Here is a 41,517-nt window from a genome sequence, read left to right as displayed (position 1 = left end):
TCGACTTGCATGTGTTATGCACGCCGCCAGCGTTAATCCTGAGCCAGGATCAAACTCTCATTAAAAATTTGTAATGAAAGTCATTTTATTCTGACTCTGTCATTTACATCTGACTTAATATCAAATGCGTGATTTAAAATTCTTTTTCAAGAATCATTTTTGTAAAGAAATTAACTAGGTTAATAGTTGTTTCATTTACGATTTTTTGATCAATTAAGATCATCAAAAATCATTGATATTTATTTGTTTGAAATGCTTTTGCATTTCTGGTTCAGTGTCTGGCACTTTTCGTGTGCTGACTCTAATATAGTACCACACGTTTTTTATCCTGTCAAGCTTTTTTATCATTTTTTTATGATTTTTTTCACTTTGAACAAGTTTCTCTCTTGCCGACATTTAATACTATAACATCCAAAAAGTTCTTTGTCAAATATTTTTTTAAAAAATTTCATTATAAATTAAAAAAGCCCATTTTCTGGGCTTTTTATAATTTGTAGTGTGTTTTTATGATTTGAAGGTTTTCTTTTATCTCTTCTGTTAGGTCATCATAAGTTAGGAGTTCTTCTATATCTTCTTTGGCCTTTTCCTTATTTCCCAAAACAAGATTTATTTGTATCTTGTTGTAGGTCATCCTTGGGTCTTGTGGATATTTTTTAAGTCCTTGTCCTATGATTCCTAAGGCTTCTATTTCTTTTTTATTTAAATACAAGCTTATGGCATAGTCGTTGTATAGCTCCCTGAAGTCTGCATTTAGGTCTAGGGAATTTTCAAAGGCCATTATTGAATTTTCATATTGGCCAAGGTTTTGATAGGCTACTCCTAAATAATAATAGGCATCTGCCCTTTTTGTTTTTGATAGGAGTTTTGTTAGGGTTCTTACTGCCTGGTCATAATTGCTTTTTCCTATATAATAGAGGGCTTGTTCTATTTCTGCATTATCATCAATGGTCATTAGCTTATTTCTGATGTCATTTTTGGCCATTTCGTTATCTGTTAGCCTTAAGGCATTATTATAATATGACCTAGCCTTGATGTATTCACCGAGATTAGCGTAGATATTTCCAAGTTCATAATATGAAAGCTTGAAGTTTTCGTCATATTTTAGGATTTCTTGGAGAATTCTTAAAGCTTCTTTTACAAAGGCATTTTTGTACTCTCCGTCATCTTCATAGGCGATTGGCCAAAGGAGTCTGGCATATAAATAGGCATTGTATTTATTTTCAGGCTCTAAAATATATCCTGCCCTTGCCATTAAAAGTGCCTTTGTTCTGTCAGTTTCTTCGTAGTTTACTGACTTATTGGCTGTATAATCGCCAAGGTTTTTTAGATATTTCTTTAGAATCTTTTCGTAGTCTTTCCTATATATAAAATTAGGATCAATGGCTATATTTAAAAGCATGGCTTCTAGGATTATTTCTAGATTTATCTCGCTTGCAAAATCTCCAGACTGGATTCCTTCTTTCATATCTTCCATATATATAGGAAGGGAAATGCCCTTAAGGTCCACGTTTGGACTTTCATCTCTCAATTCTATATAGGCAAGCCTATCTGTATATTTTATAAAATATCCATCTAAGATATTCATTAGCACCACCCCATGAACTTTCTTTGTCTGTAGGAGTGTTCATTTAAATGTTTGAACAAAATACCCCTAAAGAGCATAAAGCCAGTGTGGATTGCGCCAATTATAAGGCAAGCAATGATTTTATCGATTCCCATTGGTTGGCCAATAGAAAATCTCATGCTTAGGTAAAATTCAACGCCAATAAATATTAGACTATAAAGGCCGTAGTGGAGGATGTTGTTTTTCACAAAGTTTACTGATTCAACTATTGCATTTACCCCACTTCTGCCGTTTAGGTAAATTTGCTCATAAATTGATGATAAAAGGATTTGGATAACTATTGTTACTATAATCCTCGCTCTTACTGGGAAGTTTACCATAAGGAGGTTGACAAACATTTCTAAGAGATAGACCCAAAACATAGTCTCTATCATTGGTCCAAAGAAATTTCCCACAGCATTTTCTAAAGAAGACTTGCCGGTATTTCCAAATTTTACGACTGATACAAGGCTTTGGACTACAAAGCAGGATATGATTACTCCTATGAAGTAATTTACAATTCCGCCTATAGTCCCGCCTATGACGCCAAAATTAAATTGGTTGTTTTCAAAGATTGTATTTATTAGGACGAAAATGAAGACCATATAAGACTTGTTAATCTTTTTTATAGTTTCCTTAAAAGCTATTTTAGATACAAGTAAAAAGTCTTTAATTTTGTTCATTTACATCTTCTCCACAGTTCTAATTCCAAGTAGACCTAGGGCTGTTTTGATAACTATTGCTGTTACATAGGCTAGGGCTAGTCTTTCTTCCTTTAGTTTTTCGTCTTCTACCATAATCTTTGATGAGTTGTAGAATTTGTTAAAGCTCTTGGCTATGTCTGTTAGGTGTCTTGTGATAAGTGATGGTTCGTATTTTTCCTTTGCTTTTATAACCACATCTTCAAATCCAGCTAGTTTTTTAACTAGGGTGAATTCTTCATCACTTGTGATTTTTTCAATATCTAGCGGTTTGATTTCGTCAATGCCAGCCTTTCTTAGGACGGATTTTGCCCTTGCATAGGTGTATTGAACGTAAGGTCCTGTCTCACCGTCAAAGTTTAGGACTTCGTCCCAGTCAAATACGTAATCTTTGATCCTGTTATTATAAAGTTCTTGGAATTTAACAGCGCCGATACCAACTATTCTTGATACTTCGTCGATGTCATCAACTGTGTCTTCACGGTTTTCCATAATTTCACGAGTCTTATCGATTGCCTTATTTAGAACATCTTCTAAGAAAACAACCTGACCCTTCCTTGTTGATAGGGTTTGGTCTTTTAGACTTACCATACCAAAGGAAATGTGCTTACATCCTTTGTAGAGGTCGTAGCCCATTAATTCAAGGATTCTCCAAAGTTGTTGGAAGTGGAGATTTTGTTGGGTTGCTACAACGTAGAGGTTTTCGTCAAAGTTGTATTCTTTTTTTCTATTTATAGCTGTTGCTATATCTCTTGTAATATAGGCAGATGAACCATTTGACTTGATTATAATTGATGGTGGTAGGTCAAACTCTGAAAGATCTATAATTTGTGCCCCATCGCTTTCTACAAGGAGGTTTTTCTCCTTTAATTCTTCTAAAATCGCTGGCATGTATTCTGAATAATAAGCCTCGCCCTTGTAATTATCAAAGTCTATGTCAAGGAGTTTATAAACCCTGTCAAATTCATTGAAGGAAATTTCCTTAAACCAAGACCAGAGTCTAGTAGCTTCTTCTTCACCTTCTTCGAGGTTTTTAAATTCTTGGCGGGCTACTTCCATCATTTCTTCGTTTTCACTTGCTTCTGTGTTATATCTAACGTAGAGGTTTAAAAGTTCTTGAATTGGGTTGGCATTTAATTTTTCGTCATCTCCCCAAAGCTTATAGGCTGCAATCATGGTTCCAAATTGGGTGCCGTAATCACCTATATAGTTGGTTGCTATTGTATTATAACCCAAAAATTCGTGGATATTCCTAAGGGCATCACCGATTACAGTTGACCTGATGTGACCAATATGGAATGGTTTTGCAATATTTACTGAAGAAAATTCTACAATTGCAGTCTTTCCCTTACCCATTTCAGATTTGCCGAAGTTTTCTTTTTTCTCTATGATTGTGTTTATAACTTGGTTTTCAAAATTTTTCCTATCTAAGAAAAAGTTTATATAAGGGCCAACGTTTTTAACTTCAGCAAAATCTTCAAGATTTAATGTGCTAGCAAGTTCTGTTGCTATTTGGGCTGGATTTTTCCTTAAAGTTTTTGCAAGTTGGAAACAAGGAAATGAATAATCTCCCATGTTTTCTTGAGGTGGAATTTCTATTAATTGGTAAATCTCATCTTTAGATAGGCCTAATTCTTTGTCTTCTAATTTTTCAGCAATAATCTCTTTGTAATCTTTCATTTTTCCTCCTTAGGCAAATTTGACAATTGTAACGCCGTAACCGCCTTCTTCGTCATCTCCAAACCTATAAGATTTTATTCTCTTATCTGTTTTTAAATTTTCACTTACACCCTTGATGAGGGCTCCTGTACCCTTGCCATGGATGATTTTCGCCTGGTCAAGCCCAGCAAGCATGGCATCATCAAGGTATTTATCAAGGTTTCTCATGGCTTCGTCATATCTTTGCCCTCTTAAATCTAAGCTTGCAGAAATATTCATAGCCTTTTTAACACTATACACCTTCTTGATGTTTTTCTCAGTTTGGTTTTCGCCTTCAATCTTCTTGACGTTCTTAATATTTGAGTCCATCTTGAGAATACCCATCTGAACTTTGATATTACCCTTAGCATCTGGTGCCTCAATAACTTCTGCCTTTTCATTTAAGCCTGCTATTATAACCATATCTCCGATTTTTAACTCTTCCGGAGCATCCTTTGATCTTTTTTGGCCGAACTTGTCTTCTTCCCTTTCTATATAGGAATCCTTGTATTTGTTCCTAATTTTGTTTAGGGACCTATCAATGTCGCTAGTGTTTGCATTTTTAGACCTTTTGGCCTCTTTGAGCATGGCCTGGCTTTCCTTGTTGGCCTTATCAAGAATTTGGTTGGCCTTTTCTTCGGCCTCTCTTATAATTTCCTCTTTGATTTCGTCTATTTCTTTAGACTTATTTCTAAGTTTATCCTTGATAGATTGGATTTCACGCCTATAGGCTTCAATTTCCTTGTTTTTCGCTTCCATCTGGTACTTATCGTCTTCAATTTGTTCTAAGATTTTATTGAAGTTTTTTGTATCTTCGCCAATCAGGCTTTTTGCTTTATTTAATATATCATCTGAAAGGCCAAGTCTTTTTGAAATTTCAAATGCATTTGACTTTCCAGGTGTGCCTATCTCTAGCTTGTAGGTTGGAGAAAGGGTGTTGACGTTAAATTCAACTGAGGCGTTCATTACCTTTTCATTTTCCATGGCGTAATATTTGAGTTCGCTATAATGGGTTGTGGCAAAGGTCATAACTTCTTTTTCTGTTAGATGGGAAAGAATTGAAATCGCAAGGGCAGCTCCCTCGATTGGGTCAGTTCCAGATCCAATTTCATCAAGTAAAACCAAGGAATTGTCTGTCACATTATTTAGGATATCCACAATATTTGTAAGGGATGCAGAAAAGGTTGAAAGACTCATTTCAATTGACTGCTTATCACCTATATCTAAAAATACATCATCAAAAACATTTACTGTAGATCCCTCTTCTGCCGGAATAAAAAGGGCTGTTTGGGCCATCAAAGTAATTAAACCAACAGTTTTTAGGGAAACTGTCTTACCCCCTGTGTTTGGTCCTGTGATAATTAAGGTAGTATAATCTCCACCAATGGCAACATCTATCGGCACAACCTTGCCTGGTAGAAGTGGATGGATTGCGCCCTTAATATTTATAATTTTTTGATCATTGAGCTTTGGCAAAGAATAGTCGTTTTCAAGGCCAAATTTTGCCTTGGCTTGGAGAAAATCTATCCTTGAGATTATTTTTTGGTTTTCCAAAATCTCTACATCAAATTTTTCAGCAAACCTTGATAGCCTATCAAGAATTCTTCTAATTTCCGCTTCTTCTTTTAATTCTAAATCCTTGTATTGGTTGTTAAGCTCAACTATGGCTGATGGTTCGATAAATAGGGTATTGCCTGAAGCCGACTTGTCGTGGACAATACCGTTAATTACTGAACGCTTGTTGGTTTTTATCGGAACAACATACCTGCCGTCTCTTACAGAAACAACCTTGTCTTGGAGGGCATCCTCGTATTTAGAAGAAGTTACATAGGAATTAAGTTTGTTTTTTATTTCCTCTTCCTTGCGTCTGAGGCTCCTTCTGATTGACAAAAGCTCTCTTGAAGCACTATCTGCAATTTCTTCCTCATTTAAAATCGATCTGTCAATTTCATCCTTGAGAAACTCATTAGTTGAAACCCTATCAAAAAGGTCTGAAATATAAGGGTCTTCGATATTTTTGCTATATTCTTTTAAATATTCTGAAACTCTCAAAAGGCTTAAAATTTTCAAAAGGTCAACTGGGTCGAGAATCCCATTTCTCTTGATATAGCCAACTATTTCTGTAAAATCATAAAGGCCAAAAATGTCAATATTCCCATTTCTGGCAATTACCTTTGCCATGGCACCAGTTTTTTCAAGCTCATCTTCTAGATATTCCATATCTGTGGATGGTCTTAAATCTAAGATTTGTTTTTTGACCAGGCCTGAGCGTGCCATTGCCGAAAGCTTTTCTAAAATTTTTTCGTATTCTAAAACTTCTAGGCTTTTTGCCTGCATTAAATAACTCCTCTTTCGTAATTTAGCTTGTCTTTATAAGATTTATTTTTATAAGCAATGATCTCCTCATCAGAAAAAACTGAAACAAGCATTGAAACCCCATTATCAAATAAATTTTCATCAAATCCTGCAGGATTAAATGGATATATTTTTGTAAGCGAATCCCTTCTTACAAGTTTCATCCTATCTCCATTAATAGATACAAATTCGCTATCCCTAAATTTACAAGTCTCACAGCCCCTTAAACCACATTTTTTTATGGTTGAAAATGGGCAATGGACCATATTCATTAGTTCAATTCTACCAAAAGATAAGGCTTCCACTTGGTATCTTTGGGCGTTTTTATTTATATTTGCAAGGGTATTTTCAACTGAAGACTCGATTTTTTCTGCAAAATCCGAATAAAAATCAAAGGCATAGGAATTTATAACGTTTAAATACCTGCCAATCCTTATTTTTATGCCCGCTTCTTTGAAATCCTTAATAAAATCCAAATCCCTATAATTATTAAAAATCACACCCTCGATGGAATTAGCCTTTATATATGAAATCAAGTCATCAATTTCATAGTCCATATGACTGTCAAGATTTAAATACAAAGAAAAATCCTTATATTTTGGGTCGTATGATTTTATGTAGACCTTATCAAATTCTTTTAGAAGACTTGGATTTATATCATTTGTCATAAGTTCAATATTTTTTTCAAGATTTTTCGTGCTTGGGTCTTCAAGTTTTGGTTTTACTATTTTTATCGCTTGCCTTTTGTATTTTCCTGCAATTTTTCCCTTTAAAAGTTCAATCGCATCTCGCCTTAATTGATTTATGTCTTTTTTTCTTAGGAAAATTCCTTGATCTAATTTGATTTCAATATCAATGGGCTTAAAAATTTCATCCTTGAACCTGTCAAGATTATCTCTGATGCTTGCTTCATCCAGAGAAATATTTTGAGCAGACTCAATTTGATTTTCACCGAAAGCAACAACTTCCATATCTTTATAAGATATTTTAAGTCGAGGTTCTTGGCCAAGTTTTCCTTCAAAATAAAGGCTAACCGGCAAATTTTGATACGACTTAAGTCCCTCTTCCAGATCATCTTTGATATTTTCTGCATTTAGCATTAAAATATCAGAATTTAACTTGGCATCCTTGTACTTATCAAGGAAAATTACCTGACCTTTCTTGTAATCTTCTGTCAAAGTCAGAGGTAATTTCTTATCCCTATCTGTTGTAACTTGGAGATTATCTCCCTTGTGAAGGTCTGAATTAGCAATAAAAGCTTTTTTGTTTTTTATTAAGTCAACAATTCCTACAGACCTGTGCTTAATATCCCCTTCTTTAAGGATATAGTCACGTCTTTGGTCGAAAATGAAACCTTTTGTATAACCCCTGTTTGAAATATCTCTTAGTTTTTCGCTATCATAATACTTGCCATTTACCTTTTTCTTATAGGCTAGGACTGAGTTATAGACATATTCAGGACTCTTCATCCTGCCTTCGATTTTAAGGCAATCAATACCGAGCTCCAACAAGGAGTCGAGATTGTCAATGACATTTAGGTCTTTCATATTTAGGTAATAATCATCGCCGTAAACTTTTCCATTATTTATAAGTTGATATTTTTGCCTGCAAGGTCCAGCGCACCTGCCCCTGTTGGCAGACCTCTGTCCAAAATAAGAACTCATCAAACATTCACCCGAATAGGAAACACAAAGTGACCCATGGACAAAAACTTCCTTTTCACAAGGAAGTTTTGCTATTTTTCTGATTTCTTCTATTGGTGTCTCACGGGCAATTACAATTCTTCTAAAACCCAAATCCATTAGGGCCTTGGCTCCGTGATAGTCTTTTACTGCCATCTGGGTTGAAGCGTGAAAATCAAGACCTGGCATCTGATCTCTTATGATTGAATAAAAACCAATATCCTGAATCAAAATCCCGTCAACTCCGTATTGATAGAGTTTTTCTATATAGGAAATAGCCTTATCAATTTCAGAATCCTTGATAAGGGTATTCATGGTTATGAAAACTTTCCTATCGAAATAATGGATATAGTCTATGACTTCCTCAATATTATCTATTGTGAAATTTTCCGCATAGGCTCTAGCGCCGAAATCGTCAAGGGCTAGATAAAAAGCATCCGCCCCTGCTGCAATTCCTGCATAAAGCATATCCATGTTACCAACTGGTGCTAGGATTTCAGTATTAATCATCAATTTTTCCCTTCAAAATTTCATTTTCCTTGGTAAGGTCCATGGCTTGCTTTTGGAGGGCCTTGATTTTCTCCCTTAATTTGTCAGCATCATTTTCTGCCTTGGTTAGGCTTATTATCTCTGCATCCTTTTCTTGGAGAAGAATTTTTAAATCTTTTAGCTCTTCTTTCTTCTCTTCAAGGTCTGTCTTGTAGGTTCCGTATTCGTTTTTAAAGGTTTCTAGCTCATCTTTTAAGGCTGGGAAATTTTCTATAGCCTCTTTATTTTCCTCGTAATATTGCCTAAAGGATTCCTTATCCTTAAAATATTCATCAGCTATATTAAGACTAGCCAAAATAAGCTGCCTATCAAAAGTGAGCTTATCAGATTTTACATCTTTAATCTTGCCGTCAACATAAGCTGCTATTTTTTCTATACTCTCTTTTGATTCTTTGGTTACAAGAGGATATTTTACACCGTCAATTTTAACTTCAAGTCTAAGTTCGCTCACTTTTTTCTCCTATCCACGTAATACTATGTTTTTCGCCTTTAATTCTTCAAGGATACTTTCTTCCACACCCTTGATATCTTCTTCCTTTAGGGTCCTGTCGGCTTTTCTATACCAAACCCTATAAGAAATTGATTTTTGATCATCGGCAATTCCCTTGCCTGTGTAAATATCAAATAATTCTATCTTGTAAAGAAGGTCACCGGCTTTTTCTTTCATGATATTTTCAATCAATTCTGATTCCACATCCCTGTCAGCAACAAAGGAATAGTCACGTTCTATAGCTGGGAATTTTGGAATTTGCTTATATTTTTTATCAGTAATTCTAGATTGGGCAATCTGGCTTAAGTTGATTTCTAAGATGATTGCACCCTTGTTTATATTATACTCTTCACGCACTTCATAGGAAATCTCGCCAATCACGCCGATTTTTTCGCCGTCAAAGTAGATATCAGCGCACCTACCAGCGTGGAAGGCATAAAGATTTTCGTTTGCCTTGTATGAAAAACCAGTAAAACCTATATTTCTCATAGCTTCTGTAAAGAAATCTTTCATATCATAGAAAGAATAGTCTCCATAAAGACCCATGGTTAGGGTGAGATTTTCTTTTGGAAGCTGATCATTTGTCTTTTCAAAAGTCCTGTCAAGTTCGAAAAATCTCATATCTTTTTGGCCATACTTGATATTTTTTGCGATAACATCAAGCATATTGGCTATTTGAGTTGTCCTCATAACTGAGAAATCTTCGCCAAGTGGGTTTATTAAGCTGATATAGTCCCTAAGTTTTGAATCTTTGGCAATGCCTAACCTGTCATATTCTCTTGGTGAAATGAAAGAATAGGTTGCAAGTTCTGAGAATTTTTGGCCCACAAGTTTGTGTTTTAAATCATCCCTTAGAAGTCTCATTTCTGATCTCTCGCCTTTTTTAAGAGAAGATACAAGTGGTTTTGATTCAATCTTACCCATACCGTAAAGTCTTACAACTTCTTCTATAAGGTCAGCTTCGATAGAAATGTCATTTCTAAAGTAAGGAGCTTTTGCTAAAATAGTGTCTTCGTCTATATCCTTAACTTCAAATTCCAATAATTCTAAGTTTTTGATTGCCTCTTCTTTGGTAAATTTAACACCAGTTAGAGCATTTAACCTAGTTATTCTAAGTTTAACTTCCTTATTATCATTTTCTTTTTTGCCTACGTCAAAAGATCCACCTATAATTGTACCTATGCCAAGTTCTTCAATTAATTTCATAACTCTTTTTGAGGCTATCTCTGGAGTTTCAACCGCTACTCCCTTTTCAAAACGAGAACTTGCCTCACTTCTAAGATTGAGTTTCTTGGATGTATCTCTGATATTATCAGCGTCAAAACTTGCCGCCTCTAGGAGGATATTTTTAGTATCATTTGTAATTTCAGAATCAAAACCTCCCATTACTCCTGCAAGGCCAATGGCTTCCTTATCATCAGCAATAACAAGCATAGATGGATCAAGTTTTCTTTCTTCGCCATCAAGGGTTTTAATAACTTCACCCTCTTTAGCATCTCTTACTATAATTTTTTTGCCAGCTAGCCTATCAAGGTCATAGGCATGGAGAGGTTGGCCAGTTTCAAGCATAACAAAGTTTGTAATATCAACGATATTATTAATTGGTCTCACACCTGCAAGCATCAAGTAATTTTGTAGCCATTGAGGAGATTTTTCAATCTTGACATCTTTTACAACTCTTGCGGTAAATCTCAAACATGAATCACTTTTGACTTCTACTCCATTTGCGTAGTCATTTATATCTTCTCCATTTGTTGAATATTCTAATGAAGGATAAGTGATTTTCTCTCCAAAACTTGCCGCAGTTTCTCTTGCCATACCTATTATAGATAAGCAATCTGACCTGTTTGGAGTGATTTCATATTCTATGACTGGAGTGTTTGAAAAGAGAACTTCTGAAGCTGGTGTTCCTGGTCTAAATTCTCCAGCTAAAACAATTACTCCTTCTCTTAATTCTTTTGGAATTACAGAATCATCATAGCCAAGCTCGCTATAAGCTGTAAGCATGCCTTGGCTTACAATGCCAAAAAAGTCATGGTCTTCGATAAGAGTTCCATTATCCATCTTTGTGCCAGATGTGATTACTGGTAGGAAGTCTCCTTTTTTTGTATTTTTAGCATTTGTTATAATTGTAATTGGCTCATTTTTTCCAACATCAATTGTTAAAACTTTTAATCTGTCTGCATCTGGATGATCTTTTTGTTCTAGGACATGGCCTACAACAATGCCTTCAAGGTCAGATGTATGGATTGTAACTTCTTCTACGTGTGATCCAGTTTCAGAAAGTCTGTCTGTGATTGTTTTTAAATCTTTATCTATTTTTATATAATCTTTTTGCCATATTAAAGGTACTAACATTTTTCCTCCTAAAACTGTTCTATAAATCTCTTGTCGTTATCGTAAAGTAGTCTGATGTCATCAAGGCCGTATTTTACCATAGCAATCCTGTCAACTCCAAGACCAAAGGCGAAACCAGTGTATTTTTCGCTATCAATTCCGCAAGCTTCAAGGACATTAGGATGAACCATGCCGCCACCTAATAATTCCATTGACCAACCAGTATTTCCACAAGCTGGGCAACCCTCGCCCATACAAATAGGACAAGTCACGTCTACTTCTAGAGATGGCTCGGTGAATGGGAAGTGGTGAGGTCTATATCTTAGACTCATCTTATCGCCAAACATTTCCTTGATAAATGTCTCAAGAGTTGCCTTAAGATTTGCCATTGAGACGTTTTCATCAACTACAAGACATTCTAGCTGGTGGAACATTGGTGAGTGGGTTGCGTCAACTTCATCATTCCTAAAAACCCTACCGGCAGAAACCATCTTGATTGGAAGTTTGCCCTCATTCATTACCCTAATTTGCATAGAAGAAGTGTGAGGTCTTAATAAAACCTCGTCATTTATATAAAAAGTATCTGATGTGGACCTAGCTGGATGGTTTTTGGGACTGTTTAGGTCGTCAAAAACATATTTAACAGTATCAACTTCAGGGCCCGCCACAACATCAAAACCCATATTTTGGAAAATTGTTTCAAGTTCTTCCATCGTTTGGTTTATAACTGCGAGATGGCCTGATTCATACTTGTCAAAATGAGCTGTTACGTCTATTTTTTCAGCTTTGATCTTTTCTTTTAATAAGTCTCTTTTGATTATTTCATTTTTATCTGCAAGAAGGTTTTCAATTTCCTTGCTAGTTTGGTTTATTAACTTACCCGCACTTGGTTTTTCTTCATTAGGTAATTTTGCTATTGACTTTTTAAGGTCAGTAATAGTTCCTTTCTTACCTAAAAATTTTATCCTGAGTTCTTCTAGGGCCTCTAAGGTCTCTGCTTTTTCTATTTCAGTCTTGGCAGTTTCTAAGACTTGCTTTAAATTTTCTTCCATTTTTCCTCCAAATAAAAAAATCCGTCCTCTACAAAGGACAGATATAGCTCTGCGGTACCACCTTAATTGATTTATAAATAAATCCGCTCATTACTTTAACGAAAAGTTTACGTATCGATTACTCAATTCATCTCAAAGTTCATCGGTGAATAACCCTAATCGTGACTTAAAAGGCTCTCAACATCCCTTTCTTGCTGTATAAGAATAATTAAAGTCTTTCCGAATCATCACATAAGTCTATTCATAATTATGCTTGCAGCAATGGCTGCATTTAGAGATTCGATTTCTCCTTCCATAGGTATTTTGATAAAGTCATCAGTGATTTCTCTTAATTTTTGACTTAGGCCATTGGCCTCATTTCCTATAGCAAGGATGATTTTAGAATCTTTCTTAAAATCTCTTATATCTAGCCCGTCCATATCTGCTGATAGGACCTTGTAGCTAGGTTTTAGTTTGTTTATATCATCATGGGTCTCTTCTAAGATATTTAGCCTAAAGACAGATCCCATTGATGCCCTAAGTGTTTTTTCATTGTAGAGATCAACTGTGCCTGGCATTAAAATCACATCCCTAAAACCAAAAGCTTCGGCCGAGCGGATCATTGTGCCAAGATTACCTGGATCATTAATCCCGTCTAAGAGCAAAATCTTAGGCGAAGAAATTTCCCTTGGATCTTTCTTTTTTATGACAGCTCCTATTCCATCAGGGTTTGTCATTGATGATAATTTATTAAAAAGGGCTTGGCTAAAAACCAAAGTCTTATGACTTGTTTCGTAGCTTAGGCCTTCTCTTAAAAAAATAAAATCTATATCAGCAGATGAAGCTACAGCCTCATCTACTAATTTCCTAGATTCTATAATAAATGAATTTTCTTTGTCTCGATACTTTTTCATTTTAAGCTTATTTATAAACTTAAAATTTTGATTTGATACCGATTCTATTAGCATTAAGCGTTTTTAGCTCTCTCTACTAATTTAGCAAATTCTTCTGGGTTGTTTACTGCAAGTTCAGCTAGCATCTTTCTGTTGATGTCGATGTTTGCTTTCTTTAGGCCGCCCATAAGTTTTGAATAGCTTGTGCCATTGATTCTTGCTGCAGCGTTGATTCTTGCAATCCAAAGTTTTCTGAAGTCTCTTTTTCTGTGTTTTCTACCAATGTAAGCATATGATAGAGATTTCATTACAGCTTGGTTAGCTGTTCTGAATAGAAGGCTTTTGGAACCGTAATAACCCTTTGCTTGTTTTAATACTTTTTTATGTCTTTTCTTTGCATTTACTGCTCTTTTTATTCTTGCCATCTATATCCTCCTATGCACCAATTAACTTTTTAACGTTTTTATATACAGTTTGTGAAACTTCTGCAGGTTTTCTTAGTCTTCTTTTTCTATTTGGTGATTTCTTAGCTGTTAAGTGTCCTTTGTAAGCTTTTCTTCTCATGATTTTGCCAGAGCCTGTTACTTTAAATCTCTTAGCAGCTGCTCTTTTAGTTTTAATCTTATTTTTTGCCATCTTATTCTCCTTTTTCATCATTTGGTTCTAGAAACATAACAAGAGATCTGCCTTCCATCTTAGGCTTTTTGTCAATCTTGCCACAGTTATCTAGCATGCCGTTGAACTTATCCATTAATTCGTAGCCAGGTTCTTTTCTACCAAGTTCCCTACCACGGAATCTTATAGATACTTTGACTTTATCCCCGTTGTTTAAGAATTTTTTAGTTTGATTTGCCTTAGTTTGCAAGTCATTGTCTTCGATATTTAAAGAAAATCTTGTCTCTTTAAGTTGAGCATTCTTTTGTTTTTTCTTATTCTCTTTTTCTTTTTTCTCTTGATCATATTTAAACTTGCCATAGTCCATAATCCTTGTTACAGGTGGCTTTGCCTGTGGACTCATAAGTACAAGGTCAAGACCCTTTTCGTCAGCCATATCTTGGGCTTCTTTTAGGGAAGTGATACCAACTTGGTTACCTTGATCATCGATTAGTCTTACTTGACTAGCTCTAATTTCATCATTGATTCTTAAATCTTTTATAGTTATACCTCCAATGTATTGTATAAAAAAAGCGGGCACAAAGTACCCGCAAATAATCTATCAAAAATAAATCTTATTAACCTAAAAGCTTGTGCCGTCAGGTGAGTTTGGGTACTTCTTTGTTGTTTACATGTATCATAATACTAGCTAAAATAGTAATTGTCAAATAAATTCAGATATTTTTTTGATATTTTCAAACTATTTTTAGTCTAAGATGAAAAATCCTATACCAATTAGTCCTGGACCAGTGTTTGCCCCTAAGGTTGGGGAAATCTGTCCTTCCTTATAGATCTTAGCATTTTCTATAATATCTTTAAGTCTTTCTTTCATCTTTTCGTGACCATCTGGATAATCGCCTTCAGATATAAAGAAATAATAGTCTTTTACACCTTCAAGATTTTTTCTAATTATCTTTTCTAGTTGGCTAATGGTTTTCTTTTCACCCCTAACAATTTTTTCTATAGCGAAGCCGCCTTCTGGTGGATCTGTCTTAATGATTGGTTTTACTGAAAGAGCATCACCAATTTTACCAAAAGTTTTTGGCACCCTTCCACCTTCTACTATATATTTAAAAGTATCTATAGTGAAAAACACCTTGGAATCATAGATTTTTTCTTCTAATTTTTTTGTTATTTCATCAAAACTCTTGCCTTCATCAATTAGTTTTTTTGCATAGGTTGCATAATAACCTTGGGCAAGGGTTAGATTTCCGGTATTAAAGGCGTAGATTTCAAGACCAGGAACTTCTGCTAGCTTACAAGCATTATAGGTTCCTGAAAACTTATTTCCTATATTAATACAAATTACTTTATCATATCCATCTTCTTTAATTTTTTCCAAAAGCTCATTGATATCTCCTGGAGAAGGCATGGATGTCTTTGGCAATTTGTTATTAGTTTTTATCCAAGAATAAAAATCTTCAGGGCTAATTTCTAGCCTATCTTTTAGGAACTTACCATCTAAATTTACATATAATGGCAAGTAATAGAAACCTTCTTCTCTTATGTAATCAAGACTTAAATCACTTCCTGAATCTACTAATATAGCTATCTTTTCCATTATATCTCCTTGCGGTTATCTATTACTAATTGGGTGTATAATTTTGTAAAAAGGGAAATAGCCAAGTAGGAAAGAACCTTATCGTGGTGGTCGGTGTATTCAAAAGAAATATTGACCGCATTGACCTTTTCACTTGTAAGTATGGCTTTTCTTGCTTGGTTAAATATATTTTCAAAATTCTCGTAAACGTCTTTTAGACCAAAGGTTGACATTTCTATATCTATGCCCTTGGCCAAATCTTCTATTGATATTACCTGTTTAAATATTGATATAACAACCAATTGGGCTATGGAAGACCTGTAATATTTTTTCTTTTCCGGCTTATCAATATAGCCTAATTTGACATAGTTATTTACCATAGAAGAACTAATCAAATTTTTTTCAACTACATGAAGGGGACTTAAAATTTCATTTAAGTACCTCAAAAGTTCTTCCTTATAAATACCATCATTAGGCAGACTGTCCCAACTAGGCAGGTTAATATTTTCTAATTCATTAATTTTTTCAATCATATCTACCCCATATTATACCCCATCTAGTTCATATTACTAGATTAGAGGTCACAATCTATATCTATTTCTACCCTCTCATTGGCCTTTGTAATCGCCCTTATATCTGTAAAATTAGATCTATAAAATTCTTTAAATTCAAGGCTTACTTCTTCCATATCACCAATTTTTGTTGGAAATAAGATTTGACTATCAGCGTCATCTATTATCTTATCCAAGTAGGCAAGGGATTTTTTGTTTAAATCTGTAATTGGCAAAAATATTATGTCTGGATTTTCAAATCTAAGTTCATCCAAGAGGTCTAGATACCTATCATCATCGACTTTTTTAAGGTCCATTGATCCTCCGTAAAAAATTATCAAATCCTCTACTTCTATTAAAAAACCAAGCCTTATCCCATCTAGGGAAAAAGCCCTAACAAATACTTCATCTCCCTTATAATGTAGGCTTAATTTATCATCTTCGCCCAAAAGATAGACATTATCTCTTTTATAGAGTTTTTTAAGGTCCTTCATCCCAATCTCATCTTTATTTAAGTAGATAACATTGTCCTTGTATTTTAAATCTCTAATATTCTTATTTAGGACATAGGTTAAAGACCTTAATTTACCAAGATTAAAAATATCTTCTGTATAAGATTTCTCTCCCTTATCTGTGGCAAAAAATATAATATGTTTTGACTCGGGTATATCAAGCAAACCCTCAGCATAATCAAAAACTAAAAAATAATCCCCGTAAGCTAGGCTATAGCAGGAATCATAAATATAATTCACAAGTACTTTCTCACTCATCGCATCTCCTTAGATTTTTTATACCCTATATTACATTTTTTATCATTGGCGTATAATCTTTTTGAGGTGATTTTATGAAAAAAGAAATTAAAACTAATGCAATGAGATTTCTCGATAATTTAAATATAGAATATGAACACATAGATTACGGTCTTGACCATGAATTTGTTTCTTCTGTAGACTTGGCAGAAGAAGGTCATACAGATATCCACACAATCTTTAAGACCCTTGCTACAGAAAGTAAGGAGGGGGATGTTTATATACTTGTAATAAACGGAGCAGATGAGATCGATTTTAAAAAAGCAGCCAAGGCCATTGGTGTTAAGAGCCTTTCCATGCTTGCCCTTAAAGATCTTAAGAAAACTGTTGGCTATGAAAGAGGAGCCACAACTCCACTTGCCCTTAAGAAAGATTATCCAGTTTATATTGACCAAAAGGCAAAAGATATGGATTTTATCAAGGTTTCTGCAGGTAAGGTTGGCCATTCTTTAAAAATTAAGCCAGCAGATTTGCAAAAAGCAACTAAGGCTACCTTTGCTGATTTGATAAAATGATTTTAACAAAGTTTGAAAATGGCAAAAAAATTTCCTATCAGGTGACAGGCGAATATGGTTTTGAAGAAATTTCACAAGACCAAAGTCAATTTGAGGATTGCTTTTGCTTAGAAATCGAAAATGACCCTGATGATGAGAAATTAAAACTACTTGTCATCCTCTCACCGATTTTTATTGCGGCCTTTGATAATGGAAATGTAGAACTCGAATTTCTCAAAAAGACCATAGAAAATTCTTCCTATCCTTTTGCCTTATATCCAGATTTTTTTGGAGATTTTGACAAGAAAGAGTATTTCAAGGCTTATGAGGATAAAGACGAAGGGAAAATTACAGAAGACATAATTTTAAGGGAAGATAAGATTATAGAATTTTATTTCAATTCCCTACCAGAAGCCTACCTAAAATCTCTTCTCGCCATGGTTGATGGCCTGATAGAGGATGATTCTAATAGACGTAATCTCTTGCATTATTTCGATCAAATGAGAGATGATATTGTTATAAATGGTAGAAGGTCAATTTTAGCTAATGGCATCCAGGCTTTTTATTTAAATAAATATGTAGTAGTGTGGATGCTCGATTTATTTTCCTTTATACAAAAAAATAAAGCTGACGTTTCTAGCTTTCTTGATCCAATCATGGACCTGGTAAATGACCTAAAAACGCCAGCCAATATTAAATAAAATTTAGAAGTGAATCGTAAGATTCTTCTGATAAATATTTTGGGGCCACATCTAAAACGGTGATGGCTCCTTTTTTTCCTTCTTTAGCGAGTCTATAAAGTGCCCTAGCATAGGCAATGTCAACTGCTGCTGTAAAATCAGGATTTGATTCTAGATCGAGATTAAATTCCATTAGTGCATTGCCTTCGCCACTTGCCTTGCCCCTTCTTATAACATGGCCGCCGTGGACCATTTTTTTGTGGTTTTTATCAAGGTCTTCTTGGCTAATGAAGTGGACGAAAGTCTCGTATGGTGCGAAATAATCAGGCATAGTTTTTATTTTTTCTTCTATTATTTTCCTATCTGCCCCATCTTCGACAACTGCATAGACTTCTCTCAAATGAGCCTTGTGGCTATCAAAATCAAATTCCTCATCCTTTCTTATTTTATCCAAAATTTCAGGCTTTGGAATTGTATATTGTGTTGCATCAAGGACTCCATCTATCGACCTAACTGCTGCCGAATGACCTTGGCTAACTCCCTTGCCCCATAGGGTGAAGTACTTACCATCTGGAAGTACAGCTTGGCCAATAATCCTATTTAGGGAAAATAAACCCGGATCCCAACCAGTTGATATAAGGGCCAAGTTCCCATTTTCCTTACCAATATTATCCATCTCGTGAAAATAATCTTTAATTTTAGCATGATTATCAAAACTATCAAGAGTATTGAAGCTTTTTAATAACTCTGGCCCTTGGGATAAAATATCCTTATCTGATGACCCACATAAAATTAATAAATCAATTTGATCTTTGTATTCATTTATATTTTCGAGCGGCCTATAAAGGTCTATATCTAGCTTTCTCCTAGAAAATATCCCAGCCACTTCCATATCAGAAGTCGCATCAATGCCTTTTTTTACAGACCTTCCTAAATTTCCGTAACCAACTATTCCAACTCTAATCATTGTCTCCCCTTATTACATCTTTAAAATCATACCTGCCCGGTTTATTTCCTTGTAAAAAACTTGCAGCCTTCAAAGCACCATTGGCAAAGATTTTTTTGGATGCTGCTTGGTGTTTTATTTCAATAGTTTCATCAAGACCAGCTAGGATCAACCTGTGTTCGCCAACAATTGTTCCGGCTCTCACAGAAGATATGCCAACTCCATTTGGATCACGCCTGTCATCATGGCTAAAATCTCTCATTTTCTTAAATAATTTGCCATCCCTGCCCCTATTTACTCCGTCAAAGATCATATTGGCAGTGCCTGAGGGGTTGTCCTTCTTTTTGTTGTGGTGGCTTTCTACTATTTCTATGTCAAAATCTTTTAGGGCCCTGGCAAGTCTTTCGGCTATATCTGTCATAACATTTATGCCAAGAGAATAATTGCCTTCTTGAATAAAGGCTACACTTTCCCCGAGTTTCTTGATTTTAGAAAGGTCTTCATCTGTATAACCAGTTGTTGCAAATACTACTGGATAGGATTTTTCTTTGGCAAATTCAATTATCTAGTCAAGTAAAAATCTTATCAAATGCCCTATAATCCACATTTAGATTAGAATCAAAAGGCGTGATTACAGCGACAGCTGATCCTGTGAATATCATCATTACTCCTTTACTAAAAGTTCTGCGATTTGTACAGCGTTAAGGGCTGCACCCTTTCTAATATTGTCTGCAACGCACCATAAATTTAGGCTATTGTCACAAGAGAAATCTCTCCTAATCCTACCGACAAAAACCTCGTCTTTACCGCTTGAAGTAGCTGGCATTGGGTAAATTTCATTTGCTATGTCATCTTCTACAATAAGACCTGGTGTGCTTGATAATATTTTTCTAATATCTTCTAAGTCAAAGTCTTTCTTTAGTTTTAAATTAATAGAAACCCCGTGAGAGTTAGAAACTGGGACCCTGATGGCTGTGGCTGTAATTTTTATAGAATCATCTCCCAAATTTTTTCTAGATTCGTTAACCATTTTCATCTCTTCTTTTGTATAGCCATTATCTAAGAAAGAATCTATTTGAGGAAGTAAATTGTCATAAATTTTATATTTCCAGTGGTCATTTTTCTTTTCATATAGGTCTTCAAGAGCTCTTTCACCACCACCAGAAACCGCCTGATAGGTATTGTAAACAATTCTATCTATGCCGTATTCTTGATAAATATTCGCAATAGCAAGGACAGATTGGATTGTAGAACAATTTGGGTTTGCTATTAGCATATCTCTTTTCTTAATGTCACTAGGGTTCACTTCTGGAATTACAAGTGGCACGTCTTTATCCATCCTAAAACATGAAGAATTATCAACAACCCTGATATTGTTTTTTACAGCCAAAGGCACATATTTTTCTGAAACACTTCCACCTGCCGCAAATAAGGCTAGATCAATTCCCCTATTATCAAAGGAATCTTCCTTTAATTCTTCAATGATTACTTTCTTTCCCTGAAACTCAATTTCTTTTCCTACTGACTTTTTTGAAGCGAAGGCAAAAAGCCTATCAACCGGGAAATTTCTTTCCTCTAGGATATCCCTAATCTTGCTTCCAACTAATCCACTTGCACCAACAACTGCTACATTTGCCATCTTATTCTCCTTTATATTCACAATCATTTTTTATTAAATCATCTAAAGTTTCTCTTTTTACTGCAAGATAATCCTTGCCATCTTCAACAAAAACCACAGTCGGTTTTGGAAGTTTATTATAATTTGAAGTCATCGCCAATGAATAGGCTCCGGTGTTTTCAATAGCAAGTATATCCCCTCTTTTTGGATAAGGAAGGTCGGTTTCTTCTATCCAAATGTCTCCCGATTCGCAAAACTTGCCTCCAACCCTAAATTTTTCATAATTTTTATCGTCAAGTCTATTTGCAATTAATGCATCGTACTTGGCCCCATAAAGGCTTGGCCTTATATTATCAGACATACCCCCATCGATAAAAACAAGTGGGAGGCCTTCAAGGGTGTGCTTGACACTACCCACACTATAAATCGTCGTTCCAGCCTGGTTAATCATAGACCTACCTGGCTCGATGCCAACCCTTGTGATTTCAAGCTTATAATCCTTAATCTTTTCCTCAATTATTTTCGCAAAGTCTCGTAAAAACTTTTCTAAATCAAATTCCTTATCATTTTTATTTTGTCTGACCCCAAAACCGCCGCCTAAGTTCAAATGACTAAAACTTTGGCCAGTGAGGTCTTGCATTTTCTTTGTAAAATCAAAGAGGATTTTAGCTTCTTCCTCAAAAAATCCAACTTCCATAACTTGGCTGCCTATGTGGGCGTGAAAACCGAGTAAATTTACAAATTGGCTTTGGGTAATTTCCTTGATATAGGATTCTATTTTTTCATCCCTGATATTTATCCCAAACTTGGAATCTGCGTTTGATGTTTGGATATACTTATGGGTTGAGGTTTTTACATCAGGATTAATCCTTAAAAGACAATCCATTTTCTCGTCCATTTCCTTTAGGATTTCTTCTAAGAATAAAAATTCCTCATAAGAATCTATAATTATAGTCCCTATCTTATTTTCTATGGCAAAAATGAGCTCTTCCTCAGTCTTATTATTACCATGGAGGTGGATTTTTTTAGGATCAAAACCCGCCTTAAGTGCTATATACATCTCTCCGATAGAAACCGTATCAAGGAAAAGCCCCTCGTTTTTAATAAGACCTAGTAAATACAAGTTTGACCCTGCCTTTGAAGCATAGCTTATCTCACTTGCAAAAATTTCTGATTTGAAATTTTCCCTAAAAGCTCTTGCTGTATCCTTAATTAGTTTTTGATCATATATGTAAAGGGGCGTCCCATATTTTTTCCTTAAATATTCTACAGAAAGTCCACCAATATGGAGCATTCCATCTATATTTGCATAATTTTTCTTAAGCATATATCCTCCATACGAAAAAAATCACGGGCAAAAGGCCCATGATTTCCCTTTCGCCTGACTTAGCAAGTACTCCAGCAAGATTTGGCAAATCTTGCTGACAATCATAGACCTATTCGACCTATGACCAATACCATGTATTTCGGCGGTTAGACCTTTCGTTACCTACTCATTGTAACCGCGACCCCTTGGCTAAATCTTTAATTATTTATCAGTCTATCAGATATTAGTCCTTTTGTCAAATTTTTGATAATATTTATGCAAATATTTTTATTTTAATACCGAATGTAGTATAATAGTGCCAATTAGGAGAACGATATGAAAATAACAGCTAAATTTGGGGCTCATCTGTAGCCTCAGCCAGTCAAATAGAAAAAGTAGGACAAATCGTAAAAAATGATGAAAATATAAGGGCTATTGTCGTTTCTGCCCCAGGAAAGAGATTTAAGGCAGATATAAAGGTGACAGACCTTTTAATCAGCCTTTTTGAAGAATATAAATCACAAAGCCCAACTTACATAAAAACCTTGGATATGATTGTCCTCAGGTACACAGAAATCTCTGAAGTTTTGTGTCTTGATAGAAAATTAGTGGAATCTTTTAAAGAAATACTTCTAGGATTTTTATCAAGTATTGAGGATGATTTTTATTTGGAAAACGCCATTAAATCTTCAGGCGAAGACTTTAATGCAAGGCTTATTGCAGCCTACATGAATAAAATCGGAATCAAAGCCACCTATATGTCACCAAAAGATTTGGGAATTGTCCTTGAATACAGTCTAAATGATGTAAATATTTTAGATGAGACCTATAAGAATATCGGAAAATTTAAGGATAGGGATGAGCTCTTAGTTGTGCCTGGTTTTTATGGCTACAATAAGGATGGCGATAGGCTTACCTTCTCTAGGGGTTGCTCAGATATAAGCGGAGCTATCCTTGCTAGAAGTCTTGGCTGCGATATTTACGAAAATTATACAGATATGACCTATATTTATTCAGCAAATCCTAGCCTTTTTGATAAGCCTGCGCCGATTAAAAATATTTCCTATGCCGAAATGAAAGAACTTTCCTACAATGGTTTTGAGATTTTCCAAGAAGATGCTGTTGAGCCCCTTCTTGATACAGATATTGAAATCCATGTCAAAAACACCAACAATCCAAATGAGGGCGGGACAATTATTTCAAAGGAAAGGCCAGATGTGGATAATAACCCTATTATCGGAATGAGCGATGTTGGAGAATTTACTTCCTTTAAAATAACTGAATATTTGATGAATAGGAAGGTCGGTTATATCAAAAACGTCCTTGATATTTTCCAATATATGCACATACCAGTTGAACATATTCCTACTTCAATAGATTCTATTTCCATCCTCGTTAGGAGCGAATATCTGGAGGACAGCTCAAAAAAATCTTCTATAGTAAATGCAATAAACAATTCCTTTGACCTTGATGAACTTGTAGTTAGAGATTTTCTAAAATCCATTGCTATAGTTGGCGAGGGTCTAAAAGACCAAATGACCAAGGCACTTTATATAATTTCTGATGTCTTAAATCAAAACCAAATTAAAATCGAATATATTATCCAAGGAGCATCTAACAATTCACTTTTTATTCTAATTAATAAGAAAGATGAAAAATTACGCCTAAAATCCCTATATAAGGCCATTTATGAAGATAAAGTCCTTGATAAGTAAATTAGCAAAGAAAAACCAGAGCCAGGATTAATCCCGCTCTGGTTTTTAAAATTCTTAGATTCTCTTATTAGTATTTCTCCAAATACCGATATCTTCTGCTGCCTTGATTAACTCATCCCTATTGTCTGGGTGGGCTAGACTTACAAGGGCTTCTGCTGCTTGCCAGGTTGTTAGACCTTTGAAGTTTACAATACCTTGTTCTGTTGCAATGTAATGGGTGTTAGATCTTACAGCTGTAGCTTGGGTGCCTGGTGCGAAGGTTGGAACGATGTTTGAAATTCTCTTACCGTCCTTGTCTACTCTTGAAGAGTTAAGGGCAATTATTGATCTACCGCCTTTTGACCTATAAGCACCAAGTACAAAGTCTAGGGCTCCGCCTGCACCTGATATGTGTTTAGTTCCAATAGATTCAGCAGAAATTTGTCCCCAAAGGTCCACTTGTAAAACTGTATTGATTGAAACAAAGTTATCAAGAGATGCTATTACGTCAATATCATTTACATAGTCAACTGGAGCTGCCATTAGCTCTTCATTATCGTCTATATAGTCGTAAAGCTCTTGGCTACCTGCAGCGAAAGCGTAAGTTTGGCGACCAACATCTATATTCTTCTTACGTCCAGTAATCCTGCCTGCTAGGGCCATTTCTCTAAAGGCATCAACATACATTTCTGAGTGAACTCCGAGGTCTTTTAGGTCAGATTTAGCAATTTCTGAACCTATAGCATTTGGAAGACCACCTATACCAATTTGGATAGTGTCTCCATCACGAAGCATATCTACTACGAAGCTTGCTGCCTTAAGTTCTTCTTCACCAAATGAAGCTTTTGGAAGTGTTAGCATCGGATAATTTGAAGACTCAAAAACATAGTCAACATCTTTGATATTTATAAAGTTATCATATCCACCAAGTGCTCTTGGAACATTTTCATTTATTTCTAGTATTACCTTATCAGCTGTTTCAAATGATGCCATAGCGTGACTTACAGATACACCAAAATTGAAGTTTCCGTGCTTATCCATTGGACTAACTTGGAATACAGAAACTGCAGCTTTTGGAGCATTTTCTCTGATATATCTTGGTAGCTCGCTGTATTTGATTGGAATAAAGAAAGCGTTGTAGTCTTTTGAATTAATTAATTTTCTTTCTATACCTGATGAGTGCCAAGAATGGTAGGTAATGTGTTCTCCTGTAGGATCAGCTGTGGCTAAAGGTGAATTGTAAGCAAGGATTCCTCCTCTTACTTTTACGTCTTTTAATTCATTTACTCTTTCAGCTAAGGCCTTATCGAAGTCAACTGGTGTTAGGGCACACCAACCCATTTCTACCCAGTCGCCGTCCTTAACCATAGCTGCTGCTTCTTTAGCTGTGATTAATTTTTCTTCATATAATTTTTTAAAATCCATATAAACCCCTTTTATAATATCGTTTTCTTATGATATTAACTTTATACCCATAATTGAAAATTATTATCAATCTTTATTAAATTTTTTAATATTTTATCGAAAATTAACAAAAAAAGGCATGCAGATAAGAACTACCTGCATACCTTAAAATTTATCTTATCTTTCTACTATAACTGCAGTACCCATACCGCCACCTATACAAAGTGTTGCGATACCTTTTTTAGAGTCTCTCTTTTGCATTTCATATAGAAGTGTTGTAAGAATTCTTGCTCCTGATGCACCAACTGGGTGACCAATAGCAATAGCTCCACCGTTTACGTTAACTATGTCTGTGTTTAGACCTAGTTCTTTGATTACTGATAAAGCTTGAGCAGCGAAAGCTTCGTTAGCTTCGATTAGATCGATGTCTTCAAGTGTTAGGTTAGCCTTTTCTAGAGCTTTTCTAACTGTTGGGATTGGGCCTGTACCCATGATTTTTGGATCAACACCTTCTGTAGCGTAGCTTACAATTGTAGCAAGTGGAGTAACGCCAAGTTCTTTAGCTTTTTCTTCACTCATAACTACTAGGCAAGCTGCACCGTCGTTGATACCAGAAGCGTTAGCTGCTGTAACTGTACCGTCTTTGATGAAAGCTGGTCTTAGGCCAGAAATGCTTTCTTTTGTAACGCCTTCTTTGATGTATTCATCAGTGTCAACTACTGTTACTTTGCCTTTTCTACCCTTAACTTCTACTGGTACGATTTCGTCTTTAAATCTTCCTTCAGCTCTAGCTTTTGCTGCTTTTTGTTGGCTGTCTGCAGCAAGTTCGTCTTGTTCTTCTCTAGTTAGACCGAATTTTTCAGCTATATTTTCTGCAGTAACTCCCATGTGGTAGTCATTGAATGCGTCCCAAAGTCCGTCTTTGATCATTTCATCGACAACTTTTTTATCACCCATTCTTGCTCCCCATCTTTCGTCTGTTAGAAGGTATGGAGCTTGTGACATTGATTCTGTACCACCAGCTAAAACAACATCACAGTCACCAGCGATAATCATTTGAGCTGCTAGAGAAACAGATCTAAGACCTGAACCACAAACGATGTTTAATGTCATTGCTGGTTTTTCAATTGGAATACCTGCGTCTAGTGCGATTTGTCTTGCGATATTTTGGCCGTTACCTGCTTGAAGTACACAACCAAGGATTGATTCATCTATATCTTCTGGTTTGATGCCAGCTCTTTTGATTGCTTCTTTAGCTGCTACTGCACCTAATTCTCTTGCTGAAACTGTTTTAAATGCTCCGCCGTAAGCACCAACTGGTGTTCTTGCTGCACTTGCTATAACTACTTTTCTTGTCATAATTTCTCCTTTAGTTTTTCTTAAAATCTATTTATCTTATTTGCTATAATCGTAGAAGCCTTTGCCTGTTTTTCTACCAAGGTCTCCAGCTCTTACCATTTGTCTTAATAGTGGGCATGGTCTATATTTGCTATCACCAAATTCATTGTAAAGAACTTCCATAATAGCAAGACATGTATCAAGACCGATTAAATCTCCTAGAGCAAGAGGTCCCATTGGGTGGTTTGCGCCAAGTTGCATACCCTTATCAATATCTTCTACACTTGCAAGACCATCAGCTAATACGCCAACAGCTTCGTTGATCATTGGGATAAGAAGTCTGTTAACTACGAATCCTGGACCTTCTTTAACTTCGATAGGTTGTTTACCAAGATCTTCAGCTAGTTTAAAGATTGCTTGGTTTGTTTCGTCAGATGTGTGAAGACCTCTGATAACTTCAACAAGTTTCATAACTGGAACTGGGTTGAAGAAATGCATACCAATTACTTTTTCAGGTCTTTTTGTAACAGCTGCTATGTCTGTAATTGAAAGTGAAGATGTATTTGAAGCAAGGATTGCGCCTTCTTTAACAACTTCGTCTAATTCTTTAAATATATCTTTTTTAAGTTTTGGATTTTCTGTTGCAGCTTCAATTACTATGTCACAATCAGCTAAATCTTTAACTTCTGTTGTGTAAGAAATGTTTGCTAGAGCTTTTTCTTTAGCTTCTTCAGTCATTCTTTCTTTTGATACCAATTTTGTATAAGATTTTTCTATTCTTGCCTTGCAAGCATCTAGAAATTCATCTTTGATATCTCTTACAACAACTTCATAATTTTTAGCAGCAGTTTCTACAATACCGCCACCCATGATTCCTGATCCGATTACACCTATTTTCATTAAAAATCTCCTTTATTTATTTTCAAATTCAGCTTTACCTTTATTGATAAAAGCGTTCATTCCTGTTTTTTGATCTTCTGTTGAGAAGGTTAGGGCAAATAAGTTTTCTTCAACTTTGATTGCGCTGTCTATATCTACTTGACCACCTACGTTTATAGCTTCTTTTGAAGCTCTAACTGCAACTGGTGCGTTAGAAGCGATTTTTTCTGCAAGTTTTTGTACAGTTTCTTCAAGTTTGTCAGCTTCTACTACTTCTTGAACTAGGCCAATTTCGTAAGCCTTGTCAGCCTTGATGTTATTTGCTGTATAAATTAGATATTTTGCATAACCTGGTCCTACTAATCTTTGAAGTCTTTGGGTCCCTGCAAAACCTGGAGTAATACCAAGACCTACTTCTGGTTGACCAAATAAAGCTTTATCGCTTGCGATTCTAAAATCACAGCTCATAGCGATTTCACATCCACCACCAAGAGCAAATCCGTTAATTTGTGCTATAACTGGAATTGGTAGGCTTTCAAGTTTTCTAAATACGTGAAGACCTTTGTAACCAAATTCCTTAGCTTCTATAGCTGTAAGTGTTGACATTTCTTTAATGTCTGCACCTGCAACAAAGCTTCTGCCTTCACCTGTAAGGATTGCTACCCTAAGATCTTTGTTAGCTCTAACTTCATCTAATAGTGTGTTTAGTTCGTCTAATACTTCTGAGTTAAGTGCGTTTAAAGCTTCTGGTCTATTGATAGTTATTTTTGCTATGTGACCATTAACTTCATATTTTACAGTTTTGTAAGTCATCCATCCCCCTTCGAATTAAATCGTTTACAAATTTTTCTTAGTACAAAGCTTCCATAAACTTTATACCCAATTTCTCTTCTTATACTTATATTATAACAGTTGATATTTTTTTGTCAATCTTTTTTTGTATATTTTTTAACAAGATTTACAAACGATTTTCTACCAACTAACTATAGGTTTTATTAATCTATAAAAGAAAAACCACTATTTGAGAAAATAGTGGTTTAATTTTTATATTAGGCCTTTCTAGCTTTGATTTTTTCTGTTAGGGCTGGAACTATTTCGAATAAATCTCCAACTATGCCATAATCAGCTACATCAAAGATAGGCGCATCTGGATCTTTGTTAATAGCAATAATTGTATCTGATGCATTGATACCAGCTAAGTGTTGGATAGCTCCAGAAATACCTATTGCTATATATACCTTTGGTCCTACAGTCTTACCTGATTGGCCAACTTGGTGAGAGTGTGAGATCCATCCAGCATCTACTGCTGCACGTGATGAACCAACTGTAGCTCCAAGTGCTTCTGCTAATTCTTCAATGATTTTGAAGTTAGCTGCTTCACCTAGTCCACGTCCACCAGATACGATATATTCAGCACCAACTAAGTCTACATCATCGCCTTCGTCTCTTGGGATGAAGTTAAGAATCTTAGTTCTAATTTCGCCTGTATATTCTATATTGTCTTCAATTTCTTCGATATTGTCTTTTCTACCAAATGCTTCTTTAGGGAATACGCCTGGACGTACTGTACCCATTTGTGGTCTAGAATCTGGACAAAGAATTTGTGCCATTAGGTTACCACCAAAGGCAGGTCTTGTCCATTGTACGTTGCCTGTTTCAGCGTCAACGTCAAGTTCTGTACAGTCTGCAGTAAGACCTGTGTGTAGTCTAGAAGATACTCTTGGACCTAGGTCTCTACCTTGGTTTGTTGCACCGATTAGGATTGTATTTGGATTGTGATTTTCAACTAATTTGCATACAGCGTTAGCGTAAACATCTGTATTGTATTCTTTATATATTTCGCCTTCGCATGTGATTATTGCATCAACGCCGTGATCTTTTACTTCTTCCTTAGCCTTTGATACTTCTTCACCAATTATAACTGCTACTAATTTTCCACCAAGTGTGTCAGCCATTCTTCTACCTGGATTTAATAATTCAAGGCCTACATTAACAGCTGATCCGTCTTCCTTAGTTTCAACTAATACCCATAGGTTTTTATTTTCTGACATAGTCCCTCCTTAAATAAGCTTCTTATCAGCTAATGCTGCAATTAGCTTATCTGCTGCTTCATCAGCTTCCATATTTTCAAACATTTCGCCAACTTTTTCAACTGTTGGTGTGTAAGATTTATTTACTCTTGTTGGTGAACCTTTTAGACCGATAGCTGTTTCGTCTATAGAATCTTTTAGTTCTTCAAAAGTAATTTGTTCTATGTTAGCTTTTTTAGCTTTTAGTTTGTTTTTGATTTTTGGATATCTTAATTCTTCGTCACCGTATTTTGTAAATGTAACAAGTGCTGGAAGAGTCATTTGGATTTCAAGTGCTCCGCCTTCAACTTCTTTAAGAACTTTTAGTCCTTCTTCATTTACTTCTGCAGTGTAACCATAAGTTACTTGTGGAAGGTCTAAGTGTTCAGCAAGTTCTGGTCCTACTTGTGCAGTATCACCATCGATAGCTTGTAGTCCACAAAATACCATGTCTGGTTGGCCTTCAGTTTCAGCTACTTTTTTGATAGCTTCTGAAAGGATATAAGATGTAGCTAGTGTATCAGAACCACCGAATTTTCTGTCTGTTACTAGGTAAGCATTGTCAGCACCAACTGCTAGACAATCTCTAAGCATTTGATCTGCTTGTGGAGGTCCCATTGAGATTACTGTAATCTTAACTTCTGGGTCTTTGTCTTTGATTCTTAGAGCTTGCTCAAGAGCAAAAGCATCGTAAGTATTAAGGATACTTGGAACGCCTTTTCTAATTAGTGTGTTTGTAACCGGATCAATTTTGATTTCATTTGTATCCGGAACTTGTTTTGCACATACGAATATGTTCATATATTTTCTCCTTTCGATTTATCTTATCTTAATAATGCTCCGCCAACAACCATTAACATAACTTCTGAAGTACCTTCATAAATTTCTGTTATCTTGGCGTCTCTCATCATTCTTTCAACTTCGTATTCTTTAACGTAGCCGTAACCACCGAATAATTGAACAGCCTTTGTAGTAACGTCCATTGCTACTCTTGCTGCTTTTAATTTAGCTTCTGCTGCTGCTACAGTGTAGCTTTCGCCAGCATCTTTAAGTGTTGCCGCCTTATAAACTAGGTGACGAGCAGATTCTATGTCTATTGCCATTTCAGCTAGTTTAAATTGTGTATTTTGGAATTTAGCGATTGGTCTACCAAATTGTTGTCTTTCTTTAACGTATTTGATTGCTTTGTTTAATGCGCCTTCTGCAATACCAAGTGCTTGAGCTGCTATACCAATTCTACCACCGTCAAGAGTTTGCATAGCATATTTAAAGCCTTTGCCTTCTTCGCCAAGCATATTTTCTGCTGGAACTCTACAATCACGGAAAACTAATTCCATTGTTGAAGAAGCTTTGATACCCATTTTGTCTTCTTTAGAACCAAAGTCAAAACCTGGTGTTCCTTTTTCAACTATAAAAGCTGAAATTCCTTTTGTACCTTGAGATTTATCTGTCATTGCAAATACTACATAAGTATCAGCGTGACCAGCGTTTGTTATAAAGATTTTTGTACCGTTAAGAACGTATTCGTCACCGTCTTTAACAGCTACTGTTTTTTGTCCTGAAGCATCTGTACCAGCATCTGGTTCTGTTAGAGCGAAAGCACCTAATTTTTCACCTGAAGCAAGTGGAGTTAGGTATTTTTCTTTTTGTTCTTCTGTACCGAATTTATTGATTGCATCAGCACATAAAGATGTATGAGCAGATACGATAACGCCTGTAGATGCACAGCACTTAGATAATTCTTCAACGCATAGTACATATGTAAGTGTATCAAGACCAATTCCACCGTATTCTTCATCAAATGGGATACCAAAGAAGCCTAGCTCTTGCATTTTAGCTACGTTTTCTTCTGGGAATCTGTGATTTTCGTCGATTTCAATAGCTATAGGTGCTACTTCTTTTTCGGCGAAGTCTCTAAACATTTGTTGCATTTCTAATTGTTCTTCAGTTAATTTATACATTTTCTCTCCTTATAATTTTGACTTTGGATTAAACATCCATACATTATTATCCTACTGTTATTATCTTAACAATCATTTTCGTAATTGTCAAATAAAAATCAAAGTCTTTTTTGAAACTAGACTTCCACTTATGATTTAAGAAGCTTTGCCCTTTATTTCAAGGAAAAATCTTGCTGCAAATTAATCTAAAGTTGAATATTATTCAATCTTTAGAAAACTTCTGCACATAAGCTCTCATTTTAACTATACCTTTTCAGGCCTCTAATTCAATCGTTTTCTTATCATTTAACAAAGATAAAATCATTGCAAAAAATATTTAATTTTGCACATTGTTAAATTATTTGTTATAATCTAATCACAAGCAAATGAAATTGTTATTTTATTAGGAGGTAATATGACAGATTACAACAAAGTTAGTGAAGAAATCATTAACAAATTTAGGGAAAACGTTGAAGGTAAAGTTTATACTGCCGACGATATCAACGAAGACTACTACCACGACGAGATGCCAATCTACGGTTCTTACCAACCAGAAGTTCTTATTGCTGCTAAGTCTACACAAGACGTTTCAAATATTATGAAAATTTGTAACGAGAACAAAATTCCTGTTCTAGCACGTGGTGCTGGTTCTGGTTTAGTTGGTTCTGGTGTTGCTATCAATGGTGGAGTTATGATTGATATGCAAGATATGAACCAAATCCTTGAATACGACCTTGATAACTTGGTTGTTAGAGTTCAACCAGGTGTTTACTTACACGACCTTGCTGAAGATTGTCTAACAAAAGGCTATATGTACCCACCTGATCCAGGTGAAAAATTTGCTACCCTAGGCGGCAATGTTTCTACAAACGCTGGTGGTATGAGAGCTGTTAAATACGGTACAACTAGAGACTATGTAAGAGCTATGGAAGTTGTTCTTCCTACTGGCGAAGTCACAAGATTTGGTGCCGTTGTTTCTAAAACATCTACAGGCTATTCACTAAAAGACCTAATGGTAGGTTCTGAAGGAACCCTTGGTATAATCACAGAATTAACCCTAAAAATCGTTCCTCAAGCTAAACACACCATTTCTTTAATAGTTCCATTTGAATCTCTTGATGAATGTATAGCTACAGTTCCAGTTTTATTCAGAGCTAACCTTAAACCACAAGCTATCGAATTTATGGAAAGAAAGATTATTCTTGCTTCTGAAAAATACATTGGCAAGGAAACCTTCCCTAAAAATATCGAGGGCACAGATGTTAATGCCTACCTTCTAATCACCTTTGATGGCGATAACGAAGACGAAATTGATGGCCTAATGGAACAGGCAGCTGAATTATTAGTTGAAAACGGAGCTATAGATGTTCTTGTTGCTGATACTCCAAATGCAATCAAAGATGCTTGGGCAGCAAGAAGCTCTTTCCTTGAAGCAATCGATAGCCAATACAAACTAATCGACGAATGTGACGTAGTAGTTCCAATTAACAAAATCGCTCCATTTATCAATTATGTAAATGAAATTGGCGAAGGATATGACTTTGACGTTCAATCATTCGGTCACGCTGGCGACGGCAACCTTCACATCTACACAGTTTCAAATGAAGAAGATAAATTAGACGAATTTAATGCACAAGTTCACGACTTCATGGAAAAAATCTACACCAAAGCTTATGAATTTGGCGGACAATTATCAGGCGAACACGGTGTTGGTCACGGTAAATTAAAATACCTAGCAGAATACGAAGGCAAACTCAACACAGACCTAATGAGAGGCATCAAGAAAGTATTCGATCCAAACATGATCCTAAACCCAGGTAAAGTTGTTACAATAGACTAATAAAAATATTTTAAACTAAAAACAATTTACAAGAAAAAAAGAGCTAAGTCTTTCGACTTAAGCTCTTTTTGCTTTCTTATATATTATCAAAATCAACGAGGTCCTGGTCGCCTGTTTCCATATTTCTTACAGTAACTTTTCCTTCTTCTCTCTCGTTTTGGCCGATGATATAGGCATATTTTACACCAACCTTATCAGCGTAGGAGAATTTCTTTTTAAGTTTTCCGCCTTCTAGATAAATATCAGCTCTCTTTCCTTGTTCATGAAGCTTATTTAAGATATCTATAGCGTAGAAGTTTTCTTCATCGCTCATTGGAATTACAAGTATATCTGTAAGTCTAGATTCTTTTTCATCCACAAGACCAATTTCCTTTAATTGGTAGAATAAACGGGTAAGACCGATTGACATACCCACACCTGGGAGGGCTTGTTTAGAAAAGTTTGCTGCAAGGGTTTCATAGCGACCACCTGAAGATACAGAACCAATTGATTCATAGCCATTTATAAAAGTTTCATAAACTGTGCCTGTATAATAATCAAGACCCCTTGTGATAGCTGGGTCGATTTTGACATTAGTATCAGGAATACCAAGGTGGATCATGTAGGAATAGACAGTTTTTAATTCGTCAAGGCCTTCTCTGTATAGGTCGTTATCTACAAAGTCGGTTAATTTTTCTAAAAGCTCTTTATTTGTCAAATCTGAACCTATAAAGGCAAGGATTTTGCCTGCCTTTTCGCTATCGACTAAGTCTAGAAGCTCATCTCTTGTATTTTCCATACCAATCTTATCTTTTTTATCGATAAGCCTTAGGACGTCAGTTGTATCTGTAATATCCATAGCATTTAAAAATCCATTTAGAAGCTTTCTGTTATTTATCCTGAAAGTCACATCTGGTGTGTCAAGTTTATTGAAAATCTCATAGATAACCCTTGGTGGGATTGCGTCGTTGGCTATGGCTAGGTTGTTATGTCCGATTATATCAATATCGCATTGGTAAAATTCCCTGTAGCGGCCCTTTTGGTTTCTCTCTCCCCTATAAACTTTGGCTATGTGATAGCGTTTAAAAGGGAAATTTAAATCAGCAAAATGCTCTGCCACATACCTTGCAAGAGGCACTGTTAGGTCAAACCTAAGGCTCATATCCCTGGTTTCAGAGGCAATTTCATATATTTGCTTTTCTGTTTCTCCCCCACCCTTTGCAAAAAGTATTTCATTTTTTTCTATAACCGGGGTATCAATTGGCAAAAATTGAAATTTTTTATAAGTTTCTTCTATAATATTTTTCATCTTGTCAAAAGCCAGCTGGTCTTCTGGCAAAAGTTCCATAACTCCGGCTATGGTTGATGGTTTTACAATTTTCATATCTCTCTCCTATATCTCTTTAGCTAGGTATATTATACGATAATTTAGCAAAGAAAAAAGCCCCATATTAGAGGCTTAAATTTCAATGATAGAACCCAGGTCTATAAGTTCTGTTTTTGGATAAATAATATCTATATTTTTATTTTTGCAAATTTCTTCTATCTTATAAAAGGCCTTGTGCCTAGAAATATCTCCACTAAAAATTAGCTGGTTTCCAACCAAACCACAAGTTCCACCTAAAAATCCCTGGTCAAAGCCATCTAGGATGACCTTGTCATTATCGACTAATTCTATATCGACCTTATTTTTTAGAGCCTTATAGATTCCATAATCGCTTGTTACTAGCAAATCTCCAAGAGGAATTAGAGAACACCTGGTATAGCCTTGGTTGACTTTGAGATGAGAAAGACCTTTTTCTATAAGGAAATTTTCTATATTTTTTTCTGTAAAAACATTGTGGATATAAAAATCTTTAAATCTTACTAAATTATAAAGGGCGTCTTGAGGGTATTTTCCGCCAAGATTCTCTCCCTTGATTAAGTTAAAGCCCACTAATTTCTCCTCATAATATGAAAAGACAGCTTCATCTACTACTATAGTTTTTTCATCAATTTTAAACAAGGACAAGTCCGGATGGTCGTTAATCCTTGGATCTAAATTGGGATTGGCTATTGTTTCTATGAAGGAAAATTCATTTTCCCTTAGAAAATTTTTAAAATCATCGCTTGCCTTATAGGAAATAACTAACATAAAAATCCTTTCAATAAAAAAATCCCCATCTGGGGATATTTTGGAGGCGCCACCCAGATTTGAACTGGGGGTAAAGGTGTTGCAGACCTCTGCCTTACCACTTGGCTATGGCGCCAAATAAAAAATGGAGCGGATGACGAGATTCGAACTCGCGACCCTCGCCTTGGCAAGGCGATGCTCTACCACTGAGCCACATCCGCATACAAGTATTATAACATTTTTATTTGCTTTTGTAAAGTCTAATCCAATATTTTTTGGATTTTCACTTGCTTTAGGGTTTCTCCCTCTCAAGCTTACTTTTATATTATAGGATAAGTTTTAAGTCTTGTCAAGTTTTATTATTTTATTTTCAAAAAAATTCTATAGCAATTTCAAAATCTAGTAAAAAATGGCAAAGCCAAGCCTAGAGGATTAGCTTTGCCTTTTTTAATTCGTTTAATTCTTCTCTTATCAAAAATATAGAAATAACCATAGTTAGGAAATCTGATGCAATTAGGACATACCAAATTGCTTCTTTTGCCATGAAATTTGCAACAAAATAAGCAAAAAGTGTCACAAATACATAGCCCCTAAGAAGGGTTATGATAAAGTCAAACCTTGGCTTGCCAACAGCTGTAAGATAGCCTCCGTTTGTTATATTAAAGCCTAGGATTAAAAAACTTATAGCAAAAATCCTAAGTGACTTTGAGGCAAAAACCATAAAGTCAGCTGTCACATCAGTCAAAAATACATTTATGAAAAACTCTGGCCACAATTCTATAGCCCCCACCATTATTAGGGAAAGAATAGCAACTGATCTTAGCATATATTTTCTAATAATTGGAATGTTGTCGTATTCTTCCGCTCCGTAATAAAAGCCCAAGAGTGGTTGGCTTGACTGGTTAATTGCAAGCATGGTATTTACCACAAAGGTCATTACATAGGCAATTACAGAAAAGGCTGCAAGTCCCACTTCCCCATAAAGCCTACCAATAGCAAGGTTAAAGACCAAAATACAAAATCCTGTCGAAAGCTCTGATAAGGATGCAGGAAAGCCATAGAAAAAAATTTCCTTAAACATAAAGGCCTTGACCCTAAATTTTCTGAATTTCAAATAAGACTTTGGTGATAAAAAGTAAATCAAATAGCCAATTGTTGGAATAGTCTGTGCCAAACCTGTCGCCACAGCTGCTCCCCATAATCCCCAATGGAATTTGAAGATAAAAATATAGTCAAGAACCACATTTGTAAGAGCTGACATAAGCATAAGAACAGTTGTAATAGATGGCCTTCCATCCGCCTTTACCATTATCTCAAAAACATAGGATGTAAGATAAAAAGGCAAAAAGAAAATAATGATAGATAAGTATTCCTTAACCATTTCTACCATGTGGCCTTCTGCGCCCAAAAATCTTACAAGGGGATTTATAAAAATAAAACCTACAATAGAAAGACCCAGGGCAAAGATTACTGAAATAGCCACGCCAAGGCTAAAAAATTCATCGGCACCTTCCTTATTTTGCCTACCCTTTTCGTGGGCAATAAGGTTTAAAGATCCGATTGAAATTAAAATTGCAAAGGCAAAAGCCAGGGTCACAAAGGGCATAGAAATATTTACAGCTGCCAAACCCTCGCTACCAACACCCCTACCAACAAAAATACCATCCACCATGGTATAGGTCGAAAATAAGGTCATGGTCGTGATGGTAGGTATTAGATATTTTAAATAATTTTTAATTAGTGATTTTTTCTGCATTTAGACTCCTTAATACCTATAATATAACTCTCGAGCCTTCTTTGGTCAAGATTTTAAAGCAAAATAAAAAATCGACTCGAAAGAGCCGAAATTTTATGAGATTAACTTATAGTATTCCCTGGAACTTAATTTGTAATAAATCAAATACAAAAGAGCAAATATTACAAAACCTATTATAAAGGATGTTATTTTTATTGATTCATTTACAGATCCTAACATGACAAAGATTTTTGAAATCATCTTAAAGGCAAAGCCTACGTGGATGCCTGCAACAATCAGAGGTAGGAAGAAAAATACCAGAACTTGCTTATCTATAGTTTTTTTGATTTTTTCTTCGCCTATGCCAAGTTTCCTCAAAGATTCATATTTATTTTTATCTGCAAAACCCTCTTGGATTTGCTTGTAGTAAATTATTAGGCCAGTTGCCACCATAAAAATTAATCCTAAGAATATTCCTACAAAAAATATTGCCCCATAGAGTTTGTATCCTTCCAAAACAAAATCATCATGAAAGCCTATGCCAAATTCGTTTTGGACATCCTTAGTTTTTTCCTTAAAAATCGCCATATCCTCATTACTTAGGTCAAAATTATAGACATGAACTATTTTATTTTCACCTATACTTAGGTTTTTATCCAATTTTTTAACTATTAGATAATAAAAATCAAACATATAGGACACTATTGAAGTATTTCCAGAATTTTTATATTGGAAATCTTTAATATCTGACTTTTTCCTTAATTTTTGGCCATTTATATCAAGTTCTGAAAGATCATCCAATTTAGGGGATTTATAAAGTAAAAACTCCTCATCTTTTAAATTCGAAGCTTCTGCTATTGATCCGTCATTGACTTCCACGAGTATTCCCATTGCCTTATCATCCATTGCATTTGGGTTTTCAAAGGCATAGCGTTCTCTCCTAGCCTTAAAGGTATCTCCATCTTTTTCAAAGACAAGAGGCATATTTTTGTAGTCTTGAATATTTTTTGCTTCTAAATTATTTTCTTTGATGATTTTTTTAACCTGGTCAATAGAATACTCATCAACAGAAGCTAGACCAACATCTCTTGGATATTGTCTACTTCCCACATCCTCAACACTCCTATAAAGAGCTATGGCTGATGATAATAAAATAATGGCAGCTGTAGACATGATTGTAATTGATCCAAGTCCCTTGGCATTTGACCTTAACCTAAAAATTAGGCTAGAAACTGAGATAAATTTTTCAGTTTTGTAATAAGATTTGGAAGCCTTCATCATTTTTAAAATCACTATAGAAAGTGATGAAAAAAGGAAAAATGTTCCTATCATTACAAGAATAACCGCCAAGAAAAAGTAGCTAAGAGCCCTTAAAGGATTGTTTATAGTTTGGGCTAAGTAATATCCAGACCCAAGCAGAATTAATGATACAAACGCACTTAAAACCATCCCCCTTGGCCTTTTAAAGGTTTTTTCTTCCTTAAATAAGTCGAGAATTGATTTTCTTTTTATTTTTATAATTCTGGTTAATAAAATTAGTAGAGAAATTCCTGCAAAAACCAAGAAGCTAATTATATAAGCATCTCTAGCAAAACTTAGGTAGAAATTTCCTTCCATTAGCATAAGCTTCAAAAAAATTGTTTCTAGCAATTTATATATTACTGAAGCTGATATTATACCAATTAAATATCCCAAGGCAGATATTATCAATGATTCTAAGGCTAAGATTTTTGAAAGATATTTTTTATTAAGACCTAAAATCGCATAGAGGGAGATTTCCTTAAGTCTTTTATTTAATAAAAATCCATCCGAATAATATAAAAATATCAGCGAAAAAATCCCCATTACATAAATAGCAATTTTCAATATATAGTAGATGCTAGACATGGCGTAAAAATCTTTTAAAGTATCGGCATTCATTAAAAGCAAAATCGAAGTAAATGAAAAAACCATAAATCCGTAAATCAAAATATATGGAAGATAAACTTCCTTATTTTTTCTAATCCCATCTAGGGCAAGACGCTTAGTGAGTTTCATTTTTACCCGCCCTTAGAAAGTTTAATGAATCTGAAATTCTTTTATAAAACTGATCTCTGCTGTCATCTGCCTTATAAATTTCATTAAAAATCTTGCCGTCCCTAATAAATAAAACTCTTTTAGCAAAGGAAGCTGCAATATTTGAGTGGGTTACCATGAGAATTGTATTCCCATCTTGGTTTATTTTTTCAAAATAATTTAGCAAGTCTTCACTTGATGAAGAATCAAGTTGGCCTGTTGGTTCATCTGCCAAAATTATTTTGGGATTAATAATTAAGGCCCTTGCTACAGCCACCCTTTGCTTTTGGCCACCGGATATTTCTGCGGGATACTTATTTAAAAGTTCAGCAATCCCAAGCTTATTGACAATAGGCATAAGCTTATCCTCAAAATTTTCTGGATTTTCTTCTCTTAAAACAAGGGGCAAAAGGATATTTTCCCTCACATCAAAATTATCTAAAAGATTAAAATCTTGAAAGATATAGCCAAAATTATCCCTCCTAAAATCTGACTTTTCCTTATCAGATAAGGACAGAATTTCCTTCTTATCAAGGAAAATTTGTCCGCTACTTTCCTTATCAATAAGGGAAATAATATTTAAAAGTGTGGTCTTTCCTGATCCAGACTCACCCATGATGGCTAGGAAGTCACCGTCCTCGACTTTTAAATTCACATCCTTTAGGGCTGTCACTGCGTTTTCTGAATTTTCCTTATAAATTTTTCTTAAGTTTTTTATTTCTAACATATTTTCACCTCTCATAATATAATTATAAAGGCTTTATAAAAATAAGTCCCTTTGCCTAGCTTACAAAGAGACCCCTTATCTTACAATTTTGTAAGTTTTGGAAAATCTATCGTGATTTTTGTAAATTTCCCCTCTTCTGATTCAATTTTTATATCTAGGTTTAGGTCCTTACCTATGGATTTTACAAGATAAAGTCCAAGTCCAGTAGAAGAACCAAGTTTCCTGCCATTTTCACCTGTATAACCCATTTCAAAAACTCTCGGCAAGTCAGAGGCCTTAATGCCAATCCCATTATCCTCTATAATAAGGAAATTTTTCTCAAAATACACTTTTACCATGCCAGCTTCTGGTGTATATTTCAAAGCATTATTTAAAATCTGACTTATAATAAATCCTAGCCATTTTTCATCACTTACAGTCATAAATCCAAGGTCGCCCACATCCAAACTAATTTTTTTGGAAATAAAATCGTAAGACTTTTCTCTGATTATTTCCTTAACCACAGATTCAATTCTTACATCCTTAAAGACATAGTCATTGGTTTTTGAATTGTACCTTACAAAGCCAAGGAGAATGTTTAAATAATCTTCGATCCTCTTGTTGTTTTTTATAAGTAATTCAAGGTCTGGCTGATTATCAGCTAAGATGAGCTTGTTTTCAGCTATAGGCGTTTTTATTTCATGAATCCACAGCCCATAAAAATCCCTAAGATCGCCTTCCATTTCATTATAGGCAAGTAATAGGTCCTTGTACTTCTTATCGAGACTTTCTAATTCATCTAGGATAATTTTTTCCCTCTGGCTTGGATTTTTTGAAATTTCTGCAAAGGTTGGTACCTCTTGGTTAAAATACTTATAGAGAAAATAGGCTAAAAAAATAAAAAAGCTTATCAAAAACCCATAAACTATTGGAAATTTTTCTAGGTTGAAACTTATGAAAACCAACAAATAAGTAAGGCTAATAATAAAAAAGAAAATAAAAGATACCTTATTTTCCTTCAAAAAATTTTTAAGCTTCAACATAATAACCATATCCCTGCTTAGTTTTTATAAAATCATCTACCCCAAGACCTGCCAAAGACTTTCTTAGTCTAGAAATATTGACTGTTAGGGTGTTATCGTCGATGTAAATATCTGTGGACCATAAACTTGTCATTAGCTTATCTCTAGAGACAACATTTCCCTTATTTACCATAAGGGTTTCCAATATTTTAAATTCATTTTTGGAAAGTTCAAGACTTTTTTCACCAAAACTAATTGACATTGACTTTAAATCAAGAATTAGGCCCCTAATTTCAAGCCTAGATAGATTTTCCTTATAATCGTAAGCCCTCCTTAAAAGTGCCTTGATTTTTGCTAGTAAAAGGTCCATTTCAAAGGGTTTACTCACGAAATCATCCGCTCCCATTTCCATGGCCATGATTTTATTCATAGTATCTTCCTTGGAAGATAAAAATATTATTGGAACATTTGAGATATCACGAATTTTTCTCGTCCAAAAATACCCATCATAAAAAGGAAGGCCAATATCCATGACTACAAGGTCCGGTTTTTCTGATTTGAAAACATCAAAAACCTTCTCAAAATCACACACAAGGGCGACTTCAAAACCCCACTTCTCAAGCTCATTTTTTAATTTTTCTGAAATTATCTGGCTATCATCAACCACAAATATCTTAAACATAAAATCTCCTAAAAATATTATAACACAAAAACCTCCCAATCCTAATATAAGGTGACCCCACAAAGTTGGACCTAATACCAGAGTTAGAACTAAACTAGCTCTGGTATTTCTTTTTCCTTTCCTA

At 35.1% G+C, this 41,517-nt stretch carries 37 protein-coding genes, 2 tRNA genes, 1 rRNA gene and 1 riboswitch; of the genes, 4 read left to right on the top strand and 36 right to left on the bottom strand.

All coding sequences use genetic code 11. The annotated features are described in order from the left end of the window. The 16 genes from AC1EJ5_RS09340 to AC1EJ5_RS09265 form a co-directional block, all read right to left on the bottom strand. A 16S ribosomal RNA gene (locus AC1EJ5_RS09340) occupies positions 1-65 on the bottom strand; the annotation flags it as partial. Positions 66-484: 419 nt separating this feature from the next. Beyond that, positions 485-1,585 carry a tetratricopeptide repeat protein gene (locus tag AC1EJ5_RS09335; protein ID WP_479815871.1) on the bottom strand — a complete coding sequence of 367 codons (1,101 nt, stop codon included), beginning with the start codon at positions 1,583-1,585 and terminating at the stop codon, positions 485-487. Further along, positions 1,585-2,286, bottom strand: coding sequence for a hypothetical protein (locus AC1EJ5_RS09330; RefSeq protein ID WP_479815869.1), 702 nt, complete (start codon positions 2,284-2,286; stop codon positions 1,585-1,587). Before AC1EJ5_RS09330 ends, AC1EJ5_RS09335 begins: the two co-directional genes overlap by 1 nt. Next, the gene (gene argS, locus AC1EJ5_RS09325) at positions 2,287-3,984 is read right to left on the bottom strand and encodes an arginine--tRNA ligase (RefSeq protein ID WP_479815867.1); all 1,698 of its coding nucleotides are present in this window, start codon (positions 3,982-3,984) and stop codon (positions 2,287-2,289) included. It abuts the gene before it with no gap. Positions 3,985-3,993: 9 nt separating this feature from the next. After that, a complete protein-coding gene (locus tag AC1EJ5_RS09320; protein ID WP_479815865.1) occupies positions 3,994-6,339 on the bottom strand; it encodes an endonuclease MutS2 in 2,346 nt (781 codons plus the stop codon). Further along, the gene (locus AC1EJ5_RS09315) at positions 6,339-8,549 is read right to left on the bottom strand and encodes a peptidase U32 family protein (protein ID WP_479815864.1); all 2,211 of its coding nucleotides are present in this window, start codon (positions 8,547-8,549) and stop codon (positions 6,339-6,341) included. Before AC1EJ5_RS09315 ends, AC1EJ5_RS09320 begins: the two co-directional genes overlap by 1 nt. Next, complete coding sequence (locus tag AC1EJ5_RS09310; RefSeq protein ID WP_311479682.1) at positions 8,542-9,039, bottom strand: cell division protein ZapA; 498 nt, start codon at positions 9,037-9,039, stop codon at positions 8,542-8,544. Before AC1EJ5_RS09310 ends, AC1EJ5_RS09315 begins: the two co-directional genes overlap by 8 nt. Positions 9,040-9,048: 9 nt before the next feature. Beyond that, positions 9,049-11,436, bottom strand: a complete 2,388-nt coding sequence (pheT, locus tag AC1EJ5_RS09305; protein ID WP_479815862.1) for a phenylalanine--tRNA ligase subunit beta — start codon at positions 11,434-11,436, stop codon at positions 9,049-9,051. 8 nt (positions 11,437-11,444) lie between these two features. Continuing rightward, positions 11,445-12,467 (bottom strand): phenylalanine--tRNA ligase subunit alpha, encoded by a 1,023-nt coding sequence (gene pheS, locus AC1EJ5_RS09300; protein WP_479815860.1) that lies wholly within the window; start codon positions 12,465-12,467, stop codon positions 11,445-11,447. 227 nt (positions 12,468-12,694) lie between these two features. Next, on the bottom strand, positions 12,695-13,360 hold the full coding sequence (locus AC1EJ5_RS09295) for a TrmH family RNA methyltransferase (RefSeq protein ID WP_311487126.1): 666 nt from the start codon (positions 13,358-13,360) through the stop codon (positions 12,695-12,697). A gap of 53 nt (positions 13,361-13,413) precedes the next feature. Further along, on the bottom strand, positions 13,414-13,764 hold the full coding sequence (rplT, locus tag AC1EJ5_RS09290) for a 50S ribosomal protein L20 (protein WP_223417715.1): 351 nt from the start codon (positions 13,762-13,764) through the stop codon (positions 13,414-13,416). Positions 13,765-13,774: 10 nt separating this feature from the next. Next, positions 13,775-13,975, bottom strand: coding sequence for a 50S ribosomal protein L35 (gene rpmI / locus AC1EJ5_RS09285; RefSeq protein WP_037328888.1), 201 nt, complete (start codon positions 13,973-13,975; stop codon positions 13,775-13,777). Position 13,976: 1 nt separating this feature from the next. Beyond that, complete coding sequence (gene infC, locus AC1EJ5_RS09280) at positions 13,977-14,534, bottom strand: translation initiation factor IF-3 (protein WP_223417717.1); 558 nt, start codon at positions 14,532-14,534, stop codon at positions 13,977-13,979. Between the two features lie 165 nt (positions 14,535-14,699). Further along, entirely contained in the window at positions 14,700-15,554 is an 855-nt protein-coding gene (locus tag AC1EJ5_RS09275; protein WP_308749018.1) for a DegV family protein, read from the bottom strand. Beyond that, complete coding sequence (locus AC1EJ5_RS09270) at positions 15,554-16,066, bottom strand: DUF1836 domain-containing protein (protein ID WP_479815857.1); 513 nt, start codon at positions 16,064-16,066, stop codon at positions 15,554-15,556. The genes AC1EJ5_RS09275 and AC1EJ5_RS09270 overlap by 1 nt, the downstream gene beginning before the upstream one ends. Before the next feature lie 41 nt (positions 16,067-16,107). Further along, on the bottom strand, positions 16,108-16,854 hold the full coding sequence (locus tag AC1EJ5_RS09265; protein ID WP_479815855.1) for a hypothetical protein: 747 nt from the start codon (positions 16,852-16,854) through the stop codon (positions 16,108-16,110). A gap of 74 nt (positions 16,855-16,928) precedes the next feature. Here AC1EJ5_RS09265 and AC1EJ5_RS09260 point away from each other — a divergent pair, with 74 nt between their 5' ends. Together AC1EJ5_RS09260 and AC1EJ5_RS09255 are read left to right on the top strand one after the other, a co-directional pair. After that, entirely contained in the window at positions 16,929-17,408 is a 480-nt protein-coding gene (locus AC1EJ5_RS09260; protein WP_479815853.1) for an aminoacyl-tRNA deacylase, read from the top strand. After that, entirely contained in the window at positions 17,405-18,088 is a 684-nt protein-coding gene (locus tag AC1EJ5_RS09255) for a hypothetical protein (protein ID WP_479815851.1), read from the top strand. The genes AC1EJ5_RS09260 and AC1EJ5_RS09255 overlap by 4 nt, the downstream gene beginning before the upstream one ends. On the opposite strand, the gene AC1EJ5_RS09250 is transcribed toward AC1EJ5_RS09255, so the two are convergent. The 4 genes from AC1EJ5_RS09250 to lysA form a co-directional block, all read right to left on the bottom strand. After that, positions 18,081-19,034: a diaminopimelate dehydrogenase gene (locus AC1EJ5_RS09250; RefSeq protein WP_479815849.1), complete on the bottom strand. Its 954-nt coding sequence runs from the start codon at positions 19,032-19,034 to the stop codon at positions 18,081-18,083. The genes AC1EJ5_RS09255 and AC1EJ5_RS09250 overlap by 8 nt on opposite strands. Continuing rightward, positions 19,027-19,575 (bottom strand): 4-hydroxy-tetrahydrodipicolinate reductase, encoded by a 549-nt coding sequence (gene dapB, locus AC1EJ5_RS09245; protein ID WP_479815875.1) that lies wholly within the window; start codon positions 19,573-19,575, stop codon positions 19,027-19,029. The genes AC1EJ5_RS09250 and dapB overlap by 8 nt, the downstream gene beginning before the upstream one ends. A gap of 102 nt (positions 19,576-19,677) precedes the next feature. After that, complete coding sequence (locus AC1EJ5_RS09240) at positions 19,678-20,652, bottom strand: aspartate-semialdehyde dehydrogenase (RefSeq protein ID WP_479815847.1); 975 nt, start codon at positions 20,650-20,652, stop codon at positions 19,678-19,680. Position 20,653: 1 nt separating this feature from the next. Next, positions 20,654-21,958 carry a diaminopimelate decarboxylase gene (gene lysA, locus AC1EJ5_RS09235; protein ID WP_479815845.1) on the bottom strand — a complete coding sequence of 435 codons (1,305 nt, stop codon included), beginning with the start codon at positions 21,956-21,958 and terminating at the stop codon, positions 20,654-20,656. Positions 21,959-22,014: 56 nt separating this feature from the next. After that, a riboswitch (Lysine riboswitch) is annotated at positions 22,015-22,153 on the bottom strand. A 137-nt stretch (positions 22,154-22,290) separates the two neighbouring features. On the opposite strand from lysA, the gene AC1EJ5_RS09230 reads away from it, so the two are divergent. After that, positions 22,291-23,652 (top strand): aspartate kinase, encoded by a 1,362-nt coding sequence (locus AC1EJ5_RS09230; protein WP_479815873.1) that lies wholly within the window; start codon positions 22,291-22,293, stop codon positions 23,650-23,652. Between the two features lie 54 nt (positions 23,653-23,706). Here AC1EJ5_RS09230 and AC1EJ5_RS09225 read toward each other — a convergent pair whose 3' ends face one another. From AC1EJ5_RS09225 to AC1EJ5_RS09195, 7 genes are all read right to left on the bottom strand, one after another. After that, on the bottom strand, positions 23,707-25,056 hold the full coding sequence (locus tag AC1EJ5_RS09225; protein WP_479815843.1) for an acetyl-CoA hydrolase/transferase C-terminal domain-containing protein: 1,350 nt from the start codon (positions 25,054-25,056) through the stop codon (positions 23,707-23,709). 156 nt (positions 25,057-25,212) lie between these two features. Beyond that, positions 25,213-26,394, bottom strand: a complete 1,182-nt coding sequence (locus AC1EJ5_RS09220; RefSeq protein WP_308749010.1) for an acetyl-CoA C-acetyltransferase — start codon at positions 26,392-26,394, stop codon at positions 25,213-25,215. Positions 26,395-26,430: 36 nt separating this feature from the next. After that, positions 26,431-27,273 carry a 3-hydroxybutyryl-CoA dehydrogenase gene (locus AC1EJ5_RS09215; protein WP_223417741.1) on the bottom strand — a complete coding sequence of 281 codons (843 nt, stop codon included), beginning with the start codon at positions 27,271-27,273 and terminating at the stop codon, positions 26,431-26,433. A gap of 12 nt (positions 27,274-27,285) precedes the next feature. Further along, on the bottom strand, positions 27,286-28,065 hold the full coding sequence (locus tag AC1EJ5_RS09210; protein WP_308653120.1) for an enoyl-CoA hydratase-related protein: 780 nt from the start codon (positions 28,063-28,065) through the stop codon (positions 27,286-27,288). A 236-nt stretch (positions 28,066-28,301) separates the two neighbouring features. Beyond that, a complete protein-coding gene (locus AC1EJ5_RS09205) occupies positions 28,302-29,303 on the bottom strand; it encodes an electron transfer flavoprotein subunit alpha/FixB family protein (RefSeq protein WP_223417743.1) in 1,002 nt (333 codons plus the stop codon). Between the two features lie 9 nt (positions 29,304-29,312). After that, entirely contained in the window at positions 29,313-30,122 is an 810-nt protein-coding gene (locus AC1EJ5_RS09200) for an electron transfer flavoprotein subunit beta/FixA family protein (RefSeq protein WP_209772898.1), read from the bottom strand. A 23-nt stretch (positions 30,123-30,145) separates the two neighbouring features. Continuing rightward, positions 30,146-31,282, bottom strand: coding sequence for an acyl-CoA dehydrogenase (locus tag AC1EJ5_RS09195; protein ID WP_479815840.1), 1,137 nt, complete (start codon positions 31,280-31,282; stop codon positions 30,146-30,148). A 394-nt stretch (positions 31,283-31,676) separates the two neighbouring features. On the opposite strand from AC1EJ5_RS09195, the gene AC1EJ5_RS09190 reads away from it, so the two are divergent. Continuing rightward, on the top strand, positions 31,677-33,101 hold the full coding sequence (locus AC1EJ5_RS09190; protein WP_479815838.1) for an FAD-binding oxidoreductase: 1,425 nt from the start codon (positions 31,677-31,679) through the stop codon (positions 33,099-33,101). A gap of 76 nt (positions 33,102-33,177) precedes the next feature. Here AC1EJ5_RS09190 and hisS read toward each other — a convergent pair whose 3' ends face one another. The 9 genes from hisS to AC1EJ5_RS09145 form a co-directional block, all read right to left on the bottom strand. Next, positions 33,178-34,464 carry a histidine--tRNA ligase gene (gene hisS / locus AC1EJ5_RS09185; protein ID WP_479815836.1) on the bottom strand — a complete coding sequence of 429 codons (1,287 nt, stop codon included), beginning with the start codon at positions 34,462-34,464 and terminating at the stop codon, positions 33,178-33,180. Between the two features lie 75 nt (positions 34,465-34,539). Further along, positions 34,540-35,214: a DUF6873 family GME fold protein gene (locus tag AC1EJ5_RS09180; RefSeq protein WP_479815834.1), complete on the bottom strand. Its 675-nt coding sequence runs from the start codon at positions 35,212-35,214 to the stop codon at positions 34,540-34,542. A 41-nt stretch (positions 35,215-35,255) separates the two neighbouring features. Beyond that, a tRNA-Cys gene (locus tag AC1EJ5_RS09175) sits at positions 35,256-35,329 on the bottom strand. Positions 35,330-35,339: 10 nt separating this feature from the next. Further along, a tRNA-Gly gene (locus AC1EJ5_RS09170) sits at positions 35,340-35,414 on the bottom strand. A 203-nt stretch (positions 35,415-35,617) separates the two neighbouring features. Then, positions 35,618-36,949: an MATE family efflux transporter gene (locus AC1EJ5_RS09165; RefSeq protein WP_479815832.1), complete on the bottom strand. Its 1,332-nt coding sequence runs from the start codon at positions 36,947-36,949 to the stop codon at positions 35,618-35,620. A gap of 93 nt (positions 36,950-37,042) precedes the next feature. After that, a complete protein-coding gene (locus AC1EJ5_RS09160) occupies positions 37,043-38,965 on the bottom strand; it encodes an FtsX-like permease family protein (protein ID WP_479815830.1) in 1,923 nt (640 codons plus the stop codon). After that, positions 38,952-39,710, bottom strand: coding sequence for an ABC transporter ATP-binding protein (locus tag AC1EJ5_RS09155; protein WP_479815828.1), 759 nt, complete (start codon positions 39,708-39,710; stop codon positions 38,952-38,954). Before AC1EJ5_RS09155 ends, AC1EJ5_RS09160 begins: the two co-directional genes overlap by 14 nt. A gap of 80 nt (positions 39,711-39,790) precedes the next feature. Then, positions 39,791-40,741 (bottom strand): sensor histidine kinase, encoded by a 951-nt coding sequence (locus AC1EJ5_RS09150; protein ID WP_479815826.1) that lies wholly within the window; start codon positions 40,739-40,741, stop codon positions 39,791-39,793. Continuing rightward, positions 40,719-41,393, bottom strand: a complete 675-nt coding sequence (locus AC1EJ5_RS09145) for a response regulator transcription factor (RefSeq protein WP_479815824.1) — start codon at positions 41,391-41,393, stop codon at positions 40,719-40,721. The genes AC1EJ5_RS09150 and AC1EJ5_RS09145 overlap by 23 nt, the downstream gene beginning before the upstream one ends. Between the last annotated feature and the right edge of the window lie 124 nt (positions 41,394-41,517).

It is taken from the genome of Anaerococcus sp. C0059F3 (assembly GCF_056590475.1).
This window is presented reverse-complemented; position numbering and strand designations above follow the sequence as displayed.

Bases quoted from the DNA above. Each gene is read 5' to 3' on its own strand.
- AC1EJ5_RS09150 (WP_479815826.1), bottom strand. From the start codon at position 40,741: ATGGTTATTATGTTGAAGCTTAAAAATTTTTTGAAGGAAAATAAGGTA.
- AC1EJ5_RS09225 (WP_479815843.1), bottom strand. From the start codon at position 25,056: ATGGATTTTAAAAAATTATATGAAGAAAAATTAATCACAGCTAAAGAA.
- AC1EJ5_RS09270 (WP_479815857.1), bottom strand. From the start codon at position 16,066: ATGATTGAAAAAATTAATGAATTAGAAAATATTAACCTGCCTAGTTGG.
- AC1EJ5_RS09205 (WP_223417743.1), bottom strand. From the start codon at position 29,303: ATGTCAGAAAATAAAAACCTATGGGTATTAGTTGAAACTAAGGAAGAC.
- AC1EJ5_RS09295 (WP_311487126.1), bottom strand. From the start codon at position 13,360: ATGAAAAAGTATCGAGACAAAGAAAATTCATTTATTATAGAATCTAGG.
- argS (WP_479815867.1), bottom strand. From the start codon at position 3,984: ATGAAAGATTACAAAGAGATTATTGCTGAAAAATTAGAAGACAAAGAA.
- lysA (WP_479815845.1), bottom strand. From the start codon at position 21,958: ATGCTTAAGAAAAATTATGCAAATATAGATGGAATGCTCCATATTGGT.
- AC1EJ5_RS09200 (WP_209772898.1), bottom strand. From the start codon at position 30,122: ATGAACATATTCGTATGTGCAAAACAAGTTCCGGATACAAATGAAATC.
- AC1EJ5_RS09155 (WP_479815828.1), bottom strand. From the start codon at position 39,710: ATGTTAGAAATAAAAAACTTAAGAAAAATTTATAAGGAAAATTCAGAA.
- AC1EJ5_RS09215 (WP_223417741.1), bottom strand. From the start codon at position 27,273: ATGAAAATAGGTGTAATCGGATCAGGAATCATGGGTGGCGGTATTGTA.
- AC1EJ5_RS09320 (WP_479815865.1), bottom strand. From the start codon at position 6,339: ATGCAGGCAAAAAGCCTAGAAGTTTTAGAATACGAAAAAATTTTAGAA.
- AC1EJ5_RS09275 (WP_308749018.1), bottom strand. From the start codon at position 15,554: ATGGAAAAGATAGCTATATTAGTAGATTCAGGAAGTGATTTAAGTCTT.
- AC1EJ5_RS09145 (WP_479815824.1), bottom strand. From the start codon at position 41,393: ATGTTTAAGATATTTGTGGTTGATGATAGCCAGATAATTTCAGAAAAA.
- pheS (WP_479815860.1), bottom strand. From the start codon at position 12,467: ATGGAAGAAAATTTAAAGCAAGTCTTAGAAACTGCCAAGACTGAAATA.
- rpmI (WP_037328888.1), bottom strand. From the start codon at position 13,975: ATGGCAAAAAATAAGATTAAAACTAAAAGAGCAGCTGCTAAGAGATTT.
- AC1EJ5_RS09260 (WP_479815853.1), top strand. From the start codon at position 16,929: ATGAAAAAAGAAATTAAAACTAATGCAATGAGATTTCTCGATAATTTA.
- AC1EJ5_RS09330 (WP_479815869.1), bottom strand. From the start codon at position 2,286: ATGAACAAAATTAAAGACTTTTTACTTGTATCTAAAATAGCTTTTAAG.
- AC1EJ5_RS09335 (WP_479815871.1), bottom strand. From the start codon at position 1,585: ATGAATATCTTAGATGGATATTTTATAAAATATACAGATAGGCTTGCC.
- hisS (WP_479815836.1), bottom strand. From the start codon at position 34,464: ATGAAAATTGTAAAACCATCAACCATAGCCGGAGTTATGGAACTTTTG.
- AC1EJ5_RS09250 (WP_479815849.1), bottom strand. From the start codon at position 19,034: ATGATTAGAGTTGGAATAGTTGGTTACGGAAATTTAGGAAGGTCTGTA.
- AC1EJ5_RS09165 (WP_479815832.1), bottom strand. From the start codon at position 36,949: ATGCAGAAAAAATCACTAATTAAAAATTATTTAAAATATCTAATACCT.
- AC1EJ5_RS09240 (WP_479815847.1), bottom strand. From the start codon at position 20,652: ATGGCAAATGTAGCAGTTGTTGGTGCAAGTGGATTAGTTGGAAGCAAG.
- AC1EJ5_RS09180 (WP_479815834.1), bottom strand. From the start codon at position 35,214: ATGTTAGTTATTTCCTATAAGGCAAGCGATGATTTTAAAAATTTTCTA.
- AC1EJ5_RS09190 (WP_479815838.1), top strand. From the start codon at position 31,677: ATGACAGATTACAACAAAGTTAGTGAAGAAATCATTAACAAATTTAGG.
- AC1EJ5_RS09195 (WP_479815840.1), bottom strand. From the start codon at position 31,282: ATGTATAAATTAACTGAAGAACAATTAGAAATGCAACAAATGTTTAGA.
- rplT (WP_223417715.1), bottom strand. From the start codon at position 13,764: ATGGCAAGAATAAAAAGAGCAGTAAATGCAAAGAAAAGACATAAAAAA.
- pheT (WP_479815862.1), bottom strand. From the start codon at position 11,436: ATGTTAGTACCTTTAATATGGCAAAAAGATTATATAAAAATAGATAAA.
- AC1EJ5_RS09315 (WP_479815864.1), bottom strand. From the start codon at position 8,549: ATGATTAATACTGAAATCCTAGCACCAGTTGGTAACATGGATATGCTT.
- AC1EJ5_RS09210 (WP_308653120.1), bottom strand. From the start codon at position 28,065: ATGACTTACAAAACTGTAAAATATGAAGTTAATGGTCACATAGCAAAA.
- AC1EJ5_RS09220 (WP_308749010.1), bottom strand. From the start codon at position 26,394: ATGACAAGAAAAGTAGTTATAGCAAGTGCAGCAAGAACACCAGTTGGT.
- AC1EJ5_RS09265 (WP_479815855.1), bottom strand. From the start codon at position 16,854: ATGAGTGAGAAAGTACTTGTGAATTATATTTATGATTCCTGCTATAGC.
- AC1EJ5_RS09160 (WP_479815830.1), bottom strand. From the start codon at position 38,965: ATGAAACTCACTAAGCGTCTTGCCCTAGATGGGATTAGAAAAAATAAG.
- AC1EJ5_RS09255 (WP_479815851.1), top strand. From the start codon at position 17,405: ATGATTTTAACAAAGTTTGAAAATGGCAAAAAAATTTCCTATCAGGTG.